Raw genomic sequence first — 57,671 nt, 5'->3', positions numbered from 1 at the left:
AGATGTGACTATCGATGAGGTGCAGAATAATTATAAAATCGGTTATTTTGGCGCCCTCTTCATGCGCATCAACATGAAGAAACATTTCATCCAGCCGGAAGTATCCTATAATGTGACCAAATGTGAGATCAGCTTCGATAAGCTGGGTTCACAACACCCTGCTATCGAACCGGATTATGCATCCGTACAATCTGTATTGCACAGTATCGACTTCCCTATTCTATACGGTTATAATGTTGTGAAAAAAGGACCTTACGGGATGTCTATTTTCGCAGGACCCAAACTCCGTTATTTATGGGGGAAACATAATGAAATCACTTTCCGCAACTTCGACCAGAAAGGGATTCACGAAGAACTTTATCCGTTCAATGTCAGCGTGGTGATCGGTGTAGGGGTCAATATTTCGCGCATCTTCTTTGATTTCCGCTATGAGCAAGGAGTGGGAAACATATCCAAGTCGATTGTTTATGACAATATCAATTCCGACGGCAGCACGGGCGTGAGCAACATTACTTTCCGTCGCCGCGACAGTGCGCTGAGCTTTTCGCTCGGATTCATCCTCTAAACAATGGAGAATTGACAAAAGAATCAAGACTTTTGATTGACGAATGCCAACGTAAGTCCGCCTAATGTTTAAAAATTGTCAATTGTTAATTATCAATTGTCAATTATCCTTTGTTTTCATTAACTTTGCGTGCTTAAAAATAGGTATCTCGAATTAAAAATTTAATCTTACTTTATAAAAGAATGAAAAGAGACGACTTAATTTTCGATATTATCGAAAAAGAGCATCAACGTCAGCTAAAAGGTATTGAGCTGATTGCATCAGAAAATTTCGTGAGCGACCAGGTAATGCAGGCAATGGGTTCTTGCCTGACCAACAAGTACGCAGAAGGTTATCCGGGCAAACGCTATTACGGAGGCTGTGAAGTAGTAGACCAGAGCGAGCAAATCGCTATCGACCGCTTGAAAGAGATTTTCGGTGCTGAATGGGCAAACGTACAGCCGCACTCCGGAGCACAGGCCAATGCAGCAGTTTTCCTGGCTGTACTGAATCCGGGCGACAAATTCATGGGACTGAACTTAGCTCACGGCGGACATCTCTCTCATGGTTCATTGGTGAATACTTCCGGTATCATCTATACTCCTTGCGAATACAATCTGAATAAAGAAACAGGACGGGTGGACTACGACCAGATGGAAGAAGTCGCTTTACGTGAGAAACCGAAAATGATTATCGGTGGCGGTTCCGCTTACTCTCGCGAATGGGACTACAAGCGTATGCGCGAAATCGCTGACAAAGTAGGCGCTATCCTGATGATCGATATGGCACACCCTGCCGGTCTGATTGCTGCCGGAATACTTGAAAATCCGGTTAAATATGCACACATTGTCACTTCGACTACACATAAGACACTTCGCGGACCTCGCGGCGGTGTTATCATGATGGGTAAAGATTTCCCTAACCCATGGGGTAAGAAAACTCCGAAGGGAGAAATCAAGATGATGTCTCAATTGCTGGATTCTGCCGTTTTCCCGGGCATTCAGGGCGGACCATTGGAACACGTCATTGCTGCCAAAGCAGTAGCTTTCGGTGAAATCCTGCAACCTGAGTTCAAGGAATATGCAAAACAGGTACAGAAGAACGCTGCCGTACTTGCACAGGCTTTGATCGATCGTGGCTTTACAATTGTTTCCGGCGGTACGGACAATCACTCCATGCTGGTAGACCTGCGTAGTAAATATCCTGATTTGACAGGTAAAGTAGCGGAAAAGGCATTGGTTTCTGCCGACATTACCGTTAACAAGAATATGGTTCCGTTCGACAGCCGTTCCGCATTCCAGACTTCCGGTATCCGTTTGGGTACTCCTGCTATCACGACTCGTGGTGCTAAAGAAGACTTAATGCTTGAAATTGCTGAAATGATCGAGACTGTCTTGTCTAACGTAGAAAATGAAGAGGTGATCGCACAAGTCCGTGCACGTGTGAACGAAACGATGAAGAAATATCCTCTTTTCGCATACTAAATCAGAACTTTTCATATTATAATATTCAGAGTTTGTCCTTTATGAAAGGGCAAACTCTTTTTTTATTTATTAACGTTCTTCTCCGAACCATCCACACCCGAATTCGTTTTTCTTTTCTCCCCCCTCTATATACAATCATCCCCGTCTTTCCCGATAATAACTCGAGTGCGGAAAGACGGGGATTTACTTTAATGTCAATAATTACTCAGCCCGTTAATCACTAACTAAGTCCTTCTATTTCTCCATCGACAATATCAATATGCAATGCCTGCGGTTCTTTGGGCAGTCCCGGCATACGAAGGATTTCTCCGGCAATGGCTACAATCATTTCCGCTCCGTTATTGATAACTATATCTTTGATGTGGAACTCGAAGTTATTCACCGCACCGTATATTTTCGGATCGGCGGAGAACGAATACTGAGTCTTTGCAATACAAACCGGATAATGAGTGATTCCCATCTTCTCGATCAGTTTGATACGGTTGCGTGCGATACTGCTGTACGTGATCACACTGGCCCCATAAATATGGGTAGCCACTTTTTCGATCTTCTGCTGTATGCTATCTTCCTCCTTATACGTAAAAGTCAATGGTTCGGAAGGATTGTTTTCAATCATATCCACCACCAGACGCGCCATATCCACTGCTCCCTCTCCTCCTTCACTGAACGCATTATTGATGGCAAAGCCCACTCCTAACTGTTCACAGTGCTCACGCAGCAGTTCCATCTCTTCTTCCGTGTCGGATGCGAACTTATTGAAAGCTACGACAACCGTCTGACCGAACGAGCGAAGATTGCGTACATGTTTATCCAGATTGCGCAAGCCTTCTTTCAGTCCATCCATATTCGGTTCCTTGATACGGTCGAGACTGACACCTCCGTGCATCTTCAATCCCTGCGCCGTAGCGACAATAACAGTGAGACGCGGCTGGAGTCCGCTCTTGCGACACTTGATATTGTAGAACTTCTCCGCACCAAGATCGGCACCGAACCCTGCTTCCGTAATCACATAGTCACCGAAAGTCATCGCTAATTTGGTGGCCAGAATGGAGTTGCAACCATGAGCGATATTCGCAAACGGACCGCCATGCACGAAAGCGGCAGTTCCTTCGGTTGTCTGCACCAGGTTAGGATGGATGGCATCTTTCAGTAATACGGTAATAGCACCCGCCACTCCCAAGTCTTTGACTGTAAAAGGCTGGTCATCGTAAGTGAATCCGAGCAGGATATTTTCGATACGGCGACGCAAATCATTCACATCTTGAGCAAGACACAGAATAGCCATAATCTCCGAAGCCGGTGTAATATCAAACCCGGACTCTTGGGTGATACCGTTTGACTTCGGACCGAGCCCCACGACAATGCTGCGCAACGAACGGTCGTTCACATCCAACACCCGCCGCCATAGTATTTCTTTGAGCCCGAAACCTTTTGCCTGATTCTGATAGAGGTAGTTATCCAACAAAGCAGAAATCATGTTATGAGCCGAAGTGATGGCATGAAAGTCTCCGGTAAAATGAAGATTGATCTTATCCATCGGGAGCACTTGGGCATATCCTCCTCCGGCAGCTCCCCCTTTCATTCCGAAGCACGGACCGAGAGACGGCTCACGCAGGGCGACAATCGCCTTCTTCCCTATTTTATTAAGTCCCAATGCAAGACCGATAGACACGGTAGTTTTGCCGATACCCGCTTTTGTAGCTGTAATGGCAGTCACCAGTATAAGATTGCTTTTCTTTACCTTCTCTTCATCAATCAACTGTTCGGGTATCTTTGCAATGTAGCGACCGTAATTTTCCACTTCATCACGAGGGATTCCGATACTTTCGGCAACCTGCTTCACTTTCTTCAGCTCAATGCTGCGAGCTATTTCTATGTCTGATTTCATACAGAATATGATTAGTTTTAGTTGAAAATGCAAAAGTAACAAATCTATGTAAAGCTACAAAACTCTTTCCGCATAATAACTGTTGTATGTAGCATAACCTAAACAACAACTTAATTATGGAATGGATTATTAATCAACTAAGGGTACACCCTGAGCTTGCTATCTTTCTCACGCTTTTTGCGGGATTCTGGTTGGGCAGGCTCAAAATAGGGAAGTTCTCTCTAGGTACAGTGACCAGTGTCCTGCTAGTCGGAGTATTGGTAGGACAACTGAACATCACCGTAGACGGTCCGATGAAGGCCGTATTTTTTCTGTTATTTTTATTCGCCGTCGGTTATAAGGTAGGGCCGCAGTTCTTTCGGGGATTGAAAAAAGACGGTTTGCCACAGGTAGGATTCGCCGTATTGATGTGTATCGTCAGCCTGGTAGCCCCGTGGATACTTGCCAAAATCATGGGATATCACGTAGGAGAAGCCGCCGGATTACTGGCAGGATCACAAACAATCTCAGCCGTTATCGGTGTGGCGAGTGATACCATTAATCAGTTGGGTATCAGCGAAGCACAGAAAGCTACGTATATCAATGCTATTCCGGTAGCATACGCCGTGACTTATATCTTCGGTACGGCGGGATCGGCCTGGCTTCTGGCTTCTCTCGGTCCGAAAATATTAGGAGGGCTGGATAAGGTGAAAGCAGACTGCAAAGCATTGGAAGTGCAAATGGGAACATCGGAAGTAGACGAACCGGGATTCTCCCCCGCACTCCGCCCGGTTGTATTCCGCGCTTATAAAATTACCAACGAATGGTTCGGAAAAGGGAAAAAGGTAAGCGAGCTGGAAACGTATCTGGCGGAAAAAGATAAACGGCTGTTTGTAGAGCGGGTCCGCCAACGGGGGATTGTAAAAGAGGTCAGTCCGGATCTGATGCTCCGACCGGAGGATGAAGTCGTTCTAAGCGGGCGACGTGAATTTGTGATTGGTGAAGAAGATTGGATCGGTCCGGAAGTGATTGACGCCCAATTGCTCGATTTCCCGGCGGAGACTCTCCCGGTAATGGTTACTCACCGCACTTTCGCAGGAGAGAAAGTCGCTACGATCAGATCACAGAAGTTCATGCACGGTGTCAGCATCCGTAGTATCAAGCGTGCAGGTATCAACGTGCCGGTGCTCGCTCAGACCGTAGTCGATTCGGGAGATATCCTCGAACTTACGGGCATGAAGCACGAAGTGGAAGCCGCCGCCAAACAAATGGGATATGTAGACCGGCCGACCAATCAGACCGACATGATTTTCGTAGGACTGGGAATCTTGGTCGGTGGCCTTATCGGAGCTCTTTCCATTCATCTGGGAGGTATCCCCATCAGTCTATCCACCAGTGGAGGCGCATTAATCGCAGGGCTTGTATTCGGCTGGCTGCGCAGTAAACACCCTACTTTCGGCGGTATCCCCGAACCTTCGTTATGGGTATTGAATAACGTAGGACTGAATATGTTTATCGCAGTGGTGGGCATTGCTGCCGGTCCCAGCTTTGTAGCCGGATTCAAGGATGTAGGTTTCAGCCTGTTTATTATCGGTGCACTGGCTACGGCTATTCCATTGATCAGCGGATTACTGATGGCAAAATATCTGTTCAAGTTCCACCCTGCCCTATCTTTGGGTTGCACGGCGGGAGCACGAACGACAACCGCTGCACTGGGAGCCATTCAGGATGCAGTGGAAAGCGACACTCCGGCTTTGGGATATACCGTGACATATGCCGTAGGCAATACGCTGCTGATTATCTGGGGAGTGGTCATCGTACTGCTGATGTAAACCGGCAGTACTTACTGTTTCAGACAAATTATTTACTAGTCTAACAAATATAAATTTCATTATGGAGAAAAAAAACAATAGCCCGGCTATCACTAAAAGCTATGCTAAAAAGATGGAAACCATCAGCCCTTTCGAACTTAAAAACAAGCTTATCGAAATGGCGGATGAAAGTATCAAGAAAATGGCGCACACCATGCTAAATGCCGGTAGAGGAAATCCGAACTGGATTGCTACCGAACCCCGTGAGGCGTTTTTCCTGTTAGGACAATTCGGTCTTTGCGAATGCCGCCGTGTATTCTCGTCGGAAGAAGGGATAGCGGGTATCCCGCAGAAAACAGGAATAGCCGCACGTTTCGAAGCTTTCTTGAAAGATAACGAAAAGACACCGGGAGCCGACCTGCTGAAAAAGGGATATAACTATATGTTGATGGAGCACGCAGCCGACCCGGACACGCTCGTTCATGAATGGGCGGAAGCTGTAATCGGTGACCAATATCCCGTGCCCGACCGTATTCTACATTTTACGGAACTAATCGTACAGGATTATCTGGCGCAGGAGATGTGCGACCGCCGCCCGCCGAAAGGAACTTTCGACCTGTTCGCCACTGAAGGGGGAACGGCAGCCATGTGTTATCTGTTCGATTCGCTGCAAGAGAATTTCCTATTGAACCAAGGGGACGCCATTGCATTGATGATTCCGGTGTTTACTCCTTATATTGAGATTCCGCAATTACGACGTTACCAATTTGAGGTCACTGAAATTTCCGCCGACCAGATGACGGCTGACGGACTGCACACCTGGCAATACAAGGATGAGGATATCGACAAGTTAAGGAACCCGAAAATCAAGGCTTTATTCATCACCAATCCGAGTAACCCGCCCAGCTACGCACTGAGCGCTGAGACTGCGGCACGCATTGTCAACATTGTAAAGAATGACAATCCGAATCTGATGATTATTACGGATGACGTGTACGGGACATTTATCCCTCACTTCCGTTCATTGATGGCTGAATTGCCACATAATACGCTTTGCGTCTATTCTTTCTCCAAATATTTCGGAGCTACGGGATGGAGAAATGCAGTGATCGCCTTACACGAAGACAATATCTACGACAAAATGATTGCCCGCCTGTCGGAGGAGCAGAAAGAAATATTGAACAAACGTTATTCGAGCCTTGACCTACATCCGGAGAAGATGAAGTTTATCGACCGTATGGTAGCTGACAGCCGCCAGATCGCTTTGAATCATACGGCAGGTCTCTCTCTCCCTCAGCAAATGCAGATGAGCTTGTTCTCTCTTTTCGCTCTTCTGGATAAAGAGGACCGCTACAAGATCAAGATGCAGGATATCATCCATCGCCGTTTGCACGCATTATGGGACAATACCGGATTTACACTGGTGGAGGATCCGCTACGCGCCGGTTATTATTCGGAAATCGATATGCTGGTGTGGGCGAAGAAATTTTATGGGGATGATTTCGTCGCTTATCTGCAAAAGACATATAATCCGCTGGATGTGGTGTTCCGTCTCGCCAATGAGACTTCACTCGTACTGCTGAATGGCGGTGGATTTGCCGGCCCCAAATGGAGTGTCCGTGTATCGCTTGCCAATCTGAATGAGGCCGATTATGTGAAAATCGGGAAAAGTATCAAACGGGTGCTGGACGAGTATGCCAAAGTATGGCAGTCGTAAATAGATAACTCCTAGAGCGCAGATGAACACAGATGAACGCAAATTATCGCAGATAATATTTAATCTTTGCGTAAATCTGCGTTAATCTGCGCTTGTTTCATAGATAGTCAGACTGAAATTTTCTATCTTTGTGATGAATTAACCTGTACAAAGATGAAAAAACTGATTCTATTTCTTTCGCTGATATTATCTGTCGGGGTCGCATCCGCACAATCGGAAATACCTTCCGACAGTATCCGCCGTGCCCCGTCAGCTAATATAAAAGAGTTCGGCGGTTTCTTGCTGGATATGGGGATAATGAATATCACTGCTCCCCAACTTCCCAAAATAGATCTGAGTATACCGAATGTAACCAAGGACTATAATCAGCTATTCCGCATGAATACGGATGCTATCTATTCTCAAGGATTCACAGACACCTTCTCTCCGTCATATTCCGGCTTCGGATACGGATACAATTGGGGATTTTCCTCTTCACCGCAGTTTATGCAGATGGGATCTTTCAAACTGAAAAACGGAATGCAAATCAATACATACGGAGATTATGATAAAGACGGATGGAGGGTTCCCAATCGAAGCGCTATGCCTTGGGAAAAGAATAATTTTCGGGGAGCATTCGAACTAAAATCAGCCAATGGTAATTTCGGAATACGAATTGAAGTGCAACAGGGGCGCAATGTCCCCTACTAATTACCGGATATTCGCCCGATGATATTAGAATCTCCAACTAAAAAAGTGTTTAATAAAAGGGGTATTGGAGTATCAAAATCTTAATCTATGTTATTAAACATACTTTTTTTCTTGGATTATTTGCAGATATCACAAAAGTCCGTACCTTTGCAATGTGTTTTTCATAGTATTAGATTTAAGGTTAACAAAGGTTGGAGCAAGGCGTTGCTCCTTTTTTTATGTCTGTACGTTTCATATAATACTTACCATTATTTATATTTTCTCGGAGTAACCCCATTACAGCGTTTAAATACACGATTAAAATAAGGCACATCATTAAATCCTACAGCATAGCAGATTTCAGAAACAGACATTTTTTTCTGTCTTAGAAGCTGGCATGCCAGTCTTATCCGATGTTCATTCAGATATGTGACAAAGGTCTGCCCTGTTGTTCTCTTGAAGAAAATACAAAAGGATGTCCGATTCATTCCTATATGCCGCGCCACATCATCAAGGGTTATATTCCGTTTTGCATTACATACAACATATGTTTGAATCTGTTGCATCCGTTCTTTCTCCTTATCTGTTTTTTGTGATTTACCGACAACCTTCATTCCCCCGCTTTCCCCAATCAAAATAATAAGTTTTATAATGGATGCGATACGCTCTGCAGCATTTTCTCCACACATCTTCTTCAATATGCCAATAATCGCACCGGATTTCTCTTTCGTAAACTTGACTGCGCTCGTATTTTTCTTAAAACGATCCGCATATTCACTCAATTCACTCCCCAAAGCAGCACAATTATTCAGAAACGTGTTATCTAAGAGTAAAGTAATATTTTCTATTTTACCTTCGGTATCCGTAACTTTGTTATCAAAATACCAGCAATGTGATATTCCCGGTGGTACAAGTACGACTTCCCCACTGCTAAAAGGTTCTGTCATATCTCCTATTGTCCGCATTCCGGCGCCGGTTATCACATAAGATAATTCCCAAGTAGAATGTTGATGTGAACCTATCTGTTCGTCGGGCGCAAGATGGACACAATCAAAAGTGTATGAATGGTTTTCAGTCTGTGACATTTGAACTATATTAAAAAAAACAAGACGTTATTATTCTTTTTATATCTAAAATGCAAATATAAGACAATTCTAATAAACAATAAGGCAAATGTTATATCATATTACAGCGTAATTTTGCCCCGTCTTTAATATAAAATATGTAATACCACCACAAGAAAAACTTTTTATTCTTTATGCAACACAATGATTATCTGGCCTCCAAACCGCGATATGAAATTTTAGACGGATTGCGGGGTGTAGCTTCAATGATGGTAGTGGCTTATCATCTTTTCGAGACTTACTCTCACGACCCTTTACATCAGATATTGAATCACGGTTATCTGGCTGTCGATTTCTTTTTTGTTCTCTCCGGGTTTGTTATCGGTTATGCTTATGATGACCGATGGACCAGAATGACGTTAAAAGACTTCTTCAAACGCCGGCTCGTACGCCTTCATCCAATGGTAATAATGGGTACATTAATCGGAGCTTTATTATTCTATTTCGGTGATTGTTCCGCATTCCCGTTTATAAGTGAAACACCTTGGTGGAAATTGCTCCTGCTATTTCTTTTGAGTTGCACCATGATTCCGGCAGTTACATCATGGGATATACGGGGATGGGAAGAAACAAACCCATTGAATGGCCCTACGTGGTCGTTAACATTGGAATATATCGCAAATATTCTCTATGCACTGTTCATCCGGCATTTTTCCAAAACACTCCTGGCTATCTTTGTGATAGCAACCGGATTCTTGACAATCGACCTGACAATGAACTTGGATGTATTCAATATATTCTCTGCCAACAGAAATGCAGCCTACACAGTCATAGGAGGATGGAGTATTACTCCCGCCCAAATATATATAGGTATCAGTCGGTTACTTTACCCATTCTTCATGGGACTATTATTGTCCCGAATCAACAAACTTATCAAAATTAAAAGAGGATTCTGGTGGTGTTCGATACTTATTATTGTAATGTTGGCTATGCCCCGTCTTGGCGGCCAAGAAAATATGTGGATGAATGGAGCTTACGAGGCATTCTGCATTCTTGCCATTTGTCCATTGATTGTAGCCATAGGAGCAGGAAGTGATATAAAAGGGAAAAGATCTGTAGCTATCTGTACTTTTCTCGGAGAAATTTCATATCCGCTCTATATTACGCACTTTCCACTGGTCTATATGCAGATAGCTTGGGCAAACAGCCATCCGGACGCTCCTCTAGGCACAGTTATTTGCCTTAGTGTTTCAACCTTCATCCTCTCCATAGGTTTAGCGTACGCTAGTCTTAAACTTTATGATATACCTGTTCGCGAGTGGCTAAAGAAACATTGGTTAATGAAATAATTAAAATCACCCTCTCAAATATAAACTGTCTATTGTCATCCGATGCAAATCAACAATAGGCAGTTTATTTTTTATTCATACAGGATTTTTATACTTGAGTTATCGGCGCTCTACCTTGTTTTCTTTCACAAACTTGCGAATAATCCCCAAGATTTCAAGCCCGTATTTCTGTACTCCCTTCGCACCGAAATAGGGTATGGCCTCCAAAGCTTCCGGAGTATCGGGCAACAAGTTTACAATCCCCATCAGGGCTTTCTGCTGCATTATGATATAAGCCGGGAGACTTACTTCGCGTGCTTTTGCCGCTCTCCATTCGGACAAGGTACGGTAAAGCTCCGGGTACAGAATATCTGTAGGAACCTCAACCTTTGCTTTCGAAGAACTACGTGTACGTTCTTTACGTCCTTTCCGTTCTCTCTTCTCTTTCGGAGCTTTGGGTGAAGAACCGGAAGAAGAATCGTCTTCAAGGCTTAACGTCACTTTAGCTTTTAACTTCAAATATCCCGTAACAGTAAAGGGTTGCCCCATCATCCCTTCCAATAAAGATTCCTTAATCCACAACGCATCGTCCAACGCTTGCAGGCGTTCATTCAACTGCTTCCTAAGTTCTTTATTATCGAGGGGCATATTCGTCTTTTCAAACAACGCGCGTACAGGTTCAAGTTCCTTACGAAAGTATCCTGCACCGGAACGAACCCGCTCCTGCAATCCCTGGTCCGCCGCATAATCATCGCTCCCATTTATCAATCGGGTATATTGATTACGGAAACGTTGAGACACTTCCACTATCTTTTCTTTGATGTGAGGAGCCAATTCTTTATACTCGGCAAGTTGTTTCGGATAAAGTTTATAGAGGTCTTCATCTATCAGGCGAAGCAGTCGCTTATAAGCTTGGTCGAGCGAATAGAAGTTGAATAAATCGCTCAGTAAATCAAAGAAATAGGCCTTCTGCATATCGTGTAACTGCCGGTTGCCCGGTTTGTTTCTTTCTACTTCTTTGGTGAAGTTATCTACTGTACTATCACTGATGATAGCTTCTCTACACAGAGGGGATTCCAGCACCATGCCTTCCAAAGTTTTGCAACGGCTTAAGGCTACGTAGGTCTGCCCATGCGCAAAGGAATTGCGCGCATCAATAATGGCACGCTCAAACGTCAGTCCCTGACTCTTATGTATCGTAATAGCCCAAGCTAACCGGATAGGATACTGACGGAAGGTTCCTTCTATCTCTTCGGTGATTTCTTTCGTTTCTTCATTCAGCACATATTTATAATTGCCCCACTCTTCCGGCAATAACTGAAATTCATTTCCATTATCTTTTCCCCGCACAATCATCCCCGCATCATTAACGGCTGCCACTTCTCCAATCATGCCATTGTAATAACGCTTTTCCGACGAGGGATCATTTTTAAGGAACATAATCTGTGCTCCCGCTTTTATGGTGAGAACTTCGTCTGCCGGATATAAATATTCCGGAAAAGTTCCGTCTATCTCTGCACGAAAACTATAAGTCTGCCCGGACAGAGAGGCCAATTCATTATCGTTCACCTTCTGTGCCTGATAATTATGCGTTGTCAGACGGATGTAGCCTTCTTCCTTGCGAGGACGAAAGCCCGGCTGATACCGACGGTTCAACTCATTCAATACTTCATCGTCTGCCTGATTCTCACGTATCTTATTCAACAAGGAAAGAAAAAAGGTATCACTCTGACGATAGACTGTTTTCAGTTCAATTGTCATATATACCGTCTCACGCAAAGCACGACTGGCAAAGAAGTAAGGGGTTTCATAATAGTTCTTCAACATTTCCCATTCATTCTCTTTCACCACAGGGGCTAACTGCTGCAAATCTCCAATCATCAGCAATTGGACTCCACCGAAAGGCTTTTCCCTATCCCGGTATCTCCGCAGAGCCGAATCTATCGCATCCAACAAATCGGCACGTACCATACTGATCTCATCTATGACCAGCAAGTCCACGCTACGAATGATATTCCGCTTTTCTTTACTGAAACGATAGTGTGTCTGGGAAGAGTTGAACGTGGTCTCCGGAACAAAAGGTGCAAAAGATAACTGGAAAAAAGAATGAATGGTAACTCCTCCAGCATTGATAGCGGCAATACCTGTCGGCGCCAAGATAACCATACGTTTAGGACTCTGTTCCTTCAATCTTCTCAGAAATGTAGTTTTTCCGGTTCCGGCCTTTCCGGTAAGAAATAAATGTGTGCCTGTATTTTCAATGAACTGCCACGCTAGTTGCAGTTCGGGATTATTTTCCATGGGATTCAAATTTTCAACAAAGGTAACTATTATTCTTTTTCTTTCGTCTTGATACGAAAGAAAAAGAACCAAAAAGAAAGAATCAAGGCTGCGCTTTTCTGGCTACTCCGGTGTTCTCTCCGGCTAAAGGGCAGAAACTCGCTTCGCTCAAACAGTCTGCCCTTCTTAACGCCGAAGAAAACACCTGCGCTTAACGCCAGAAAAACGAGGCCGGAGAAACCATTCGGTATGTAGTCCATTCGGCATAGGGTCCTTTCGGCGTGTAGTCCTTTCGGTATATGGTTCATTCGGTATGTAGCTCTTTCGGCGTGCGGTCCATCCGCTGTACTGACCACAAGACAGAAACACGCTATAAAGATTCACAGAACGAATGGAATATGCGAAATGGGTTATATGTTGAGTGGTGTACACACTGAATGGGCTGTTATTAAATGAATTATATGCTGAACTGTAATACTGAATGGATTACACTCTGAATGAATTACATACTGAAAGGATTACATGCCGAAAGGACTACACGCCGAAAGGACTACACGCCGAATGGACCCTATACCGAATGGACTATACGCCGAATGGACTATATGCCGAATGGACTATATGCCGAATGGTTTCTCCGGCCTACTTTTTTCTCCGTTAAGCGAGTGCCCGTAACGAAGCGTTAAGAAGGGCAGACTGTTTGAGCGAAGCGAGTTTCTGCCCTTTAGCGGAGTGAAGGAAGCGAGTAGGAGAAAAAAGTAAGCCTTGAATTTTTCTTTGGTTCTTTCTTTTGCTTCAAGGCAAAAGAAAGAATAAGAGTATTATTTCATAGAGCCCCCCACAATATCCAACAGCTCATTTGTAATAGCCTGCTGGCGACTCTTGTTATATTGCTTCGTCAAATCCTGAATCAGCTCATTCGCATTATCCGTAGCTACCTGCATAGCTAACGTACGGGCAGCGTGTTCCGATGTGTTCGAGTCAACGGCTGCTGTAAATAGTTTCTGGCTTAATACAGTGGGGATTAGATTGGCAATCAGTTCTTCGGCGTTGGGTTCGATGATGTAGTCGTTGGCGACTTCACGTCTTTCCGCCTCCCCTTTGTCCTTTTGCTCCTCATTCATCTGCTCCTTGTTTTGTTCTTCTTCATCTATGATATGTGTCAGATCGATGGGAAGATACGTTTCACGAAGGAGGATTTGCGTACCCATAGACTTAAAATGATGATAGATAATTTCCACACGGTCTATTTCGCCGGATACAAACATCCCCATCAGACGATGAGCCAAGTCGGCGGCTTCCTGATAAGTCGGTTTGTCAGATAAGGTGGGCGAAGTTTCCTGCGGTTGGAATCCCATGCGTTTTACAGCTTCATCTACTTTCTTGCCTATTGGAAATATCAAGATATTGTCTTGCCCGAGAGTGCGATATTCACCTACCGTTTGCAATAACATTTTTATCACATTGGCATTGAAAGCACCACAAAGAGACGTATTCGAAGAGAAGGCGACAATTGCCACACGCTTCACTTCGCGCTCCTTCACGTAGGGAGATTCGATAGGAAGGTCCGCACTCAGAAAGTTAGTCAGAATCTTGTTCAACTTCTTCTGATAAGGCAACATATTCTCAATGGCTCCTTGTGCCTTATGTAATTTGGCAGAAGCCACCATCTTCATTGCTGAAGTGATCTTTCGGGTACTCTTTACCGAATTTATTCTGGTTTTTACTTCTTTCAGTGAAGCCATAACTTTTTAAATTAAGAATGAAAAATTAAGAATGAAGAATTTACTATGCAGTATAGTCAAATAGTTAATAATAAGAATTCTTCATTCTTTATTCCTATAAGTATTGTTTGGCAACCATAGCGGCGGTTTCCTCGATGGCATTGGTTACACTATCATCGATAACGCCTGTCTTTAAGACATCCAACACATCCTGCTGGTGATTCAGTTGCAGAGATTCGATGAAACTACGTTCAAAGTCCTGTACCTTATCCAATGGGACATCGTGAAGAAGTCCGTGCGTACCGCAATAGAGAATAGCAATCTGCTGTTCTACGGGCATTGGGCTGTATTGAGGTTGAATCAAAAGTTGGGCGTTCTTACGTCCCTTATCGATCGTCAAGGCGGTAATCGGATCCATATCACTGCTGAACTTAGAGAAAGCTTCCAGCTCACGATATTGGGCTTGGTCAATCTTCAATGTTCCGGCTACCTTCTTCATGGCCTTAATCTGTGCGTTACCACCTACACGGGATACGGAGATACCCACATTGATAGCCGGACGGACACCCTGATTAAAGAGATCGGTTTCGAGGAAGATCTGTCCGTCAGTGATGGAAATCACATTCGTCGGGATATAGGCCGAAACGTCTCCTGCCTGGGTCTCGATGATAGGCAATGCGGTAAGGGAACCTCCTCCTTTGACTATATCCTTCAAGCTGTCCGGCAGGTCATTCATTTCGCGCGCCACTTCTTCCTGACTGATAATCTTCGCCGCACGTTCCAACAAACGGGAATGCAGATAGAAGATGTCACCCGGATACGCTTCACGTCCCGACGGACGGCGGAGAATCAGAGATACCTCACGATAAGCTACCGCCTGCTTGGAAAGGTCATCATACACAACCAGCGCATGACGACCGGTATCACGGAAATACTCACCGATGGCTGCACCCGCAAATGGCGCATAGTATTGTAGCGCGGCCGGGTCGCCGGCTGTAGCGGCTACTACAATCGTATAGTCCAACGCTCCATTCTCACGAAGTGTATTTACGATAGAAGCGACTGTAGAACCTTTCTGCCCGATTGCCACATAGATGCAGTATACAGGGTCGCCTGCCAGAAAATTGCTACGCTGATTGATGATCGCATCAATCGCAATAGCCGTCTTTCCCGTCTGACGGTCACCGATAATCAACTCACGTTGACCACGCCCGATAGGAATCATGGCATCAACTGCCTTCAATCCGGTCTGTAATGGCTGATTGACAGGCTGACGGTAAATTACTCCCGGAGCTTTCCGTTCCAACGGCATATCATAAAGTTCACCGCCAACCAGCCCTTTGCCGTCGAGCGGTTCACCCAATGGGTCGATGACACGTCCCAACATCCCCTCGCCTACACGAATGGAGGCGATGCGTTTCGTACGTTTCACAATAAACCCTTCTTTGATTCTGTCCGTCGGACCCAGTAGTACAGCACCCACGTTGTCCTCTTCGAGGTTCATCACGATTGCTTTGATACCATTGTCGAACTCCAGCAATTCATTCGCTTCGGCGTTCCGCAGTCCATAGATACGGACCACACCGTCGCTCACCTGAAGCACCGTACCGATTTCGTCAAGCTGCACATTGGCATTAATCCCTTCGAGCTGCTTGCGCAATATATCGGATACTTCGCTTACTCTTATATTTTCAGACATTATACAATTCTCCTATTCTTATCAATAAATTGTTGTTTCACTCGCTTTAACTGCGTAGCAACGCTCGCATCCAAACGGTAATCGTTGATATCGAAAATAAATCCACCCTCAATGGACGGGTCTACTACCGTTTCCAACTCCATCTGCGCATGCAGGATATGCGCTGCCGCAGAACGAATCCGATCCGATGTCGCTTTATCAACGTCAACAGCCGTAATCAGTTTACCGACTCCGATATGTTTCAACTTCCGGTACAGGTCCAGGTACATCAGGCTGATAAATTGCAGATAACCTTCACGCCTGTTTTTTAATACCAAAGTGATAAAACGGATAAACTCTCTGGTTGATGTACCTTCACCATCGGCAGCCGTACAAACCAACGCTAATTTCTCCTTAATCGCAATGACCGGATTATCAAGTGCCTCACGCAGTCCGGGTTGTGCACAAAAGCTGTGGGACAGAGTGAGGAATTCCTGATATACCCTGTCTTCCACTCCTTTTTCCTGCGCGTATTCGATCATCGCTTTTGCATAACGCATTGAGAGTATTCCGACTTCCATTTTCCTTAGTTCTTATTCGGGGTTAATACTTCATCCAGCATACGGTCGATCATCCCCATCTGTGCTTCCTTATCTGCAAGATTCTTGCGGAGCACCTTCTCGGCAATGTCCACCGAAAGGACAGCCACCTGACGACGGATGTCGCGGATAGCCTCGTCTTTCTCTATCTGGATTTGTTGCTTCACCGCATCAAGTTCTTTTTGTGCGGCTATCTCGGCTTGCTTACGGGCCTCGTGAACAATTTTGTCACGTTCTTCCATTGCTTCCCTCAAGATGCGTCCTTGTTCCTTGTTGGCAGCAGCCACCAACGCGTCGCCCTCTTCTTTCAGTCTAGACAACTGTGCATTGGCTTCCCTCGCCACCTCCAAAGACTGGTCGATATAGGTTTTACGGCCTTCCACCATTTTTATAATGACGGGGAAGCCGTATTTCGCCAATATCACGAACACAATCCCGAATGAGAGGAACATCCAGAACAACAGGCCACTATCAGGTAATAGTAATGACATAGGCTTAGAGGAAGAATACCAATAGACAAACAACTACCGCCAACAGTGCCACACCTTCAATCAAAGCAGCGGCGATAATCATATTCATACGAATGTCACCTGAGGCTTCCGGCTGGCGTGCGATAGCTTCCATTGCCGAACCACCAATTTTACCAATACCCAAACCAGCTCCGATTACTGCAAGACCTGCACCGATAGCTGCACCTAATTTACTTACTCCTACTGCTGCTGCAGTGGCTTGTAACAATACTGATAGTAACATAATTTTCAGTTTTAAAATGGTTTATATTTTCTCTCGTTTAATTATTTATTTCTCTTCCGCTTTTACTTTGGCTCCTTCCTGCGCCAACCCGATAAACACAGCCGACAACATGGTGAATACGTATGCCTGAATGAAAGCGACCAACAATTCAAGCGCATTCATAAAGATATTGAACAATACGGAGGCTACTGTCAGCGTGCCGTTCAAGGCAGGTCCCATACTTGCCGAGATAAATATCAAGCAAGTAAGCACCAACATTGCCATGTGTCCCGCCAGCATATTGGCAAAAAGACGGATCATCAAAGCAAACGGTTTTGTAAAGATCCCGAAGAACTCGATAAACGGCATCATCGGCACAGGCACTTTCAGCCACCAAGGAACATCAGGCCAGAAAATATCTTTCCAGTAATGCTTCGTTCCGAAAATGTTGACCGCCAGAAACGTGCATACGGCAAGTACCATTGTGATAGCAATATTTCCCGTCACATTCGCACCTCCGGGAAAGAACGGAATCAGTCCCATCATATTATTGATAAAGATGAAAAAGAATGCCGTCAGCAGATAGGGGGCAAATTTCCGGTAATTAGGACCGACACAGCTTTTAATAATGTCGTCATTCACCATCATAATGAACATTTCCATGAATCCGACAAATCCACCCGGAGCTTTGGCTCCCTGCGGACGTTTTCTGTACCAGTGCGCCACACTCAAGACGATTACCAGCAACAATACGCTATTGAACAGTAAGGCGAACGTAACTTTCGTAATGGATATATCCCAAGGACGGACTTGTTCGCCCGCCGCATTGTATTCCACCAGTTTGCCCTCGTACTTACTTCCTTCCGGAGCTATCGAAAGCCCCTCATACGTGCCTCCGTTCTCTTCGAGACGAGAAGAAAGGAACATATGCCAGCCTGTACTATTACTATAAACAATAATAGGTAATGGTATAGTAATGTGCGTTTTACCCCACGTGGTAATATGCCATTCGTAAGAGTCTCCGATATGTCCGAATACGATTTCCTTCACGTCCACCGTATTCTCCTGTTCCTCTTTCGGAGTAATCACATCCTGCACCTGTGAAGTCGCTTCTCCCTGCTCTTGTGCAAAGCCGGGCAGACCGGACACCACCATCAGGCAGAATAATATCAACGGAGCCATTATGTTATGCAACTGTTTCATTTTTCTTCTTATTTTGCTTTTTCCGTTTCTGATTCACCTCAAAAGAGAAAAAGAACCAGGTTTCGAATATCAGATATATCAAATAGAATGAGATAAACGTCAGCAAAAAAGCCTTAGCCTCTTCGCGCACGGCTATACAATAAATCAGGACTAGAATGATAGAAAGAATCATCTTTACCATCTTTATTGCCAGATACAACAGTAACATTTTTTGGGGAGCGTGCAGCCGGCACGCATCGAACATATAGATACTAAACAAACCGAATAGATAAAAATAGACCGGAATAAACGGGTATCCTCCGAAGTAGTGTCCCGGCAGAGCTATATGCAAAATAACCGCTCCCAATCCTGCACTTATGATTGCAAACAGCGTATGCAACCCGATAAAATTTCGTTTCGTTTTCGTAATGTTCACCATGTCACTGTGTTTTTCTTAATATATTGTCTTCTGTCAGCCGACTGTCACCCGTCTGTCAGGAGATGCAAGCGGAAACCGTACCGTCACTCAGTTCGACAAAACCACCCTGAATATCTATCGTACGCTCCTCGCCTTCCATCATCGTGTAACTCAACGTACCCGCTTGCAATGACGAGACGATAGGCGCATGTCCGGGAAGAATAGAAAACGAACCAACCGTACCCGGCAATGTGACAATCTTCACATCTCCGTCGAATATACTCTTTTCGGGCGATACTATACTCAAATGCAGTTCTTTCATCCTTCTTATGTTTTTATTTCTTTGCCTGTTCCAGCAGTTTCTTACCTTTCTCTATCGCTTCCTCGATTGTTCCGACATTCAAGAATGCCTGTTCGGGGAGATAATCAACCTCGCCATCCAAAATCATCTTAAAGCCTTTAATCGTATCTTCGATCGTCACCATTACGCCCGGTACACCCGTAAACTGCTCGGCTACGGCAAACGGCTGCGACAGGAAGCGCTGCACACGGCGGGCACGGTTCACGACCGTCTTGTCCTCTTCCGACAGTTCTTCCATACCAAGTATGGAGATAATATCCTGTAGTTCCTTATTACGCTGGAGAATCTGCTTTACCCGTTGCGCTACATCGTAATGTTCCTGACCGACAATATGCGGATCGAGGATACGGGATGTAGAAGCCAATGGGTCTACAGCCGGATAAATACCAAGCTCTGTAATCTTACGGTCGAGCACGGTCGTCGCGTCCAAATGGCTGAAAGTAGTTGCAGGAGCCGGGTCTGTCAAGTCATCGGCAGGCACATATACAGCCTGTACAGAAGTAATAGAACCTTTACGGGTAGAAGTGATACGTTCTTGCATGGCACCCATTTCAGTAGCCAATGTCGGTTGGTAACCAACGGCGGAAGGCATACGTCCCAAAAGAGCGGATACTTCCGAACCGGCCTGCGTAAAACGGAAAATATTATCTATAAAGAACAAGATATCACGCTTCTCGCCTTCTTTTCCGGCATCACGGAATGATTCCGCTACCGTCAGTCCGGACAATGCAACGGAAGCACGTGCGCCCGGCGGTTCATTCATCTGACCGAATACCAAAGATACCTGCGATTTCTCCAACTCGTTATAATCGACTTTTGAAAGATCCCAGTGACCTTTCTCCATACCTTCCTTGAACGCTTCACCATAGCGGATAACGCCCGATTCGATCATCTCGCGCAGCAAGTCATTACCTTCACGGGTACGTTCACCTACTCCGGCAAATACAGAAAAGCCGTTGTGCTTTTTGGCTATGTTATTGATAAGTTCCTGAATCAATACAGTTTTTCCTACACCAGCACCGCCAAACAAACCGATCTTACCACCTTTGGCATACGGTTCGAGCAGGTCGATTACCTTGATACCTGTGAAGAGTACTTCCTGCACAGTTGTCAAATCTTCAAACTTAGGGGGGTCGCGGTGAATGGAATATGCACCTTTGCGGTCGAGTCCTTTCATACCATCAATAGAATCACCGACTACATTCATCAATCGTCCTTTAATCTGTTCGCCAATCGGCATTGTGATAGGACCTCCGGTGGGATATACCTTTAAGCCGCGTTGAAGCCCATCGGTACTGTCCATTGCTACGGTACGTACCGTATTTTCACCGATATGCTGCTGAACCTCTACAATCAGTATTTTGCCGTTTGGCCTCTTTATCTCCAATGCATCATGAATGCTTGGTAACACCATTTCTGCATCCGTACCTTCAAAGTACACATCGACCACAGGGCCGATCACCTGCGAGATATGTCCGATAATCTGTGACATAAGCAATCTTTTATTTATATTATTCTTCTCTATTCCTATTGAAAAAATAGTATGACAAGGAACGTTTCGCGTTTTACCTGTTTCACTATTATAATAACAGCTAAGTTCAGCTTTTGTTCAACTATTTTCTATATCTGATAAACTTCTGCCCTTAGAAATAGTTAAATAAACAACTGCGCAAATGTAGAAACAATTTTGTGTCATTGTTCTTCCTTTTTCATTATTTGTTGTTCGATAACACTTATTAGGCCTACAATGACTACAAATTGACCAATTTAGACAAAATTCAGCTACAAATCAATACCAAAACAAGCTTGAAGATAATAATTCATCAATAAACTAAAAACACTCATTCAGTTTCCTATCTCTTTGTTAAAAATCAACGGATTAGCAATTTTACAAAATAGTGGCAAAAACAACTAGTTTTGTGCTCGAACACAATAAATTCCATTTTCTGGATATTCCTTAATAAAGTTTAAAGGTGGGGCTCTATTTTTCAACTATCCATTTCTCCATATTCCGCATTTCCGCACTAAAGTTCACATCATATTTATAAAACAAAAATTTAAATACGCCGATAATATGTATATTATCCATTTTTTACTGTAATTTTGCACTACTAATATAAAACACTCAAAATGATGAAGAAAATACTGTTACTCGGTTCCGGCGAACTAGGAAAAGAATTTGTAATTTCAGCTCAACGTAAAGGCCAGCACATCATTGCTTGCGACTCCTATGCAGGAGCACCGGCTATGCAAGTGGCCGATGAATTTGAAATATTCGATATGTTGAACGGTGAAGAATTGGAACGCGTGGTGAAGAAGCACCGTCCGGACATTATCGTTCCGGAGATTGAAGCAATTCGCACAGAACGTTTATACGACTTCGAAAAAGAAGGCATTCAGGTAGTTCCCAGTGCTCGTGCCGTGAACTTCACCATGAACCGTAAAGCCATTCGCGACCTTGCCGCCCAAGAACTCGGACTGAAAACAGCCAAATACTTCTATGCCAAAACCTTGGAAGAACTGAAAGAAGCTGCCGATAAAATCGGCTTCCCTTGTGTCGTTAAACCGTTGATGTCTTCTTCCGGCAAGGGACAATCGCTTGTGAAGAGTGCCGACGAACTTGAACACGCCTGGGAATACGGATGCAGTGGCAGCCGTGGCGATATCCGTGAGCTTATCATTGAAGAATTTATCAAGTTCGACAGCGAAATCACCCTGCTCACCGTTACCCAAAAGAATGGTCCTACCCTCTTCTGCCCTCCCATCGGACACGTGCAGAAAGGTGGCGACTATCGTGAAAGTTTCCAGCCTGCACATATTGATCCCGCCCATTTGAAAGAAGCGGAAGAGATGGCCGAAAAAGTAACCCGTGCATTGACAGGCGCAGGACTTTGGGGCGTTGAATTCTTCCTAAGCCACGAGAACGGAGTTTATTTCTCCGAACTTTCTCCTCGTCCGCATGACACTGGTATGGTGACATTGGCGGGTACACAAAACCTGAATGAGTTCGAGCTACATTTACGTGCCGTACTCGGTCTGCCCATTCCCGGCATCAAACAAGAACGGATAGGCGCAAGCGCTGTGATCCTTTCCCCGATTGCCAGCCAGGAACGCCCGCAATATCGTGGCATGGAAGAAGTGACGAAAGAAGAAGATACCTACCTCCGCATATTCGGCAAACCGTTTACCCGTGTCAACCGCCGCATGGGAGTAGTGCTTTGCTATGCTCCGCTGAATGCCGATTTGGATGCCCTGCGTGATAAGGCCAAGAGAATTGCCGAGAAAGTAGAGGTTTATTAAAACCGGAAGGAAGATAAGGAATCATGGAGAATTAGAAGAATAATAGAGAAAACAAAAAGAGGGTGTCCACGGATACCCTCTTTATTTTCTCTATAAAAAACTACCGTCTATCATTTCTTGCTCAAAAAACGCTTTGCCAAATACTTGCGTAAAGGTTCGTCATAGAATTTCAAGCTTAGATAAGCCAGTACAATGCACAATGCATAAACACATAAAGCTACCTGCCAAGTCTCACCCAGCGTATAGAGTTGATTCTTAATCAGCCATGCATAGAACAGATACATCAACGGATAGTGTATCACGTAGATCGGATAAGATATATCTCCCAAGAACTTACATATCTGCGTTGACTGCTTATCCGTCGTACTTCCCGACGCACCCAGCCACACAAGGATAGGGAAAGCAACGACAATACAAAACGCTTCATACACACCGTTCGTACAAACCGGCTCTGCACCCTCCAAATAAGGAACGAAAAACAGGGCAATCAATATAAGGGTACATATCCAGAAAGCACCTTTCACTTTCACAGGTTTGAAATTGCGGGATAAAAGCATACCCAAAGAGAAAGGGAAAAGCATTCTCAATAATCCGCCCAGAAAGTTTACGCCATCCAGCGTCCACCCTACCCCAATGTTTCCATAAGTGGAGACATCGAAGATGGCGAACAACGTCAACGCCACTCCCAGCAATACCACCATCACAGCCAACGCTTTATTAGACAGATGGCGAATGAATAAGGCATAAAGGATATTGCCTATATACTCGAAAAACAACGACCAGCACGGACCATTCAACGGAAACATCTCGCCATTGCCACGAACCTCATAGCCCGCACCCGGCATGGCAGGAATGAAAAATATCGTGCAAAGAAGAGACAGCATCACCATGGATATGGCAACGTGCGTTCCATCCCATTGCACAGAACCCTGAATGCAGAACGTGATAGCTCCTAGAACAGCCCCCAGAACAACCATAGGATGAAGACGTATCAACCGGCGTTTAAAGAAATTTTTCATGGTGAGACTCTTACCCCAACGGTCGTCGTAAGCGTAACCGATCACAAAACCCGAAAGGATAAAAAAGAAATCCACGGCTAAATATCCGTGATTCAGAGTTTCAATAGCACTATTACCGGCAAAAGCGAAGCCCTCGAATACGTGATACCATATCACCATAAGGGCTGCCACACCGCGAAGTCCGTCAAGAAGTTCATAATGAGCCTTGGTATCTGAAAAGGCTGAAGCAGAAATGTTCGACATTTGTTTTTCTATTAGTAAGTTAGTATTTTCAGAGGGCAAAGATACGGTTTGCGCTACGAAGTTTCTTTGCTCTAAAGCAAAAAAGCCCGGCTAATTGCTATTTTTTAGCACGTACCCGGCTAAGGGTATAGATGGAAATACCCAGAAAGGCAGCCACATATTTCAACTTTACCCGGTTTATCATTCCGGGATAGCGGCGGTTGAACTGTTCGTAGCGTTCTTTGGGCGAAAGTTGAAGGCGCTCCACAAACATGTGGCTAAGCTCCTTATTCACATTCTGATGCAGGATTCTTCCCCAGTTGGCTATGTCGATATATGTTTCGTAAAGGACATTCAGCTTGTCGATGTGGATGACGTAGATTTTGCAATCGGAAAGCGTTTCAACGCTTTCTACCGATGGTTGCTGATAGTAGAGCGAATCCATGCCGAACGTAACGTCGCCCTCCTGACTGAACCACGTAGTGGTGTCCTCTCCGTTGTGGTGGAATACGGAACGGGTGATACCCTCTTCAATAAAATAAACCAGACGGTCTGTGACGCCTGACTGAACGATACGGGTATCTTTGGGATAATACCTTAATTCCATATTCGCCTGAAGCGCTTGAAGTGCTTCGTCGGAAACCGGATAGATTTGCTTGATTTTACGAATGATATTTTCCATTTGGGGGAATGGTGTATTGGGAGTTAATGACGTACTTTAGGATATTTATTATTAAAACGGAAACCAAGACCGAGCATCAGATAATTAGGGGTCTGGAAATTCTGGAGATTGTAACCAATGTGAAGGAATGAACTCCGGGTGACATTGATCTTCAACGCAAAGACCTGATACAGTCCGCGTAAATCACCACGCCCCAGCACATTCGTTCCCAAGCCGACGCCGATGGTAAAAAACGGCATCACGTATTCGGCCCGTCCGGAAAGTCCCAGCGCAAGCTGATGCTGAATGCCCGGCACGAGAAATTTACGACGGGAGGAACCGCTGCCTGCATCGTACTCCACCAGCGCATCTTCGGTGTATACATTGGCACTACCGTCATAGACACCATCCAGCGAAATCCCGAAACGAAACTTATAGTTGAGGTTATACATCGGAGCAAAGTTGAATCCCGCTACGGGATAGCTGCCCGGTGATGCAATCTGTTTCTCGCCTACATAGACACCTTTGCGGCGCCACGAGCCGAACAACACAAGGTCATAACTGATGTGTCGCGGAAAACGGGGAACGTAGGGATGAACCAATGACTTAGTGAGGTCGGCTTCTTCCCGGTTGAAGTTGTACACCAATCCGATTTTCGCTCCGGTGGTGTTGATACCTGCATTGGGAAACTTGGTGTTGCCGTTGGAGAAATGCGTGAAGTCTCCGCCGATGATAAAGTCGAAATAACGGGAAAGCGACCAGTTAAGGTAGATACCTGCGTTGAGGTAGGCATTCACCCGTGAACCTACGGCTCCGTTGTAGGAGTTGTAATCGTTGTCATAAGGCTGCCATCCGGCAGAGATACCGAAGTTCCATTCGTAATTGAGCGAAAGGCGGGGATGGAAACGGGCAATGCGTGCACCTTGAAAGACGTAGAACGTCATCGGATCACCCAACTGCTTTTTATCGCCAAAGGTGGTGAAGGCCAAGCCGAAACCTTGATAAGCTCCGCCATAGATACGGTCGGCACAGGTGTTGGGACGATACTTGAAAGAATATTTCAGATGAGCGGCAAATGAACTCCGGATGGGTTTCCACCGTTCGTTCTCACCTTGCAGGAAAGGATTGGTGGGGAATACGTATTGTGGCCGCGCCTCTATCCCAAACCGGTGAATGAAAGGTTGGTCTGCCTCCTGCGCACAAAGCGAAGTGAAGGGGAAAAGCAAGGCGGAACAGATTACAACGATTTCCCATCCGGGTATCTTTACTCTCATATAATAGTCTGGTTTGTCTTTTCAGAACGGAAGTTACAAATGGAGCTTCTCAATGAACTGTGCCACATGATAGCCGTCCATCAATCCATGATGGCAGGTTACGGAAACGGGCATCATCAGTCTTTCTCCGTCGCGGAAGTACTTTCCAGTGGAGATTTTGGGAACACTGTCGCCCGAACGCATATTGGTGGGGTGCTTCATGTCGGTGAATGAGAGCCACGGCACTGCCGAATAATGTATGGCATTGGGATGGAAAGTGCCTCCTTTGTTGAGTCCCGTAGTGGCTTGCAAACGTTCCATCTCTGCTTTTGCACGACGGATAAAGACGAGTTCGTCCGGATCGTATTCAAAGGCGGCAAAAGAAAAAGTATGGTCGGCACGACCTACAGTGGCTTCGGGCAGAAGGCTGTCATAGCACACCACCTTATCGCCTTCGATGCGGTAACGGAATTCTTCTACCGCAGCAGCGGCAGTCGTTATCCGGTGGAGGACTAACAGGGAAAAAGATATACCTTTGGCTTTGGCTTCCTGATACGTGCGCGTACAGTCTACCTGAACGGTCACTCCGAAAAACGGATCGTCAAAAGCACTGAAATGTTCGTAATGTTCTCTTCTGTTCCAAGTAGCAATATCGATGATCTTCTCTATCTGATTCATTCTAAACACTCTTTTTTAAGTTTCACCACAGATTACACAGATAATCACAGATTGATTCCGGATTAAAACCCCGATTGAGAAATTTAAAAAGCCCAGCAAACACTGAAATTCTCTATATTGATAATCTGTGCTAATCCGTGTAATCTGTGGTGAATATATTCAATTACTGATGTTGCTCACGCAGCAGGTCGTTCACTGTTTTTACCGGGTTGAAAGTGGAAAGCGGCACTTCTACAAAAACAGTGTTCCAATCACTCATCGCACCATTCCACAAACCGGGAAGTTCGAGGGCTTTCAGTTCCTTGCCGTTTTTCGACTTGTAAGAGATAAAGCCGGTCGCCTTGTCTACGTATTTCACCAAGTCGAACTTATGACCTTTATAATCACGCACGGCACATACCAAGTCCACCGGATTGAAGTGCGTACCCTTCTCGAACATTTCCTTTTTCTGCGGATCGTTCATGTCGATCTGCGAGCTCTCAAGAATTTGAAGAGAGATCGTTCCGTCACTGTTGTATGCCAGGAACGGACCGCCACCCGGTTCACCCACATTCTTCACCATTCCGCAAACGCGCATTGGACGGTTCAATTTGTTCTTCAGGTAAATAGCAAGCACAGAATCTTCGAGGTCTTTCGTTTCCGGATTCTTGCAGAAAAGTTTCTTTTGCAGGAATTGCAGCATTTCCATCATCTGTTCGTGCGTATATTTTCCGCTGTCGAGCAGTTCGAGGTATTCAAATGCCTGTTTCTGTAAGGTAACGAGTACACCGGCAATCAGTTTTTTATAAGTAACGGTGTCCGCTTTCAGTTTATCGGGAACTACATTGTCGATGTTCTTGATGAAGATAACATCCGCATCGAGATCGTTCAGATTCTCGATCAATGCTCCATGGCCACCCGGACGGAACAAGAGTTTGCCGTTATCACGGAACGGCTGGTTGTCCATATCAGCGGCAATCGTATCGGTACTCGGCTTCTGCTCGGAGAAGGTGATATAATAATCCACTCCATAACGTTTGGCAAACTCACCGGCTTTCTCTTCCACCAGTTTCTTGAAAAGTTCGCGGTGTTCGGTAGACACGGTGAAATGTACGTTCACTTTGTCACTCTTTCCGGCTGCATACATGGCGCCTTCAGCCAAATGTTCCTCTAATGGAGTGCGTGCGCCTTCGGGATATTTATGGAATTTGAGCAGACCTTTCGGAAGTGCACCATAATTCAAGCCGGCAGTTTCGAGCAATGCGGATACCACAGCTTTATAATTGCCTTCTTCCATCAACCCGGCGATATTCTTCCCGGTAATGCGTCGGCAAGCTGCATCGAGATCGTCATAAAAAGCAAAATCCTTGATACCGGCAAAGAATGCTTGTTCAAACTTGGTTGTCGGTTTGTCATAATCCGCAGAAAGGAACTCGAATAGGTTCTTGAACATACGACTTGCAGCACCCGAAGCCGGTACGAACTTTACAATCGTCTTATCCGTATTTGTATATGCGTCCCACGCTGCCAGATAAGCTTTCTGTTCTTCTGCATTGGGAGCCAATATACCTCTTTCAATGGAAGCAGCCGCATCCAGTTTCAGATAAGGGAAACCTGTCTGGAAGCAAGCCAGTTGCTCTGCTATTTGCGCTTCCGTAATGCCTTTCTTGGCAAGCAACTCTTTGTCCTGTGTCGTTATCATAATATCTAATTTTATTAATTGATGCCCAAAAATACAAAATGTTATTTACTTCTTGCCGAATAACCAATAAAAAAAGTAATTTTACATCGAATTAACAAGATTGAATATGGACGACTTTTTTACATCAGAGGAAAAAAAGGAGCTTTTTTCACTCTATCGGCACTTGATGCAATCTGCCGGAGACAGTATTTCCTGGAAGGATTGCCAAAAATTAAAGAATCATCTTATCAAAGCTGCCCAATGTAACGGGCTGCAACGCAATAACTTCGGGATGAATCCCGTTATCAAAGATCTGCAAACGGCAGTCATCGTAGCCGAAGAAATCGGAATGAAAGGTTCGTGCCTTATCGGTATCATGCTGCACGAGATTGTAAAAACGCATATTCTGTCTATCGACGAGGTAAGCGTGGAATACGGAGAGGATGTGGCGAGTATCATCAAGGGGTTGGTGAAAACGAATGAGTTGTATGCGAAGAGCCCGGCAATAGAGTCGGAGAATTTCCGTAACCTCCTGCTCTCCTTTGCCGAAGATATGCGTGTGATCCTGATTATGATAGCCGACCGTGTGAATGTAATGCGCCAAATCAAGGATACGGGAAACGAGGAAGACCGGATAAAGGTGGCCAACGAGGCTGCTTATCTGTATGCTCCGTTGGCACATAAGCTGGGGCTCTATAAGCTGAAATCGGAATTGGAAGACTTGTCGCTGAAATACACACAACGGGATACTTATTATTTTATAAAGGATAAGTTGAACGAGACGAAGGCGTCACGCGACAAGTATATCGCAGCCTTTATCGAACCGATCAAGAAGAAAGTGACGGAAGCGGGCTTGAAGTTCGACATCAAGGGACGTACCAAATCCATTCATTCGATATGGAACAAGATACAGAAGCAGAAAACCCCGTTTGAGGGTATTTATGATCTGTTCGCTATCCGCATTATCCTGGATTCGGAACCTGACCCGGCAAAAGAAAAGCAGGAATGCTGGCAGGTATATTCTATCGTGACGGATATGTATCAGCCTAACCCGAAGCGTCTGCGTGACTGGCTGTCGATTCCGAAAAGCAACGGTTACGAGTCATTGCATATCACCGTAATGGGACCGGAAGGGAAATGGGTGGAAGTGCAGATACGTACCCGCCGCATGGATGAGATTGCCGAACGGGGACTGGCCGCGCACTGGAGATATAAAGGTATCAAAGGAGAAACGGGCCTGGACGAATGGCTGACTTCGGTACGAGAGGCGTTGGAGAATGCAGACAACGACTCAATGAAGATGATGGATCAGTTCAAGATGGATCTTTACGAGGACGAGGTTTTCGTGTTCACTCCTAAAGGGGATTTGTTCAAGTTGGCAAAAGGGGCTACGGTACTCGACTTTGCCTTTCATATCCATAGCAAACTGGGATGCAAATGTATCGGCGCTAAAGTAAACGGCAAGAATGTCCAACTGAAGCAGAAGTTGAACAGTGGCGACCAGGTGGAAATCATGACTTCAAATACCCAGACTCCGAAGCAGGATTGGCTGAACATCGTAACTACCTCCAAAGCCCGCACGAAGATACGGCAGGCGCTCAAAGAAATGGTGGCACGCCAACATGACTTTGCAAAGGAAACACTTGAACGAAAATTCAAAAACCGCAAACTGGAATATGATGAAGCGACCATGATGCGCCTCATCAAGCGTCTGGGCTTTAAAAACGTGACGGAGTTCTATCAGAAGATCGCTGATGGTGTGCTGGATGTAAACGAGATTCTGGACAAATATGTGGAGCAGCAGAAACGGGACAACGACACGCGCGACGAAATAGTCTACCGCAGTGCTGAAGGGTACAACCTGCAAGCGGCACAGGAAGAGACTACCTCCAAAGAGGATGTGCTCGTAATCGACCAGAATCTAAAAGGATTAGAATTCAAGTTGGCAAAATGTTGTAACCCTATCTATGGCGACGATGTATTCGGTTTCGTAACGGTAAGTGGCGGGATAAAGATTCACCGGGCAGACTGTCCGAACGCCAATCAGATGCGTGAACGTTTTGGTTATCGGATTGTGAAAGCCCGTTGGGCAGGCAAGTCGGAAGGGACACAGTATCCCATTACGCTGCGCGTCGTAGGGCACGATGATATCGGCATTGTGACGAATATTACTTCTATCATATCTAAGGAAAATGGAATCACACTACGCTCCATAGGAATCGATTCAAACGACGGGCTGTTCTCCGGTACACTAACGGTCATGGTTGGAGATACAGGTCGCCTGGAAGCGCTGATCAAAAAGCTAAGAACAGTGAAAGGAGTGAAACAAGTGAGCCGGAACTAGTTTTTTTTCACCACAGATTAACACAGATTCTCACAGATTAAAAAGACAAGTACAGTATAGCCACTCCGAAAGGACTGAGTTCAAAATAAATTGCATTAATTTGCACAATCCTGCATTTTGCCTTTTCTTTCTTTAATCTGTGAAAATCTGTGTTAATCTGTGGTGAAGAATTCTATCGCACTTTCTTCCTTTTATAATAAGGATAAGTCACCAAAACAAAGAATATCAAAGCTATCGAAGCTACTATCTGACCGATATGAAGCATTCTGTCTATATCCAACTCCATACAGCAGGCAGTTGCGATACCTAAAGAAATACCCATTTCACTAGCCAATAAATGAGTGGTATTTGCAGTTCCCCGTTGACAATGATGGGATAGCTTCACGAACATAATCAGGAACTCCGGCATGATAAAGCCTAATCCAAGTCCCAGGAGTATGGAAGAAACGCCTATCGGAGTACTATTCAACAATGATATGGCAAGAATCTCTAGTCCAAGCCCCATAATTACCAGTCTCAATGTTTTTTCTTTCAGGAAAAAGAGACGAGCAAACAAGAGAGATACCAAGTAACCGCCCCCCACTCCTACAAAGAAAGGCACTGAAACACCTGTATTTCCCAAAATGGAATCATTCAGGAAAGGATGTACAAGAGGCATCAGCAATCCCGGAACAAACGTAATCAGAATCATATTGATAGCCGGAATCCAACTACGTAACAGTAGAAAACGGTCAAAAGAATAGAGTCTGGTGACAATCGGTGCACGGAAAGGTACATATATTCCCGATACGACAAGAATCCCTAACACTCCGGCAATAACGGATACGTACAGCAAATTCCGGATTGGATAACTCTGATAAAGCCAGACTCCGAGAACGATACCTAGAATCATTCCCAAACGGGCTACCCACGAAAAACTGACATTCCCTGCGCTACGGAGCGTAGAGTTGGTGATGTCGATAGCCAACGTGATACCCGCAGTAGTGGCTACACCGAACGCCAATCCTTGTACAGTGCTTAACAGGATAAGTTCCGTAAGGTTCGTCACAAACGCATAGCCTACCGTCGCTGCCACCATAAGAGCGAAAGCATATATACATACGTGCTTCCGTTTGTAAGCGTCCACCAAATAGGCATGGAAAGGACCGATCAGGAACATTCCCAATGTAAAAAAAAGAAAGATTACTCCTGTCTGTGCCACCGGCACTCCGAGACGGTCTGCCATCTCAACGGAGAGTACCGGAAATAACACATACAAGGACACAAACAACAGCAAATTAGCTATACATATCCGTATAAAATGTGCTGTCCACAATGTAACTGCCATATATTGCTTTAATATTGTTCCTTCTCGTTGGGGAAGTAGCAGTTCTTTACGTCGGACACATAACGACTGATAGCATCGGTCATCACTGTGTACAAATCGGCATAACGACGCAAGAAACGGGGACGGAAACCATTATTCATGCCCAACATATCCTGAATCACCAACACCTGGCCATCTACATGTCCACCGGCACCGATACCAATAATAGGTATAGTCAACTCACCGGCTACACGTTCTGCAAGGGTTGCGGGAATCTTTTCAAGAACAATAGCGAAACAACCTGCTTCTTCCAGCAAATGGGCGTCACGAATCAATTTTTCCGCTTCGGCGTCATCTTTGGCGCGCACGGTATAGGTTCCGTATTTGTTGATAGACTGCGGCATTAATCCCAAATGTCCCATCACCGGAATACCTGCACCGACAATGCGTCTCACCGTATCGATGATTTCTTCTCCGCCTTCCATCTTCAAAGCGTCAGCATGACTTTCTTTCATGATGCGGATAGCGGAAGCAAGACCTTCCATCTCGTTGCCTTGATAGGAACCGAAAGGCATATCCACCACCACCATAGCACGTTTTACACCACGCACCACAGATTTTGCATGGTAGATCATCTGGTCAAGCGTGATAGGCAATGTAGTCACGTTACCTGCCATTACATTGGAAGCGGAATCGCCTACAAGGATTACGTCTATCCCCGCACCGTCCACAATCTGCGCCATCGTGTAATCGTAGGAAGTAAGCATTGAAATCTTTTCGCCTCTCTGTTTCATTTCAACCAAGCGATGTGTCGTCACCTTTCTTGTGTCATCTGATATATAACCAGCCATTTCTTTCTAATTAAAAATTATAAATTAAAATCGGGGCAGCATTGGCGCTACCCGAAAATCGGGGGCAAAGTTATAACATTTAATTCATAACAGAGAAGGAAATGCAAAAAATCCTCTCAATCCCTTGTCAGAGACAGCAATTTCTCATAACTCATTCCGGTAAAGTCATCCATTATATAATGTGCTTTTCCGGTAATGGCTTCGCGGGAATTGGTTGTAGCAAGACCGATCACGGTTGCACCGGAAGTCATTCCCGCCTGCAGACCATGAAAAGAATCTTCAAAGACGTATGTGTTTTCTGGAGTAGCTCCAAATACTTCCATCCCTAGAAGGAAACAATCGGGAGCAGGTTTGGAACGGGCAAACATCTCTCCGGTAAGAATACGGTCTACCATTGCCGGAAACTCGGGATGAGCATTGTAGACGTTCTGCATCTTCTCTTCATTAGAGCTGGTTACTACGGCTATCTTCACATCATGACGACGGAGTTCGGCGATAAAAGCTTCCACTCCGGGAATATATTCATAGGACATCTGTTTCTCAAAAACATTGAGGTCTGCTGTGATTTTCTGCCGGGCTTCCGGAAGAGCTGAAAAGTATTTCTCGTAGATTTGCGTCAGCGTCTGCCCTTTGATACGACGTCCGAAATCTTCCTCATTCAGATATTTACGTCCCCGCTCGTCCCAAAAGACGGTGTACTGTGTTTCCGTATCCATAATAACACCGTCAAAGTCGAACAGCGCTGCAATTGTTTTCGTTGTATTCATATGAAACTTTCTTTTTACCTAAAACGTTAAACCTTGTGTATCTATGCCTGCAAAGTTCCGAATAATCATCGAATCAGACAAATAATTTGTACCTTTGCAATGCTAAAAAAAACGTAACGGACGTTTTTATCCAACAAATCGACTTTTATTTATCCAACGAATCGACCAACGTATGAGCAAGAACGACCCACATATCTTAGGAAAGGAAAGTATCGGCAAGTTACTGCTACAATATTCCATTCCTGCCATTATCGGAATGACGATTACTTCTATCTACAACATTATTGACAGTATCTTCATCGGACATGGTGTGGGGGCAATGGCCATTGCAGGACTGGCTATCAGTTTCCCTCTGATGAATCTCGTAGTCGCTTTCTGTACATTGGTATCGGCAGGCGGATCAACCCTTGCCTCTATTCGATTGGGACAAAAGGATCTGAAAGGTGCTACGGAAATCCTGTCACACACGCTTATGCTTTGTATCACCAATTCTGTCTTCTTCGGAATATTGTCCTTTATCTTTCTCGATGATATCCTGCTGTTTTTCGGTGCCAGTCACGACACACTTCCATACGCACGCAGTTTCATGCAGGTAATCTTGTTGGGAACTCCTATTACTTATACAATGATAGGATTGAACAATGTGATGCGCGCTACCGGGTATCCGAAGAAAGCAATGCTTACATCGATGGTGACGGTAGTTGCCAATATCATCCTCGCTCCTATCTTTATCTTCCACTTTGAATGGGGAATGCGGGGAGCTGCTACGGCAACGGTTATTTCACAGCTCATCGGCATGGTATGGGTGGTAAGTCACTTCATGCAGAAAGAGAGTACAGTGCACTTCGAAGGAACAATCTGGAAGATGAAAGGGAGAATCGTAGAGAGCATTTTCGCTATCGGCATGTCACCTTTCCTAATGAATGTTTGCGCTTGCATTATTGTCATTATTATCAATAATAGTCTACAGGAACACGGAGGAGATATGGCTATCGGCGCGTATGGTATCATCAACCGGCTGCTGACTCTTTACGTAATGATTGTATTAGGATTGACGATGGGAATGCAGCCGATTGTCGGCTATAACTTCGGAGCACAGAAACTTAATCGCGTCAAACAGACTTTACGACTGGGAATTCTTTCAGGGGTGGTTATCACTAGTAGCGGATTTCTGATTTGCGAACTATTCCCTCATGCCGTATCAGCCCTCTTCACAGACAGTGACGAATTGATTAATCTGGCAGTAGAAGGGCTTCGCTTGGCAGTACTTATGTTCCCATTCGTAGGAGCACAGATTGTTATCGGTAACTTCTTCCAAAGTATCGGAAAAGCGAAAATAAGCATTTTCTTATCCCTGACGCGACAGTTGCTTTATCTTCTGCCCTGCCTGTTGCTTTTCCCGAATTGGTGGGGATTGAAAGGTATTTGGATCAGTATGCCGGTGTCGGATGCTTTAGCCTTTATCACAGCAGTAATCAGCTTGATGATATATATTAAAAAGGTATCGAAACAACAGCCGATAGCTGAATAAAGGATAGTTACTGTTCATTTTCTCATTTTTATTGTTCAATCAGTCCTAATTAGGGATTTATCAATTGCCCATCCGATTGAAAACTCTATATTTGCATAAAGTTTTCAAAACTACAAACGATTAAACTATGTTGAGAAAGAATTTATATGGGCTTTTATCGTGCCTGTTTCTCGCAGGATGCGGTATGATAGATTACCATCCGTACGATGTCCGCATCAGTGGTGAGACAAATGTCAATGCACATAATATGGAAAAGATAGAAGCAAATTGCAAAGGCAAAACTACAATCCGTTTTGCTGCAATGGGAGATTCACAACGTTGGTATGACGCAACGGAGGACTTCGTAAAAGAGATCAATAAACGGGATGATATTGACTTTGTAATCCATGGAGGAGATATGAGTGATTTTGGAGTGACCAAAGAGTTTCTCTGGCAACGGGATATCATGAACGGGTTAAAAGTACCTTATGTAGCCCTTATCGGAAATCATGATTGTCTGGGAACAGGAGAAGAAACTTATAAAGCAGTATTCGGCCCTACCAACTTTTCTTTTATAGCAGGCAACGTGAAGTTCGTCTGTCTCAATACGAACGCTTTAGAATATGACTACTCCGAGCCCATTCCAAACTTCACCTTTATGGAAGAAGAGATAACAAACAGAAGTGATGAATTTGAAAAGAGTGTGGTATGTATGCACGCACGCCCAGATACAGACGTGTTCAATAACAATGTAGTAAAAGTTTTCCAACACTATGTCACTCAGTATAAGGGCCTACAGTTTTGCACGGCTGCACATACCCATCATTTTCGGGATGACATACTCTTTGATGATGGAATACATTATATAACCAGTGATTGTATGGATTACCGTACTTATCTGGTATTCACTATAACTCCGGAAAGCACCTCTGAAAATCCTGATTATGAATTGGTTGAATACTAAATATATTTTATGGACGGGAGTATTATCAATACTTCTCTCTATCTCCGGTCCGGTCTCGGCTACTTACAAAACAGATACAATTATCAACACGTATAAAGCCGATTCATTGCGCTTCATCATCAAGGCTGACTCAATTATCGCCTTCCAAGCCGGAGATTCTTTATTTACGATTATCAAAGCAGACTCCGTATTGCCCGCTGCATCGAAAAAAGTTAAACATACCCGTTACGATAAACGGGTTCACCGTTTCCGCAGAAATTGGGAACGAATCATTCCTACCCACTCTAAGATACAGTTTGCCGGCAACATGGGATTACTTTCTTTTGGTACGGGATGGGATTACGGAAAACATAATCAATGGGAGACTGATTTATTGCTTGGATTTATCCCGAAGTATTCTTCAAAAAAGGCTAAAATAACCATGACTCTTAAACAAAACTACATGCCGTGGAGTATTAATATAGGAAAAGGATTCTCTACAGAACCCTTTACTTGTGGCCTATACATGAATACCGTATTTGGGGATCAGTTTTGGGTAAATGAACCGGAACGCTATCCAAAAGGTTATTATGGTTTTTCAAGCAAAGTACGTTTTCACATTTTCATGGGACAACGCCTGACTTACGATATTGACCCGCAACGTAGGTTTCTAGCCAAGTCCGTAACATTTTTCTATGAAATCAGTACTTGTGATCTTTATGTGATCAGTGCTGCTACTAACAGCTATCTGCGTCCTCGTGATTATCTCAGCTTGTCTTTCGGACTAAAATTCCAATGGTTATAAACAAAATTACAATGACTTATAATGATGATACATACCCTCACCAACAATCCGCTATTTCGGGGAATTACTCCGGAAAAACTCTCTGCCAACCTGGAAGAAGTTAGTTTTCACGCCCGTTCATATAAGAAAGGGGAAATCCTGGCACGGCAAGGAGACGTATGCAATCGTCTTATAATCTTGATAAAAGGAAGTGTGCGCGGAGAAATGATCGATTACTCGGGACGGCTTATCAAAGTAGAGGATATAGCTGCGCCAAGAGCACTCGCTCCTTTATTTCTGTTCGGTGAGGACAACCGTTATCCGGTAGAAGTAACAGCCAACGAGTTGACCGAGGTTATCGAACTTCCCAAACCAAGCGTTTTGAATCTCTTTCGCAAGAACGAACAATTTTTGGAGAACTATATGAATCTTTCCGCCAACTATGCCCGTACTTTGTCGGATAAACTTTTCTTTATGTCATTCAAAACGATTCGACAGAAACTGGCTTCTTACCTGCTTCGGCTCTACAAACAGCAACAACAATCATACATTATCCTCGACCGTTCACAACAGGAATTGAGTGATTACTTCGGAGTATCCCGCCCTTCCCTCGCCCGTGAACTGGCACATATGCAGGAAGACGGATTATTGATAGCCGACCGTAAACATATCACTATTTTACAGAAAGAAGAACTAGTCCGGCTTATCCAATAATGAGTATTCAGACAAAAAAATATTCATTGTTGTAACATTAGTTACAGAATCACGTAAAACCTTTGCCCTACTTTTGCGTTCAATAAACTGAAAGACTAATTAAAACGTAAAAGTTATGAGTATGTTTTGTTATCAATGTCAAGAGACAGCAATGGGTACAGGTTGTACCTTGAAAGGAGTATGTGGTAAAACATCCGAAGTGGCTAACCTGCAAGACTTACTACTTTTTGTAGTACGGGGAATCGCTGTATACAACGAACATCTGCGCAAAGAAGGACATCCTTCGGAAAAAGCAGACCAATTTATCTACGATGCACTGTTCATCACCATCACTAACGCCAACTTTGACAAAGAGGCCATCACCCGGAAAATCAAAGAAGGACTGAAACTGAAAAAAGAGCTCGGTAGCAAAGTAACTATAAAAAATGCTCCTGATGAATGTCTTTGGGAAGGCAGTGAGAAGGAATTTGAGGAGAAATCCAAAACCGTAGGTGTACTCCGCACTCCTGACGAAGATATTCGCTCATTAAAGGAATTGGTACATTATGGACTAAAAGGTATGGCTGCATACGTGGAACATGCACATAATCTCGGTTATCAATCTCCGGAAATCTTCGCTTTTATGCAATATGCATTAGCCGAATTAACCCGCAACGACATCACAGTAGAAGAATTAGTTCAATTGACTTTGGAAACAGGTAAACATGGAATATCCGCTATGGCACAACTGGATAAAGCCAATACTAGCAGTTACGGTAACCCCGAAATCACAGAAGTAAACATCGGTGTACATAACAATCCGGGAATTCTCATTAGTGGACACGATCTGAAAGATATCGAAGAATTGTTGAAACAGACCGAAGGTACCGGAGTAGATGTATACACCCACAGTGAAATGCTCCCCGCACACTACTACCCTCAACTGAAGAAATATAAACATCTGGTCGGAAATTACGGAAACGCCTGGTGGAAACAGAAAGAAGAATTTGAGAGCTTCAATGGTCCTATCTTATTCACAAGCAACTGTATCGTTCCTCCACGTGCGAACGCTACCTACAAAGACCGTATCTACATTACAGGTGCATGTGGTCTGGAAGGAGCACACTATATTCCTGAACGTAAAGACGGAAAGCCCAAAGATTTCTCCGCACTGATCGCCCATGCCAAACAGTGCCAGCCACCGGTAGCCATCGAAAGCGGAACGCTTATCGGAGGCTTCGCCCATGCACAAGTGACAGCTTTGGCAGATAAAGTAGTGAATGCTGTAAAAAGCGGAGCTATCCGCAAATTCTTTGTAATGGCAGGCTGCGACGGGCGCATGAAAAGCCGCGAATATTATACGGAATTTGCCCGAAAACTGCCGAACGACACGGTTATATTGACCGCCGGCTGTGCAAAATACCGATACAATAAATTGGCTTTGGGAGACATTAACGGTATTCCCCGCGTATTGGATGCTGGACAATGTAATGACAGTTACTCATTGGCAGTCATTGCCCTGAAATTAAAGGAAATATTCGGATTGGATGATGTCAATAAACTCCCTATCGTCTACAATATTGCCTGGTATGAACAGAAAGCAGTAATTGTATTATTAGCTTTATTGGCATTGGGAGTGAAGAATATCCATTTAGGACCGACTCTTCCCGCCTTCCTTTCACCAAACATAAAGAATGTACTGATAGAACAATTCGGTATCGGCGGAATCAGCACCGTAGACGAAGATATCATGAAGTTCTTGTCATAAGTATTTTATCCTAAATATTCATCAATCAGGCTCGAATGATGCGATCTGCATGATTCGAGCCTGTTTTCATATTCTCACAATTAGCTATTTCCGAGTATCAGATTGACCTTTTTAGACAATTTAACTACCATTTTTGACAAAAATACATCAAAACAGGTATTTCATTTGTTGCTAAATATATGTAACTTCGCACAGTGAAAAATAATGCGACATTCTTATAACTTTATAATATATAGCATATGATATTTACAGCAGAAAACACCTTACTTATCGGTTCTATCTTACTTTTCGTCAGCATTGTTGTTGGAAAAACCGGATACCGTTTCGGCGTACCTACTTTGTTACTGTTCCTCGTTGTAGGAATGGCATTCGGAAGTGACGGACTCGGTCTCCAATTCCATAATGCCAAAGAAGCCCAATTTATCGGTATGGTTGCCTTGAGTATCATCCTTTTCTCAGGAGGTATGGACACGAAATTCAAAGAAATCAAACCTATTTTAGGACCGGGTATCGTCTTATCCACTGTCGGAGTATTGCTCACAGCTCTTTTTACGGGGCTCTTCATTTGGTGGCTATCCGGTATGAGTTGGACGAACATTTATTTGCCTATCACCACTTCCCTGCTGTTAGCCTCTACCATGTCTTCCACAGATTCGGCTTCGGTCTTCGCTATTCTCCGTTCGCAAAAGATGAATCTGAAGCACAACTTACGTCCCATGCTGGAGTTGGAAAGTGGAAGTAATGACCCGATGGCTTATATGCTTACCATTGTTCTGATACAGTTTATCCAATCAGCGGGTATGGGAGTCGGCGCTATTGCCGCTTCTTTTATCATTCAGTTTATCGTAGGTGCTGCTGCAGGATATATACTCGGGAAACTGGCTATCCGAATGCTAAACAAGCTTAATATCGATAACCAGGCATTATATCCTATCCTGCTATTGGCATTCGTTTTCTTCACTTTCTCCATCACCGATTTAATGAAAGGTAATGGATATCTGGCTGTATACATCGCCGGTATGATGGTGGGTAATAATAAAATTATGCACCGTAAGGAGATTTATACATTCATGGACGGACTTACCTGGCTGTTCCAGATCATTATGTTCCTCTGTCTGGGATTGCTAGTCAATCCTCACGAAATGCTAGAAGTAACCGCTGTCGCTCTGCTGATCGGTGTATTCATGATTCTTATCGGTCGCCCGTTAAGCGTATTCCTCTGCCTACTCCCATTCCGGAAAATCACAATGAAGTCACGCGTTTTTGTATCTTGGGTAGGATTACGCGGCGCAGTTCCTATCATCTTTGCTACTTATCCGGTAGTGGCAGGAGTAGAGGGTTCGAATATTATATTCAATATCGTATTCTTCATTACCATCGTTTCATTGGTCGTACAAGGAACCACAATTTCTTTTGTAGCCCGCATATTACACCTCTCCGAACCTTTGGCAAAGACAGGAAACGATTTCGGGGTGGAACTGCCTGAGGAGATTGATTCTGATCTCAGTGATATGACTGTCACCCGCGAAATGCTGGAAGAGGCAGATACATTGAAAGATATGAACCTGCCAAAAGGTACACTAGTCATGATTGTGAAGCGCAAAGATGAATTCCTGATCCCTAACGGAACATTGAAATTGCACGAAGGAGATAAGTTGCTGCTTATTTCCGAGAAATCCAAAGAAGAGTCTGATTCTGAATAACATTTGAAAAGAAATGTAAAATTATGTCAGAATTCCTTCGTTAATTAACCGTAAAACTTGATTTTAAAATTCGGTTTACGTTAATGATATATTAATTTTGCGCAGTTTTAAACTAAATGTGCAAAAACAAAATGGAACAAGAACATCAGTTCATTGATTATATTGAGCAAAGTATCATCAAAAACTGGGACAGAGATGCCCTGACCGACTATAAAGGAATTACCCTCCAATATAAGGATGTAGCACGTAAAATTGCTAAATTTCACATTGTTTTGGAAAGTGCCGGAATCCAGCCGGGAGATAAAATAGCGGTTTGCGGACGTAACAGTGCCCATTGGGCAGTTACTTTCTTGGCCACCATCACTTATGGAGCTGTGATTGTTCCTATTTTGCATGAATTCAAAGCAGACAATATTCATAATATCGTCAACCATTCTGAAGCCAAACTACTTTTTGTAGGCGATCAAGCTTGGGAAAACCTGAATGAGGATGCAATGCCTTTATTAGAAGGTATTGCATCATTGGCAGATTTCTCCTCTTTAGTGTCGCGCAACGAAAAGCTCACATACGCTTTCGAACACCGGAATGCCATTTACGGACAACGTTATCCAAAGAACTTCCGTCCTGAACATATCTGTTACCGAAAAGACAGACCGGAAGAACTGGCAATCATCAATTATACATCCGGCACTACAGGATATTCTAAAGGAGTAATGCTCCCCTATCGCAGTATCTGGTCAAATGTTGCCTACTGTTTTGAAATGCTTCCCGTCAAACCGGGAGATCATATCGTTTCCATGCTTCCTATGGGACATGTATTTGGAATGGTATACGACTTCCTATACGGATTCTCGGCAGGCGCACACATCTATTTCCTGACACGTATGCCGTCTCCTAAGATTATTTCCCAATCGTTTTCGGAGATAAAGCCCAGAGTCATCTCCTGCGTACCATTGATTGTAGAAAAAATTATAAAAAAGGATATTCTTCCCAAAGTAGACAGCAAAATCGGTAAACTACTGCTTAAAGTACCCATTGTAAACGATAAGATCAAATCGTTGGCACGACAAGCTGCTATGGAGATATTCGGCGGTAATTTTGATGAAATCATTATCGGCGGCGCTCCTTTCAATGCTGAAGTAGAAGCCTTCCTCAAAAAAATAGGTTTCCCCTACACCATCGCTTACGGTATGACAGAATGTGGTCCGATCATTTGCTCCAGCCGCTGGGAAAACCTGAAACTTGCTTCATGCGGGAAAGCGACGACGCGAATGGAAGTAAAAATCGATTCCCCGGACCCTAAGACTCATGCAGGAGAAATCATCTGTAAAGGAGCCAACCTTATGTTGGGCTATTATAAAAATCAAGAAGCTACTGCACAAATCATTGACGTAAATGGCTGGCTGCATACAGGTGATCTAGGCACTATAGACGAGGAAGGAAATGTAACCGTCCGCGGACGTAGTAAGAACCTGCTTCTCACCTCTAGCGGACAGAATATCTATCCCGAAGAAATTGAAAGCAAGCTGAACAACATGCCGTATGTTTCGGAGTCACTGATCGTCTTACAGCACGAAAAACTGGTAGCCCTGATCTACCCGGATTTCGACGATGCTTTCGCTCATGGATTGCAGCAGACGGATATTCAGAAAGTAATGGAGCAAAACCGTATCGAATTGAATCAACAGCTTCCTAACTATTCTCAAATAAGCAAGATTAAAATCCATTTTGAAGAATTTGAAAAGACTGCGAAAAAGTCAATCAAGCGCTTTATGTATCAGGAAGCAAAGGGATAATATCCCCCATAATAAGAAAAGTATTCTCGCAAATAAAAACAAAAACGGTGGATAGCCTCAACACTGTCCACCGTTTTTTCTAACCTCTAACTAACTTTATTTATACTACCTGTTTTTCTATCTTTCTACCTAAAAACGAATCCTATTTCCATTATTAACAGTCTAACTTTATAATCAATCGATCTTTTTAAAGTGCCATAAATGAAATAGCCTGTCCGCCTCCGGCAGCCATTCGTATATTCAACGTATTTTCAGAAGTAACCGTTTGTTCCGTTATCCGGTAATCCGTAGGATTTGATTTCCAATCCGCATTCTCTCCATCCGCATAGATGACAGCTTTATACTGTTTGCCCGGTTCCAGGAAATCCAGTTTTATTTCCAGTGTACGGGGTTTCTCGTTCGTTGCCGCTCCCAAGAAATAGTTGCCTTTTGCTTTACGCACGATGGCTACAAATTCCCCCGGTTCTCCTGCCAATGCTTTCGATTCGTCACAATCCGGATCGAAATCTCGGAAGAACTGGAAAGCCGGATGGCCTTCATAATTTTCAATCATATCAGATGCCATCTGCAAGGGAGAATACAAAATCACCCAGTTAGCAAGCTGTTTCGCCAATGTTGTATTCACACGGCTGTTTCCTTTATCCTGATCGTTCCATTTCTGGCGACAGGGAGAATCTTTGGTGTTCAGAAACAAAATATCAAACGTACCCGGTGTATAATCCAACGGACCGGACAGCATACGGGTGAACGGCAACATGACATGATGAGACGGAGGATTTCCTTCGCTCCATGCATTCCATTCCATCCCTCTCACTCCTTCACGTGTCATCATATTAGGCCATGTACGACGGATACCGGTATCTTTAATAGGTTCGTGCGCATCCAGCGTCATTTTATGACGGGCAGCTGTTTCCACCACTTTCTGATAGTGGTTGACCCCATATTGGCTGTGATGAAGATAACCATTCGGGAAAGCTCCCGCATATCCTGTCTTCAGGACATGGATACCATGGTCTGTGTACCATTGCATAGCATGATCCATCTGGCGCTCATAGTTGGGAATATTCCCTCCGGTCTCGTGATGGCCGATAACTTCAACTCCTTTTTCCTTTGCATAACGAACCACTTCATCAATGTCAAAGTCAGCATACGGTTTCGTAAAGTCAAAGTTTTGCATACCACCCCAGCTTTCCCAGCCTTCATTCCAACCTTCAAACAAAACGCCTTCAATCTGATTGGCAGCGGCAAAATCAATGTATTTCTTGGCATTGACAGTAGTGGCTCCATGACGTTCATCCATCTTCCAGGTTTCTACGCCGAGATGCATTCCCCACCATACACCTACATATTTCATCGGACGAATCCAATCGGTCGTTTCTATTTTACTTGGTTCATTCAGATTTAAAATCATAGCCGAATTAATCAGACTAACGGCATCCGGAACAATCTGAATAGTACGCCAGGAAGTAGTGAAATGATTACCTTTACGCACTTTCACACCATCAGGCCATGGAGCAAGTTCAGCTTTCAACGTATAGTTTCCTGCCTGCTTCAAAGTCATTTCCGAGAAATCGTACAATGCCGCTTCATGAATACTTCCGTAGACACCATCGGCAGTTTTAAAGGTGAAAGGAGTGTTGGCTGTCTCCACCTCGGAAATGGGACGTTGCGCATAAAGCAATTCATAAGTTTCGGCGCTGGCAGGAATAGACCATGATGTACCGTCCTGACGAAAACGGAAAGTTGTCAATTCATCCGTAATCAATAGGGAATCCGCTGCGGGCACATTATATTCATAACGGAACCCTACCCCATCATCAAACACACGGAAACGAAGCGTTAACTCCACCTGATCTTTATTGACCAGATTTACTGCCATCTCATTATAATGATTCCTATTGGTTTTATTTTCACCCCATGGTTGAGTCCATGTTTCATCTTTACTGTCGAAAGTCGTGTTTTTTATCTGAAATCCTCCGCCCAGGTCGATACCGTTTTTCTCCGTAAATCCCAAAGTCGAATTTTCAATCAACAATGAGTCACCTACTAAAACGTTATACAACGGTTTGCCGTTGTCGTCTACTGTTAAAGCCATTTTGATATGACCGTCCGGCGATTTCACTTCTGTTTTCGGACTGCTACACCCGTAACATCCCAGCACACACAGAAAAGCTCCAATGACACAATTTATTTTCATAGCATATCTATTGTTTGTATATAGTACAACTCAAAAAGAAGAAACACTTAAATGTAGCGCAGATTTCTTTCTCCGGATGCCAGGAAAAAAGTATCTTTGCACATAAACAATCTGAATTATGGCAAAGATACTATTGGTTGAAGATGAAATTAATATCGCCTCTTTCATCGAACGGGGACTCAAAGAATTCGGGCATTCGGTAAGCGTCTGCCATGACGGGAACGCCGGTTGGAAAATCCTTCAGGACGAGCCTTTCGACCTTTTGATACTGGACATTATCATGCCTAAAATAAACGGTCTGGAACTTTGCCACCTTTACCGCCAGATGTTCGGGTATCAGACTCCGGTTATTATGCTGACGGCCTTGGGTACAACGGAAGACATTGTTAAAGGACTGGATGCGGGAGCAGACGATTATCTCGTCAAACCTTTTAGTTTTCAGGAGCTGGAAGCGCGCATCAAAGCCCTATTGAGACGCAACAAGGAAGCAGCTTCCAATCTATTGACTTGCGACGATCTGGTGCTGGACTGCAATACCCGGAAAGCCAGAAGAGGTGAGACAGACATCGACCTCACCGTTAAAGAATACCGCCTGCTCGAATATTTCATGACCCATCAAGGGGTTGCCCTCTCACGTATCACCTTGCTCAAAGATGTATGGGACAAGAACTTTGACACCAATACCAATATCGTAGATGTTTATGTGAACTATCTCCGGGTAAAGATTGATCGTGACTTTGATAAAAAGCTGATCCATACAGTCGTAGGACTAGGATATATCATGAATACTTAAACTCCCAAGCACCCCGGCTATGAAAATAGGTTCTAAAATAGCTCTTTTTTATACATTAATCAGTGTACTGACCACTGTCATTATCATTGCCGTATTTTATATTTTCAGTACACAGTACATCAATAAACTTTATGCTTCTTACCTGCGTGAAAAAGCCTACCTGACCGCACAGAAGCATTGGGAAAAAGATGAAGTAGACGAACAGAGCTACCAGATTATCCAACGCAAATATGACGAACTCCTGCCCGAAGCCCATGAGATTCTTTTAAATATGGACAGTCTCTCCGAAGTGCGTGATACACTGAATAAATACCTCACGCAACATCAGCAGACTCTTCTGCTGGCAGGACAGGACAGCATCCCTTTCTCTTTCAAATATAAGGATCAACTGGGAGCCGCCCTTTATTATCCGGATAATGAAGGAAACTTTATCGTACTCGTCATGTCCCAGAATGCCTACGGAACAGAAATCAAGGAACACCTATTATTGCTTTCCATATTTCTCATCTTAGCCAGTTCCGTCCTGATCTTTTTCATCGGAAAAATATACTCCGGCCGCATTCTGGTTCCCCTGCAACACATACTAAAGGAGCTGAAAAGAATACGTGCCAACAGTCTGAACCGCCGATTAAAGACCACCGGCAATAATGACGAGCTGGAGGACATGATAAAGACATTAAATAGTATGCTCGACCGTCTGGACAGTGCATTCAAAGCAGAGAAGTCCTTTGTCAGTCATGCTTCACATGAGTTGAACAATCCGATTACCGCCATTCAGGGAGAATGCGAAATCAGTCTGCTGAAAGAGAGAAGTACGGGAGAATACATTGAATCCCTTCAACGAATCTCTTCGGAAAGCAAACGATTGTCCAGCCTCATCCGGCACCTTCTTTTTCTTTCACGACAAGAAGAAGAACTCCTGAAAAACAATATTGAAGAGATTATTCTGGCCGATCTATTAAAAGAGTTGACGGCTTCCGATGAAAGGATCCATCTTCATTTGGAAGAGACAGACCGGCAGATGACCGTAAAAGCCAATCCATATCTATTGAAGATAGCATTAAAGAATATAATAGATAACGCCTGCAAATACTCTGATAGAGAAGTCAATGTGACTCTCTACCGGGAGCAACAACAAATCATTCTTGATATAGAAGACCGGGGAATCGGTATTCCACAAGAAGAAATAGAACACATATTCCAGTCCTTCTATCGGGGCAGTAATACCCGGGACTATGCCGGACAAGGCATCGGACTTAGCCTGACCCTGAAAATCATCTCTGCTTATCACGCAAAGTTGGATATATTTTCAGAAATAGAAAAAGGAACAAAAGTACGGGTGATTTTTTAATTCACCCTTCTTTCATTCCTTTCTCCCTCTACCTACTGAAAACCTACAAATTTAATCTATGAGAGTTTTTTTCACAGGATAGAAATGAACTAAATACGTCTTTGCAATAACTTTCCGTTTTTATCATATAACATTCGTTCATATACCACTTCCACAATAAGAGGAAAGACAAACAGAGCAAAGAAAGTCGCTCCTATCAATCCACCGATAATGACAATCGCCAACGGACGCTGTGATTCCGAACCAATTCCATGACTCATGGCAGCGGGCATCAAACCGATAGCTGCCATTGCCGCTGTCATAATCACAGGGCGGATACGCGAGCGCACTCCTTCCTTAGTGGCTTTCTCCAAAGGCGAGCCGAGTTTTAGATTCGCCTTTATATCGGAAATCATAATCACCCCGTTCTGAATACAAATACCAAACAAGGCAATAAAACCGATACCGGCAGAAATGGAGAAGTTGAACTGCGTTATCAGAAGAGCCACAATACCACCCACGGCAGCGAACGGTACATTCAGCAATACCAGTCCCGCATCCCGCGCATTAGAGAATAGAATAAACAGGATGATAAAAATGATAGCAATACTGATAGGGACAACCTGTGCCAGACGTTTCGTGGCACGTTGCTGGTTCTCAAAATCGCCCGTCCATTTCAGCGAATAGCCTGCCGGCAGATGTACGGAAGCATTCACCTTTTTCTGCGCCTCGGCAACTGCCGTACCCATATCACGACCTCTCACCGAGAATTTCACCGCACAGAAACGAGCGTGATTATCACGGAATATCAATAACGGTCCCGTAATCGTCGTTATATCTGCCAATTCTTTGATAGGTACCATCGTTCCATCCATCGCCGGAACCAATATCTTACCTATCTCCTCTTCATTCTGGCGGAATTGTTCACTATATCTTACCATGATGTTGAACTTCCGCTCATCCTCATACAACAGTGAAGCCGATTTTCCGCCAATAGCCATTTCTATAATCGATTGCACATCCTCCTTGGCAACCCCATAACGCGCCAACTGACGTTCATTCAACTCTATACGAAGCTCCGGCTGACCGATGTTCCGAATCACACCCAAGTCTTCAATTCCCTGAACCGCACTAAGGATCTTATCTATCTGAACCGCATATTTCTCCGACTCATACAAGTCTTTACCAAACACTTTCACCGCAATAGATCCTTTCACACCGGAAGCAGCTTCCTCCACATTATCGGTAATCGGTTGTGAGAAATTGAAGTCAATGCCGGGATAAATGGATAAATCCTCCTGCATCTTATCAATCAGTTCCAATTTTGTCAGCTTGCTCTCCCATTCCTTTTCGGGATAGATATCAACGTGGAACTCGATATTATAGAATCCGGTAGCATCTGTACCGTCATTCGGTCGTCCGGTTTGCGACAGCACTTGCCGCACTTCCGGAAACGTCAAAAGTTTCCTTCTCATTTTATTGGCGAGAACCACCGATTCATCCAACGAAATACTTTGTGGCAAGGTGGCACGAATATAGATAGATCCCTCATTCAACTGCGGAAGAAACTCCGTACCCAGGAAAGAGAAAAGCCATAATCCGACACCAGCTATGACCGTTGCCAACCCGATAGTCAGCTTCCTGTGCGCATAGAATAAATCAAAAAGAGCCGAACACTTCGTATTGATAAAATGGACAAAACGGTTATTCTTCTCACGGACATTCTTCTTCAATAACATGGAAGACATCACGGGAACCAATGTCAATGTAAAGATCAGCGCTCCCAACAGTGCAAAGCCCAGTGTGTAGGCTAAAGGAGAGAACATTTTTCCTTCCACCTTCTGGAAAGAGAAAATAGGGATCAATGCGGTGATGATAATCAATTTGGAGAAGAAAACCGCTTTCGCCTTGTCTTTTGCCGTGTTGCGGATCAAGCCCATTTTAGACATCACATTAAAAGCCGGCATCCCCACTTCCCTCGCTTTCTTGTCCAAAGCCACAAACACTCCTTCCACCATCACCACAGCCCCATCAATAATAATACCGAAGTCTATGGCTCCCATAGAAAGCAGATTGGCGGACATTCCCATCACCCGTAAACAGATAAAAGCGAACAAAAGGGCTAATGGGATAACGACAGCAACAATCACGGTAGTCCGCCAATCTGCCATAAAGATCAATACAATAAACGTAACCAATAATATTCCTTCAATCAGATTATGCGTCACAGTCTTTACCGCCAGATTCACCAAGTCCTCCCGGTCATAGAATGCCACTATCTTCACATCTTTCGGGAGTACATTCTGATTCAAGTCCTCTATTTTATCTTTCAGGTTGGCAATCACCTCACCCGGATTCTCTCCTTTCCGCATGACTACAATCCCCTGTACAACATCATTTTCATCCATTCGGCCCACTTGTCCCAAACGAGGCAAACAGGATTCGTGTACATCGGCAAGATTCTTCACCAGAATCGGAGTGCCATTGATGTTTTTTACTACGATATTTCTCAATTCATCCAGATCGTTAATCAAACCGATTCCACGAACCACATAAGCTTGCGAACTTTTAGTGATAACATCTCCTCCTACGTTAATATTACTTTTGGCAATCGCATCATAAAGTTCCAAAGAGGTAATGCCATAATTAATCAACTGGTGAGGATTCACACTTACCTCAAACGTCTTCACCTCCCCGCCAAAGCTCACAATATCCGCCACACCGGACACCGAACGAAGATTACGTTCAATCACCCAATCCTGAATCGTTTTCAGTTCCCGCACACTGCGCTTGTCACTACGAAGCGTATAACGGAATATTTCTCCCGTCGGTCCGTACAGAGGTTGCACTTCCGAAGTTACCCCGTCCGGAAGGTCGGCATCATTCAATAAATTATATACCTGTTGACGTGCGGTGAAATCATCGACACGATCTTCAAACATTACATTGATGACAGAAAGCCCGAAAAGAGTGGTGGAACGAATATCCGTTTTCTTCTGAACGGGATTCATCGCAATCTCAACAGGAATGGTGATAAACTTCTCTACCTCTTCGGCACTACGCCCCGGCCATTGCGTGATAATCGTCACTTTCGTATTCGTCACATCCGGGAAAGCATCTATCGGAGTATGTTTAAAGGAAACAGCTCCGGCTATAACGGCAATCGCTGTACAGAAGAAAATAAAGAATTTATTTTTCAGCGAGAAAGCCACTATATTATCTATGAATTTGTGCATACTATTTTCTGTTTTTAATCTGCATTCAACGCATTATATACCAACAATACATTATTATTCAGCACTCTGTCTCCCTCTGAAAGTCCCGAACGGATATAGCACTCCTTGCTCAACTGCTTGTACACATCCACCTCTTTCACCTGCAAACGTTGATCCGGCTCCACCATGACCACATAATTCTTTCCTCCTTCAAATACCAGTGCATGAGCATCGATACGAGGCATGGAAGTTCCATCCGCTTTACATTTCACACTTACATTCGTAAACATCCCCGGTTTCAATAAATATTCTTCATTCTTCAATTTGATACGGACATTCATCGTTTTACTTTCACTATTCAACAAATGATACACCTTATCAATCGTACCGGCAAACATCTTATCCGGATAAGCCAACGTAGAAATGCGTACGGAGGCACCTTCGGAAACCTTACTGATATCGCTTTCATACACATCCGCCATCACCCATACGTCTGACAACCCCGAAATCGTGAACAGCTCTTCACTCTGATCCGGACGCAACTGCATATCCCTGCTGATTTGTTTCTCCACAATAAACCCCGAAACGGGAGATTTCAGCTGATAATAAGCATTTCCGGAGAAATTATAAATAGAGAAAACATCCTTTATTCTTCTTTCTTCGGCTTCGGCACTTATTAACTCCTGCTTCGCCTGAAGTACATCTTTATCCGAAGCCATCCCGGAAGCATACATATCCTGCGTAGCATCCATATTTCTGCGTGCCAGTAATAATTGTTGTTCCGCCTCCTTCAATTGCTTTTCATAATCTGCCACTTCTCCACTGCGGATGACTGCCAACACATCTCCCTTACGAACAAAGTCTCCTATTTCAGCCTTCAGTTCCGTTACCGTACCTCCAAACATCGGATATACATGTGCCACCTGATTCTCATCAAAAGTGACCCGCCCGTTTAATGTCAGTTCGTCAATCACCTCTTGAACGTGAACCGTATCGACAGATACAATCCTCAATAAGCTATCTGTCAGGCATAAGGCAGCCGGTTCAACATTCGTTTGTTCTCCTTTACCGGAGCATGCTCCCAATACGGTAGTAAACAATATGCAAGGAAGGAATTTATTCCAGTTCATAGTCTTTGATAATTTATGAATATTAGTAGTTCAATATAGTTTGTCCGATAGTTGTATTCAGGTTTTCCATCGCCAGGAAAACGTCTTTCTTTATTTCATGTAGCTGAATACAAGTTTCTTTATAGCTGTCATAGTAATCGATAAACTCCAACAAGCTGATATTTCGTTTCTTAAAGTTCTCATTCACTCCTGCTATCAGTTTTTCGAAGTTACGTTCCAGTTCCATATTGGTAGATTGATAAAGCTGAACAGCTTTATCCAACGAAGCATAAGCGGTATAAAGCTCCATATCCGCACGGTTAGCCGCATTTTCCTGTTCCGCTCCTGCCTGCTGGATACTAAAACGGGCAGCTCTCACATTTCCCTGGTTGCGGTTGAAAATAGGTACTGACAAGCTCACTCCTATTGCAAAATAGTTATTGATAAAGTTTCCGGCACGGTCATAACTACCATTCACCGAAAATTCCGGAAATGCCATTGATTTCTGCAATTTCAGATTTGCACGGGAAGCACTGACCGTACTCCGGGCAATTTTGAGATCCGGCCGTTCATTCACCATCGCTTTCAAGTCGGCGAACGATAGTTGAGACAAATCCAATTGCTTCAACACCTCTTCATCCAGTGATAACTCAACCATCGTGTCTCCCGGAAGATTTAACAAGACATTAAGTTCCCCTCTAAGGGTTAACAACTCGTTTTCCCGTTCATTCTTCTCTTTCTTCAAAGAGAACAGCATAGATTCCAGACGGGACATTTCCATCAATGAAATATTTCCTTTCTCCTGTTGCAGTTTCATTCCGGCAAGTAACTCTTGCAGAGAATTCACTTCCTTCTCATAAATGGATATGGATTTCGAGAGAAAATAGACTTGTACAAACTTCTCATTCAGCTCCTGACGAAGTGTTCTCATCACCTCTTCAAACTGATATTCTGCTATTTCTTTATTGATTTTCTCCAGTTTCACCTGCTTATTCCGTTGTCCGGCAAGACGAATTACCTGTTCAATCCCCACAACCATTTCGCCCTCCTTACCAAAATCAAAATACTTTCCGTTCAGGCGGTTATAAACATTCTGTTCTAACGAGATTACCGGATTCTCAAATAATTTGGCTTGCAGCACTTGTGCCTGTGCCATATCAATGTTGTACCGTTCGGCTATCAGCGATAAGTTACGTTCCAGAAAACGTTGTTCCGCCTCTTTCAGCGTTAATGTTCCTGTGGTAGCCTGTTGCGCGCATATTCCTCCTGTCAGCAGAAGAAAAAAAGAAATTAGAAATACTCTGTTCATTACTATATTTATCTTTATTACCTTATTGTAGTTGTCGCGGCAAAATTACAATTCTATAGCCGGAGAGACGGGAAAAAGCCATTATAAGCCTCTCATATCAGATTAGAATTTGATTAGAAAATAGCCATAAAGGAAGAATTGTAAACACAACAGGAAAAATGGCTATCCTTCTTTTATCCCAACTCCCCTATCTTTGCAGTAGAGAAAATGAAATGAACCATTAAAAATAGAATATATGAAAATAATAGATTTAACCAAAGATAGTTTTGTAGAGAAGGTAGCTGATTATCAATCTTATCCTGATAACTGGAACTTCAAAGGGAATAAACCTTGCCTGGTCGATTTTCATGCCCCGTGGTGCGTCTATTGCAAAACGTTATCGCCTATATTAGACCAACTGGCTAAAGAATACGAAGGGAAATTAGATATTTATAAAGTAGACGTCGATCAGGAACCGGAATTGGAAAGTGCATTTAAAATCCGCACCATTCCCAACCTGTTACTTTGCCCGCTGAACGGCAAACCGACAATGAAGTTAGGTACAATGAATAAAAACCAATTGAAACAACTGATAGAAAGCAGTTTGCTTTCAGAATAGAAATACATTAAAAGTCCGGAAAGCTTCTGATGATGATAAACCACCGGGCTCTTAATATCATACTGAACATTTGCTTTTACAATAAGTCCGGATTCGGAAGTAGTATATACTACATTCCGGATCCGGACTCTCTTTGGGGATTATTTCAACTATTCTTTATGCAACAGAATATCAGTTCCCGGAACAATCTTTCCCATCGACCATACACATCGTACATTCAGTTCCTTATCAAGAATCACAATATCAGCATCCTTTCCCTTTGCCAACGCCCCTTTCCGGTCACTCACTCCTATTAAACGGGCAGGAGTTTCAGAAGCCATACGCACGGCATCTTCCAAAGGTATGTTCGCTTTCTTCACCATAGTACGCACCAAGATATCCATCGTAGCCAAGCTACCGGCCAGTGCTGAATGGTCTGCCATCTTACACACTCCATCCTCTATTATGTAGCGTGGATCAATAGGTACAGTACCGTCACAAGCAGCATAAGCCAGGGCATCCGTGACAAGGCAAGTATTTTCTACCCCTTTCAATTTATAAACTAATTTCAAGATAGTAGCCGGCAAGTGTATACCGTCCGCAATGACTTCCACCGTCATTCCTTCTGTCAGATATACACTTTCTACCGTACCTTCGTACTTATATTCACGACGTTTATGAAAACCCGGCATAGCGTTATAGAAATGAGCGGCATGAGAGAATCCCACTGCATATGCAGCCTTTATCTCATCATATTCAGCTTCGGTATGAGTCACCGCCGTCATAATCCCCTTTGAACGGGTGTATCTGGCAAAATCATGCGCACCGGGCAACTCCGGGCTGATATCCCAACGTCTGATGCAAGACGTATGTTCCAGCAAAGGAATATATTCATTTTCATCCGGTGTTTTCAGAAATCCGTCATATTGCGTTCCCGCCATCTTCGGATTCAGATAAGGTCCCTCGATATGCAGACCGAGAATCGGAGAGTCTTTCTCCTTCATCAGATTCTCGCATACATCGACCGCCTGATAAAGCCTTTCGAAGGAAGTAGACGACAAAGTAGGAAACATACCGGTAGCTCCATGTTTCAAGTGTGCCATAGTAGCAGTACGGAAAGCCTCCTCCGTCGTTTCCGTAAAATCATGACCACCACCTCCGTGCGCATGCATACTCACGAATCCCGGTACGATTGTCATCCCACGAGCATCAATCACCGTTGCACCGATAACCGCCAAATCACTGTTGGTCACCTCTAATATTTTTCCATCACAAATCAATACGGAACCGTCTTTCAACCATCCCTGCGGAGTCAATATCCGTCCGTTAATTATCTGAGTCAACATAGTCTTCTTATTTATAGGATTTAAAACAGTTTATTGGTTCCCTCTACCAATTGCCCCATTGCCCACACGGCTCTTACATTCAAGTCCTTATCCAAAGCAATGATGTCGGCATCCTTACTACGTTCGAGCGTGCCCTTACGATCCAGCACTCCCATGATACGGGCAGGTGTTTCAGAAATCATTCTAATCACATCCGCCAATGGGATTTCCGCTTTCTGCACCATCGTACGTATCAGACGATCCATTGTCGCCACACTTCCCGCCAAAGCGGAACGGTCGGCTAGTTTACAAACCCCGTCCTCGATAATGACACGCGGGTCAAAAGCCGTCTGGCTATCGCTCGCCGCACAAGCTAACGCATCCGTTATCAGACAAGTACGCTCCACTCCTTTGATCTTGTAAACAAGGCGCAGAATCGTCGGCGGCACGTGGATACCATCGGCCACTACTTCCACTGTCATATCGTCAATCAGATAAATACTTTCCACCGTACCTTCATATTTGTACTCTTTCCGTTTATGGAATCCCGGCATGGCATTATAGAAATGAGTAGCATGGGTATATCCGGCTTCGTATGCCGTCTGTATATCTTCAAACTCAGCCTGCGTATGCCCTACTGAAGCCAGCACCCCTTTCGCCGTGATATATTTGCCGAACTGCATGGCTCCGGGAAGTTCCGGCGCAGCGTCCCAACGCTTGATGCAGTGCGTTTCCTCCAACAAGGGAATATATTCTTCCGGGTCCGGATCTTTGATATTCTCCGGAATCTGTCCGCCTGCCATTGCCATATTGAAATAATGGCCTTCGAGATGAAGTCCGAGTACAGGACTATCCGGTTCCGCCATCATTTTCTCAGTGGTCTCCGCGGCAGCACGGATCATCGGAATAGTAGAAGAAGAAAGAGTCGGAAAAATACTAGTAGTACCATGCTGCATATGGGCTTTGATTGCCGTACGGAAAGCGTCTTCCGTACCTTCCATAAAGTCTCTTCCACCGCCACCGTGAACGTGGATTTCCACGCCGCCCGGAACGATATACATTCCTTTGGCGTCAATCAGTTTGGCTCCGATAATGGCAAGGTCACAATTGGTTACTTCCAGAATTTTATTGTCGCGAATAAGAACTGACCCATCCTTTAGCCAGCCTTGTGGTGTCAGGATGCGTGCATTAATGATTTGTGTTAACATATCATTTTTATTAAATTAATTATAGGTCTACATAAACCGATGACTCTCTTTCGGGGGGAAGTACATCGATTTTTCACTTGCAAAATTACGCTTTTCTATCCAAATTATTGATAAAATCGTCCGCTAAACGTCCAATAAGGTACAAAAAAAGAGGTTACCAGTCTTATTGACCGACAACCTCTATAATTTATCTGGAGCGGAAAACGAGACTCGAACTCGCGACCCTAACCTTGGCAAGGTTATGCTCTACCAACTGAGCTATTTCCGCAAACTAAATTTCGTCATTCAGAAATCTGAAAGATTGGTGCCCAGAACAGGACTCGAACCTGCATGCCTCGCGACACACGCACCTGAAACGTGCGCGTCTACCAATTCCGCCACCTGGGCAAAACTTAGTTCCATCATTTCAAAGAAACAAGAGCGGAAAACGAGACTCGAACTCGCGACCCTAACCTTGGCAAGGTTATGCTCTACCAACTGAGCTATTTCCGCATTTCACTTTAACGAACCGTGAAGAGAAGGAGACTCGAACTCCCACGACATAACTGTCACTACCCCCTCAAAGTAGCGCGTCTACCAATTCCGCCACCTCTCCATAATTTTAAAGTTTAACCTTTGTGCCCAGAACAGGACTCGAACCTGCATGCCTCTCGACACACGCACCTGAAACGTGCGCGTCTACCAATTCCGCCACCTGGGCAAAGATTATTGTTCCAGCATTTCAAAGAAACATGAGCGGAAAACGAGACTCGAACTCGCGACCCTAACCTTGGCAAGGTTATGCTCTACCAACTGAGCTATTTCCGCATTTTTTCGTTTGCGGTTGCAAAGGTAGGCATTTTCCGTAAACCTGCAAACATTCTGCACACTTTTTTCAAAGAAATCTGCTCACCTTGCACCCGATGCAAAATAATCAATTTGATTATCAACTCATTCGGTCACGATAATCTTCATAAGAAAATTGCTTGTATATTTCCGCCTTCCCCTCTTTTGTCCAAATGGCAATGGCGGGATGATGAATTCCGTTAAACATATTCGTTTTCACCATCGTATAGTGAATCATATCCTCAAACACGATACGCTCTCCGATTTGCAACTCGTGATCGAAACTCCACAGTCCCATATAGTCACCACTCAAACAGGAATTTCCTCCAAGACGATAGATGTATTTTCCCTCATTTCCCATCTCTGCACCGCGCACGGCAGGCTGATATGGCATTTCCAGACAGTCCGGCATATGGCAGGTGAAACTGACGTTCAGAATAGCCGTCTTGATTCCACGACTTTCCACAATATCCACCACTTCGGAAGTCAGCACTCCCGTCTGCCAAGTAAAAGCCGATCCGGGCTCCAGGATTATCTGCAAGTGTGGATAACGCGTTCTCAATTCCTTCAACAGTTTTATCAAATGCTCAGTGTCATAATCTTTGCGTGTCATCAGATGTCCGCCGCCCAGATTCAACCATTTAATCTGCGGAAACCAACGGGAAAACTTGCTTTCCAGATGTTCCAATGTACGTTCCAGCTCATACGAGGAGGACTCGCAATGACAATGGCAATGAAAACCTTCAATTCCCTGCGGCAATGTTTCCGGCAGCAGGTCTGCCGTTATTCCAAAACGGGTACCGGGCGCACATGGATTATAAAGCTCCGTCTCTACCTCCGAATATTCAGGATTTACACGAATACCACATGAGATACCGCTTCCTTCGGCAACCGTCATCGAATAGAAACGCTCGAATTGGGCCATCGAATTGAATGTGATATGACTACTACAACGCATGATTTCAGGAAAATCCCGCTCCGTATAGGCAGGAGAATACGTATGTGCCTTGCTCCCGAACTCTTCCAGCGCCAAACGGGCTTCATACACCGAACTGGCTGTCGAATGACGT

Annotated in this window: 47 protein-coding genes and 6 tRNA genes (2 of these 53 cut by a window edge); 19 read left to right on the top strand and 34 right to left on the bottom strand. The window is 44.2% G+C overall.

Annotation, left to right across the window (positions count from 1 at the left end; genetic code table 11):
* Together ACNOGP_RS14175 and glyA are read left to right on the top strand one after the other, a co-directional pair.
* Nucleotides 1–565: the 3' portion of a porin family protein gene (locus tag ACNOGP_RS14175; protein ID WP_143865850.1), read on the top strand. 173 nt of this gene lie to the left of the window's left edge; 565 of the gene's 738 nt are visible here — the last part of the coding sequence; the start codon falls outside the window, past its left edge; it ends in the stop codon at nucleotides 563–565.
* A gap of 182 nt (nucleotides 566–747) precedes the next feature.
* Entirely contained in the window at nucleotides 748–2,028 is a 1,281-nt protein-coding gene (glyA, locus tag ACNOGP_RS14170) for a serine hydroxymethyltransferase (RefSeq protein WP_007755307.1), read from the top strand.
* A 220-nt stretch (nucleotides 2,029–2,248) separates the two neighbouring features.
* Here the strand turns inward: glyA and ACNOGP_RS14165 are convergent, their stop codons facing one another.
* On the bottom strand, nucleotides 2,249–3,916 hold the full coding sequence (locus ACNOGP_RS14165) for a formate--tetrahydrofolate ligase (RefSeq protein ID WP_007755304.1): 1,668 nt from the start codon (nucleotides 3,914–3,916) through the stop codon (nucleotides 2,249–2,251).
* Between the two features lie 116 nt (nucleotides 3,917–4,032).
* Here ACNOGP_RS14165 and aspT point away from each other — a divergent pair, with 116 nt between their 5' ends.
* The 3 genes from aspT to ACNOGP_RS14150 all read left to right on the top strand — a co-directional run bounded on the left by aspT (nucleotide 4,033) and on the right by ACNOGP_RS14150 (nucleotide 8,113).
* Nucleotides 4,033–5,727, top strand: coding sequence for an aspartate-alanine antiporter (aspT, locus tag ACNOGP_RS14160; protein WP_418213090.1), 1,695 nt, complete (start codon nucleotides 4,033–4,035; stop codon nucleotides 5,725–5,727).
* Nucleotides 5,728–5,788: 61 nt separating this feature from the next.
* Nucleotides 5,789–7,423: an aspartate 4-decarboxylase gene (aspD, locus tag ACNOGP_RS14155; protein WP_195533929.1), complete on the top strand. Its 1,635-nt coding sequence runs from the start codon at nucleotides 5,789–5,791 to the stop codon at nucleotides 7,421–7,423.
* 153 nt (nucleotides 7,424–7,576) lie between these two features.
* On the top strand, nucleotides 7,577–8,113 hold the full coding sequence (locus tag ACNOGP_RS14150) for an occludin (protein ID WP_186968237.1): 537 nt from the start codon (nucleotides 7,577–7,579) through the stop codon (nucleotides 8,111–8,113).
* Nucleotides 8,114–8,361: 248 nt separating this feature from the next.
* On the opposite strand, the gene ACNOGP_RS14145 is transcribed toward ACNOGP_RS14150, so the two are convergent.
* Nucleotides 8,362–9,177: an AraC family transcriptional regulator gene (locus ACNOGP_RS14145; RefSeq protein ID WP_186968238.1), complete on the bottom strand. Its 816-nt coding sequence runs from the start codon at nucleotides 9,175–9,177 to the stop codon at nucleotides 8,362–8,364.
* A 173-nt stretch (nucleotides 9,178–9,350) separates the two neighbouring features.
* Between ACNOGP_RS14145 and ACNOGP_RS14140 the strand changes: the two genes are divergently transcribed.
* The gene (locus ACNOGP_RS14140; protein ID WP_195476868.1) at nucleotides 9,351–10,505 is read left to right on the top strand and encodes an acyltransferase family protein; all 1,155 of its coding nucleotides are present in this window, start codon (nucleotides 9,351–9,353) and stop codon (nucleotides 10,503–10,505) included.
* Nucleotides 10,506–10,604: 99 nt separating this feature from the next.
* Here the strand turns inward: ACNOGP_RS14140 and ACNOGP_RS14135 are convergent, their stop codons facing one another.
* Entirely contained in the window at nucleotides 10,605–12,785 is a 2,181-nt protein-coding gene (locus ACNOGP_RS14135; protein WP_418213089.1) for an HRDC domain-containing protein, read from the bottom strand.
* A gap of 29 nt (nucleotides 12,786–12,814) precedes the next feature.
* Nucleotides 12,815–13,024, bottom strand: coding sequence for a hypothetical protein (locus tag ACNOGP_RS14130; RefSeq protein ID WP_143865835.1), 210 nt, complete (start codon nucleotides 13,022–13,024; stop codon nucleotides 12,815–12,817).
* 237 nt (nucleotides 13,025–13,261) lie between these two features.
* Between ACNOGP_RS14130 and ACNOGP_RS14125 the strand changes: the two genes are divergently transcribed.
* Nucleotides 13,262–13,447 carry a hypothetical protein gene (locus ACNOGP_RS14125; RefSeq protein WP_418213088.1) on the top strand — a complete coding sequence of 62 codons (186 nt, stop codon included), beginning with the start codon at nucleotides 13,262–13,264 and terminating at the stop codon, nucleotides 13,445–13,447.
* A gap of 135 nt (nucleotides 13,448–13,582) precedes the next feature.
* On the opposite strand, the gene ACNOGP_RS14120 is transcribed toward ACNOGP_RS14125, so the two are convergent.
* The 9 genes from ACNOGP_RS14120 to atpD all read right to left on the bottom strand — a co-directional run bounded on the left by ACNOGP_RS14120 (nucleotide 13,583) and on the right by atpD (nucleotide 20,947).
* Nucleotides 13,583–14,506 (bottom strand): F0F1 ATP synthase subunit gamma, encoded by a 924-nt coding sequence (locus ACNOGP_RS14120; protein WP_149923721.1) that lies wholly within the window; start codon nucleotides 14,504–14,506, stop codon nucleotides 13,583–13,585.
* A 94-nt stretch (nucleotides 14,507–14,600) separates the two neighbouring features.
* Nucleotides 14,601–16,184 carry a F0F1 ATP synthase subunit alpha gene (gene atpA / locus ACNOGP_RS14115; protein ID WP_007755263.1) on the bottom strand — a complete coding sequence of 528 codons (1,584 nt, stop codon included), beginning with the start codon at nucleotides 16,182–16,184 and terminating at the stop codon, nucleotides 14,601–14,603.
* Entirely contained in the window at nucleotides 16,184–16,744 is a 561-nt protein-coding gene (locus ACNOGP_RS14110; RefSeq protein ID WP_270541118.1) for a F0F1 ATP synthase subunit delta, read from the bottom strand. The genes atpA and ACNOGP_RS14110 overlap by 1 nt, the downstream gene beginning before the upstream one ends.
* 5 nt (nucleotides 16,745–16,749) lie before the next feature.
* Entirely contained in the window at nucleotides 16,750–17,253 is a 504-nt protein-coding gene (gene atpF / locus ACNOGP_RS14105) for a F0F1 ATP synthase subunit B (protein ID WP_007755259.1), read from the bottom strand.
* Between the two features lie 4 nt (nucleotides 17,254–17,257).
* Nucleotides 17,258–17,515 (bottom strand): ATP synthase F0 subunit C, encoded by a 258-nt coding sequence (atpE, locus tag ACNOGP_RS14100; protein WP_004295758.1) that lies wholly within the window; start codon nucleotides 17,513–17,515, stop codon nucleotides 17,258–17,260.
* Between the two features lie 45 nt (nucleotides 17,516–17,560).
* Nucleotides 17,561–18,697 carry a F0F1 ATP synthase subunit A gene (gene atpB / locus ACNOGP_RS14095; RefSeq protein WP_195476861.1) on the bottom strand — a complete coding sequence of 379 codons (1,137 nt, stop codon included), beginning with the start codon at nucleotides 18,695–18,697 and terminating at the stop codon, nucleotides 17,561–17,563.
* On the bottom strand, nucleotides 18,681–19,115 hold the full coding sequence (locus ACNOGP_RS14090) for a hypothetical protein (RefSeq protein WP_143865828.1): 435 nt from the start codon (nucleotides 19,113–19,115) through the stop codon (nucleotides 18,681–18,683). Before ACNOGP_RS14090 ends, atpB begins: the two co-directional genes overlap by 17 nt.
* A gap of 55 nt (nucleotides 19,116–19,170) precedes the next feature.
* Nucleotides 19,171–19,416 carry an ATP synthase F1 subunit epsilon gene (atpC, locus tag ACNOGP_RS14085; RefSeq protein ID WP_418213087.1) on the bottom strand — a complete coding sequence of 82 codons (246 nt, stop codon included), beginning with the start codon at nucleotides 19,414–19,416 and terminating at the stop codon, nucleotides 19,171–19,173.
* A 13-nt stretch (nucleotides 19,417–19,429) separates the two neighbouring features.
* Complete coding sequence (atpD, locus tag ACNOGP_RS14080; protein WP_007760825.1) at nucleotides 19,430–20,947, bottom strand: F0F1 ATP synthase subunit beta; 1,518 nt, start codon at nucleotides 20,945–20,947, stop codon at nucleotides 19,430–19,432.
* A 641-nt stretch (nucleotides 20,948–21,588) separates the two neighbouring features.
* Here atpD and purT point away from each other — a divergent pair.
* Nucleotides 21,589–22,755 (top strand): formate-dependent phosphoribosylglycinamide formyltransferase, encoded by a 1,167-nt coding sequence (gene purT / locus ACNOGP_RS14075; RefSeq protein ID WP_007760834.1) that lies wholly within the window; start codon nucleotides 21,589–21,591, stop codon nucleotides 22,753–22,755.
* 110 nt (nucleotides 22,756–22,865) lie between these two features.
* Here the strand turns inward: purT and ACNOGP_RS14070 are convergent, their stop codons facing one another.
* The 5 genes from ACNOGP_RS14070 to ACNOGP_RS14050 form a co-directional block, all read right to left on the bottom strand.
* Nucleotides 22,866–24,017: an acyltransferase family protein gene (locus ACNOGP_RS14070; protein WP_418213086.1), complete on the bottom strand. Its 1,152-nt coding sequence runs from the start codon at nucleotides 24,015–24,017 to the stop codon at nucleotides 22,866–22,868.
* A 97-nt stretch (nucleotides 24,018–24,114) separates the two neighbouring features.
* Nucleotides 24,115–24,678, bottom strand: coding sequence for a Crp/Fnr family transcriptional regulator (locus tag ACNOGP_RS14065; protein WP_195533926.1), 564 nt, complete (start codon nucleotides 24,676–24,678; stop codon nucleotides 24,115–24,117).
* Nucleotides 24,679–24,701: 23 nt separating this feature from the next.
* Complete coding sequence (locus tag ACNOGP_RS14060; RefSeq protein ID WP_418213085.1) at nucleotides 24,702–25,931, bottom strand: acyloxyacyl hydrolase; 1,230 nt, start codon at nucleotides 25,929–25,931, stop codon at nucleotides 24,702–24,704.
* A gap of 33 nt (nucleotides 25,932–25,964) precedes the next feature.
* Nucleotides 25,965–26,588: a chloramphenicol acetyltransferase gene (locus ACNOGP_RS14055; protein WP_143865818.1), complete on the bottom strand. Its 624-nt coding sequence runs from the start codon at nucleotides 26,586–26,588 to the stop codon at nucleotides 25,965–25,967.
* 163 nt (nucleotides 26,589–26,751) lie between these two features.
* Nucleotides 26,752–28,269, bottom strand: a complete 1,518-nt coding sequence (locus ACNOGP_RS14050) for a DUF4301 family protein (RefSeq protein ID WP_418213084.1) — start codon at nucleotides 28,267–28,269, stop codon at nucleotides 26,752–26,754.
* A 106-nt stretch (nucleotides 28,270–28,375) separates the two neighbouring features.
* Here ACNOGP_RS14050 and ACNOGP_RS14045 point away from each other — a divergent pair, with 106 nt between their 5' ends.
* Nucleotides 28,376–30,592 (top strand): RelA/SpoT family protein, encoded by a 2,217-nt coding sequence (locus tag ACNOGP_RS14045; RefSeq protein WP_418213083.1) that lies wholly within the window; start codon nucleotides 28,376–28,378, stop codon nucleotides 30,590–30,592.
* Between the two features lie 172 nt (nucleotides 30,593–30,764).
* Here the strand turns inward: ACNOGP_RS14045 and ACNOGP_RS14040 are convergent, their stop codons facing one another.
* From ACNOGP_RS14040 to ACNOGP_RS14030, 3 genes are all read right to left on the bottom strand, one after another.
* Nucleotides 30,765–31,919, bottom strand: coding sequence for an MFS transporter (locus tag ACNOGP_RS14040; RefSeq protein ID WP_418213082.1), 1,155 nt, complete (start codon nucleotides 31,917–31,919; stop codon nucleotides 30,765–30,767).
* A gap of 8 nt (nucleotides 31,920–31,927) precedes the next feature.
* The gene (panB, locus tag ACNOGP_RS14035; RefSeq protein WP_007755208.1) at nucleotides 31,928–32,749 is read right to left on the bottom strand and encodes a 3-methyl-2-oxobutanoate hydroxymethyltransferase; all 822 of its coding nucleotides are present in this window, start codon (nucleotides 32,747–32,749) and stop codon (nucleotides 31,928–31,930) included.
* Between the two features lie 116 nt (nucleotides 32,750–32,865).
* Nucleotides 32,866–33,516 (bottom strand): HAD family hydrolase, encoded by a 651-nt coding sequence (locus ACNOGP_RS14030; RefSeq protein ID WP_418213081.1) that lies wholly within the window; start codon nucleotides 33,514–33,516, stop codon nucleotides 32,866–32,868.
* Nucleotides 33,517–33,688: 172 nt separating this feature from the next.
* Here ACNOGP_RS14030 and ACNOGP_RS14025 point away from each other — a divergent pair, with 172 nt between their 5' ends.
* The 7 genes from ACNOGP_RS14025 (at nucleotide 33,689) to ACNOGP_RS13995 (ending at nucleotide 42,713) form a co-directional block, all read left to right on the top strand.
* Nucleotides 33,689–35,047, top strand: a complete 1,359-nt coding sequence (locus tag ACNOGP_RS14025) for an MATE family efflux transporter (RefSeq protein WP_418213080.1) — start codon at nucleotides 33,689–33,691, stop codon at nucleotides 35,045–35,047.
* Between the two features lie 127 nt (nucleotides 35,048–35,174).
* Nucleotides 35,175–35,990 (top strand): metallophosphoesterase family protein, encoded by an 816-nt coding sequence (locus ACNOGP_RS14020; protein WP_143865807.1) that lies wholly within the window; start codon nucleotides 35,175–35,177, stop codon nucleotides 35,988–35,990.
* On the top strand, nucleotides 35,971–36,774 hold the full coding sequence (locus ACNOGP_RS14015) for a hypothetical protein (RefSeq protein ID WP_418213079.1): 804 nt from the start codon (nucleotides 35,971–35,973) through the stop codon (nucleotides 36,772–36,774). Before ACNOGP_RS14020 ends, ACNOGP_RS14015 begins: the two co-directional genes overlap by 20 nt.
* A 24-nt stretch (nucleotides 36,775–36,798) precedes the next feature.
* Nucleotides 36,799–37,467, top strand: a complete 669-nt coding sequence (locus ACNOGP_RS14010; RefSeq protein ID WP_143865912.1) for a Crp/Fnr family transcriptional regulator — start codon at nucleotides 36,799–36,801, stop codon at nucleotides 37,465–37,467.
* Nucleotides 37,468–37,582: 115 nt separating this feature from the next.
* Entirely contained in the window at nucleotides 37,583–39,214 is a 1,632-nt protein-coding gene (hcp, locus tag ACNOGP_RS14005; protein WP_182505727.1) for a hydroxylamine reductase, read from the top strand.
* 239 nt (nucleotides 39,215–39,453) lie between these two features.
* Nucleotides 39,454–40,917, top strand: coding sequence for a potassium/proton antiporter (locus ACNOGP_RS14000; RefSeq protein WP_418213078.1), 1,464 nt, complete (start codon nucleotides 39,454–39,456; stop codon nucleotides 40,915–40,917).
* A 131-nt stretch (nucleotides 40,918–41,048) separates the two neighbouring features.
* A complete protein-coding gene (locus tag ACNOGP_RS13995; protein ID WP_195533918.1) occupies nucleotides 41,049–42,713 on the top strand; it encodes a long-chain fatty acid--CoA ligase in 1,665 nt (554 codons plus the stop codon).
* Between the two features lie 187 nt (nucleotides 42,714–42,900).
* Here the strand turns inward: ACNOGP_RS13995 and ACNOGP_RS13990 are convergent, their stop codons facing one another.
* Nucleotides 42,901–44,910 carry a glycoside hydrolase family 97 protein gene (locus ACNOGP_RS13990; RefSeq protein ID WP_418213077.1) on the bottom strand — a complete coding sequence of 670 codons (2,010 nt, stop codon included), beginning with the start codon at nucleotides 44,908–44,910 and terminating at the stop codon, nucleotides 42,901–42,903.
* A gap of 118 nt (nucleotides 44,911–45,028) precedes the next feature.
* On the opposite strand from ACNOGP_RS13990, the gene ACNOGP_RS13985 reads away from it, so the two are divergent.
* On the top strand, nucleotides 45,029–45,703 hold the full coding sequence (locus tag ACNOGP_RS13985; protein ID WP_074557019.1) for a response regulator transcription factor: 675 nt from the start codon (nucleotides 45,029–45,031) through the stop codon (nucleotides 45,701–45,703).
* A gap of 19 nt (nucleotides 45,704–45,722) precedes the next feature.
* Nucleotides 45,723–47,054, top strand: a complete 1,332-nt coding sequence (locus tag ACNOGP_RS13980) for an ATP-binding protein (RefSeq protein WP_418213076.1) — start codon at nucleotides 45,723–45,725, stop codon at nucleotides 47,052–47,054.
* An 89-nt stretch (nucleotides 47,055–47,143) separates the two neighbouring features.
* Here the strand turns inward: ACNOGP_RS13980 and ACNOGP_RS13975 are convergent, their stop codons facing one another.
* The 3 genes from ACNOGP_RS13975 to ACNOGP_RS13965 are packed head-to-tail and all read right to left on the bottom strand — an operon-like array spanning nucleotide 47,144 to nucleotide 52,666.
* Nucleotides 47,144–50,269 carry an efflux RND transporter permease subunit gene (locus ACNOGP_RS13975; RefSeq protein WP_418213075.1) on the bottom strand — a complete coding sequence of 1,042 codons (3,126 nt, stop codon included), beginning with the start codon at nucleotides 50,267–50,269 and terminating at the stop codon, nucleotides 47,144–47,146.
* A 14-nt stretch (nucleotides 50,270–50,283) separates the two neighbouring features.
* On the bottom strand, nucleotides 50,284–51,378 hold the full coding sequence (locus ACNOGP_RS13970; protein ID WP_099145910.1) for an efflux RND transporter periplasmic adaptor subunit: 1,095 nt from the start codon (nucleotides 51,376–51,378) through the stop codon (nucleotides 50,284–50,286).
* 22 nt (nucleotides 51,379–51,400) lie between these two features.
* The gene (locus tag ACNOGP_RS13965) at nucleotides 51,401–52,666 is read right to left on the bottom strand and encodes a TolC family protein (protein WP_418213074.1); all 1,266 of its coding nucleotides are present in this window, start codon (nucleotides 52,664–52,666) and stop codon (nucleotides 51,401–51,403) included.
* 235 nt (nucleotides 52,667–52,901) lie between these two features.
* On the opposite strand from ACNOGP_RS13965, the gene ACNOGP_RS13960 reads away from it, so the two are divergent.
* Nucleotides 52,902–53,264: a thioredoxin family protein gene (locus tag ACNOGP_RS13960; RefSeq protein ID WP_418213073.1), complete on the top strand. Its 363-nt coding sequence runs from the start codon at nucleotides 52,902–52,904 to the stop codon at nucleotides 53,262–53,264.
* Between the two features lie 149 nt (nucleotides 53,265–53,413).
* On the opposite strand, the gene nagA (ACNOGP_RS13955) is transcribed toward ACNOGP_RS13960, so the two are convergent.
* From nagA (ACNOGP_RS13955) to nspC, 9 genes are all read right to left on the bottom strand, one after another.
* A complete protein-coding gene (gene nagA / locus ACNOGP_RS13955) occupies nucleotides 53,414–54,589 on the bottom strand; it encodes an N-acetylglucosamine-6-phosphate deacetylase (protein ID WP_195533911.1) in 1,176 nt (391 codons plus the stop codon).
* A gap of 20 nt (nucleotides 54,590–54,609) precedes the next feature.
* A complete protein-coding gene (gene nagA, locus ACNOGP_RS13950; protein WP_418213072.1) occupies nucleotides 54,610–55,776 on the bottom strand; it encodes an N-acetylglucosamine-6-phosphate deacetylase in 1,167 nt (388 codons plus the stop codon).
* Between the two features lie 192 nt (nucleotides 55,777–55,968).
* Nucleotides 55,969–56,044: transfer RNA gene (locus tag ACNOGP_RS13945), tRNA-Gly, on the bottom strand.
* 34 nt (nucleotides 56,045–56,078) lie between these two features.
* Nucleotides 56,079–56,163 (bottom strand) — tRNA-Leu (locus tag ACNOGP_RS13940).
* 32 nt (nucleotides 56,164–56,195) lie between these two features.
* Nucleotides 56,196–56,268: transfer RNA gene (locus ACNOGP_RS13935), tRNA-Gly, on the bottom strand.
* Nucleotides 56,269–56,287: 19 nt separating this feature from the next.
* A tRNA-Leu gene (locus ACNOGP_RS13930) sits at nucleotides 56,288–56,371 on the bottom strand.
* A gap of 23 nt (nucleotides 56,372–56,394) precedes the next feature.
* Nucleotides 56,395–56,476, bottom strand: a tRNA-Leu gene (locus tag ACNOGP_RS13925).
* Nucleotides 56,477–56,510: 34 nt separating this feature from the next.
* A tRNA-Gly gene (locus ACNOGP_RS13920) sits at nucleotides 56,511–56,583 on the bottom strand.
* Between the two features lie 118 nt (nucleotides 56,584–56,701).
* A protein-coding gene (gene nspC / locus ACNOGP_RS13915) for a carboxynorspermidine decarboxylase (RefSeq protein WP_418214765.1) crosses the window boundary here: on the bottom strand, nucleotides 56,702–57,671 show its 3' portion. 170 nt of this gene lie beyond the right edge of the window; only the last 970 of its 1,140 coding nucleotides appear in the window; its start codon lies beyond the right edge, outside the window; it ends in the stop codon at nucleotides 56,702–56,704.

Origin of the sequence: Bacteroides difficilis (assembly GCF_048319815.1) — a bacterium.
Classification (GTDB): Bacteria; Bacteroidota; Bacteroidia; order Bacteroidales; family Bacteroidaceae; genus Bacteroides; species Bacteroides zhangwenhongii.
This window is presented reverse-complemented; position numbering and strand designations above follow the sequence as displayed.

What these genes read in the sequence shown, in the direction of transcription:
- ACNOGP_RS13975 (WP_418213075.1), bottom strand. Translation starts at nt 50,269, where the DNA reads ATGCACAAATTCATAGATAATATAGTGGCTTTCTCGCTGAAAAATAAA.
- ACNOGP_RS14020 (WP_143865807.1), top strand. Translation starts at nt 35,175, where the DNA reads ATGTTGAGAAAGAATTTATATGGGCTTTTATCGTGCCTGTTTCTCGCA.
- ACNOGP_RS13995 (WP_195533918.1), top strand. Translation starts at nt 41,049, where the DNA reads ATGGAACAAGAACATCAGTTCATTGATTATATTGAGCAAAGTATCATC.
- ACNOGP_RS14015 (WP_418213079.1), top strand. Translation starts at nt 35,971, where the DNA reads ATGAATTGGTTGAATACTAAATATATTTTATGGACGGGAGTATTATCA.
- ACNOGP_RS13980 (WP_418213076.1), top strand. Translation starts at nt 45,723, where the DNA reads ATGAAAATAGGTTCTAAAATAGCTCTTTTTTATACATTAATCAGTGTA.
- ACNOGP_RS14110 (WP_270541118.1), bottom strand. Translation starts at nt 16,744, where the DNA reads ATGGAAGTCGGAATACTCTCAATGCGTTATGCAAAAGCGATGATCGAA.
- panB (WP_007755208.1), bottom strand. Translation starts at nt 32,749, where the DNA reads ATGGCTGGTTATATATCAGATGACACAAGAAAGGTGACGACACATCGC.
- ACNOGP_RS14145 (WP_186968238.1), bottom strand. Translation starts at nt 9,177, where the DNA reads ATGTCACAGACTGAAAACCATTCATACACTTTTGATTGTGTCCATCTT.
- atpF (WP_007755259.1), bottom strand. Translation starts at nt 17,253, where the DNA reads ATGTCATTACTATTACCTGATAGTGGCCTGTTGTTCTGGATGTTCCTC.
- atpD (WP_007760825.1), bottom strand. Translation starts at nt 20,947, where the DNA reads ATGTCACAGATTATCGGACATATCTCGCAGGTGATCGGCCCTGTGGTC.
- ACNOGP_RS14065 (WP_195533926.1), bottom strand. Translation starts at nt 24,678, where the DNA reads ATGGAAAATATCATTCGTAAAATCAAGCAAATCTATCCGGTTTCCGAC.
- ACNOGP_RS14045 (WP_418213083.1), top strand. Translation starts at nt 28,376, where the DNA reads ATGGACGACTTTTTTACATCAGAGGAAAAAAAGGAGCTTTTTTCACTC.
- ACNOGP_RS13990 (WP_418213077.1), bottom strand. Translation starts at nt 44,910, where the DNA reads ATGAAAATAAATTGTGTCATTGGAGCTTTTCTGTGTGTGCTGGGATGT.
- ACNOGP_RS14165 (WP_007755304.1), bottom strand. Translation starts at nt 3,916, where the DNA reads ATGAAATCAGACATAGAAATAGCTCGCAGCATTGAGCTGAAGAAAGTG.
- hcp (WP_182505727.1), top strand. Translation starts at nt 37,583, where the DNA reads ATGAGTATGTTTTGTTATCAATGTCAAGAGACAGCAATGGGTACAGGT.
- ACNOGP_RS14125 (WP_418213088.1), top strand. Translation starts at nt 13,262, where the DNA reads ATGAATTACATACTGAAAGGATTACATGCCGAAAGGACTACACGCCGA.
- ACNOGP_RS14050 (WP_418213084.1), bottom strand. Translation starts at nt 28,269, where the DNA reads ATGATAACGACACAGGACAAAGAGTTGCTTGCCAAGAAAGGCATTACG.
- ACNOGP_RS14025 (WP_418213080.1), top strand. Translation starts at nt 33,689, where the DNA reads ATGAGCAAGAACGACCCACATATCTTAGGAAAGGAAAGTATCGGCAAG.
- ACNOGP_RS14000 (WP_418213078.1), top strand. Translation starts at nt 39,454, where the DNA reads ATGATATTTACAGCAGAAAACACCTTACTTATCGGTTCTATCTTACTT.
- ACNOGP_RS14070 (WP_418213086.1), bottom strand. Translation starts at nt 24,017, where the DNA reads ATGTCGAACATTTCTGCTTCAGCCTTTTCAGATACCAAGGCTCATTAT.
- atpE (WP_004295758.1), bottom strand. Translation starts at nt 17,515, where the DNA reads ATGTTACTATCAGTATTGTTACAAGCCACTGCAGCAGCAGTAGGAGTA.
- ACNOGP_RS14090 (WP_143865828.1), bottom strand. Translation starts at nt 19,115, where the DNA reads ATGGTGAACATTACGAAAACGAAACGAAATTTTATCGGGTTGCATACG.
- ACNOGP_RS13965 (WP_418213074.1), bottom strand. Translation starts at nt 52,666, where the DNA reads ATGAACAGAGTATTTCTAATTTCTTTTTTTCTTCTGCTGACAGGAGGA.
- ACNOGP_RS14055 (WP_143865818.1), bottom strand. Translation starts at nt 26,588, where the DNA reads ATGAATCAGATAGAGAAGATCATCGATATTGCTACTTGGAACAGAAGA.
- ACNOGP_RS14030 (WP_418213081.1), bottom strand. Translation starts at nt 33,516, where the DNA reads ATGAATACAACGAAAACAATTGCAGCGCTGTTCGACTTTGACGGTGTT.
- aspT (WP_418213090.1), top strand. Translation starts at nt 4,033, where the DNA reads ATGGAATGGATTATTAATCAACTAAGGGTACACCCTGAGCTTGCTATC.
- nagA (WP_418213072.1), bottom strand. Translation starts at nt 55,776, where the DNA reads ATGTTAACACAAATCATTAATGCACGCATCCTGACACCACAAGGCTGG.
- ACNOGP_RS14150 (WP_186968237.1), top strand. Translation starts at nt 7,577, where the DNA reads ATGAAAAAACTGATTCTATTTCTTTCGCTGATATTATCTGTCGGGGTC.
- nagA (WP_195533911.1), bottom strand. Translation starts at nt 54,589, where the DNA reads ATGTTGACTCAGATAATTAACGGACGGATATTGACTCCGCAGGGATGG.
- glyA (WP_007755307.1), top strand. Translation starts at nt 748, where the DNA reads ATGAAAAGAGACGACTTAATTTTCGATATTATCGAAAAAGAGCATCAA.
- ACNOGP_RS14140 (WP_195476868.1), top strand. Translation starts at nt 9,351, where the DNA reads ATGCAACACAATGATTATCTGGCCTCCAAACCGCGATATGAAATTTTA.
- atpA (WP_007755263.1), bottom strand. Translation starts at nt 16,184, where the DNA reads ATGTCTGAAAATATAAGAGTAAGCGAAGTATCCGATATATTGCGCAAG.
- purT (WP_007760834.1), top strand. Translation starts at nt 21,589, where the DNA reads ATGAAGAAAATACTGTTACTCGGTTCCGGCGAACTAGGAAAAGAATTT.
- ACNOGP_RS14130 (WP_143865835.1), bottom strand. Translation starts at nt 13,024, where the DNA reads ATGGACTACATACCGAATGGTTTCTCCGGCCTCGTTTTTCTGGCGTTA.
- ACNOGP_RS13985 (WP_074557019.1), top strand. Translation starts at nt 45,029, where the DNA reads ATGGCAAAGATACTATTGGTTGAAGATGAAATTAATATCGCCTCTTTC.
- ACNOGP_RS14120 (WP_149923721.1), bottom strand. Translation starts at nt 14,506, where the DNA reads ATGGCTTCACTGAAAGAAGTAAAAACCAGAATAAATTCGGTAAAGAGT.
- ACNOGP_RS13970 (WP_099145910.1), bottom strand. Translation starts at nt 51,378, where the DNA reads ATGAACTGGAATAAATTCCTTCCTTGCATATTGTTTACTACCGTATTG.
- ACNOGP_RS14060 (WP_418213085.1), bottom strand. Translation starts at nt 25,931, where the DNA reads ATGAGAGTAAAGATACCCGGATGGGAAATCGTTGTAATCTGTTCCGCC.
- ACNOGP_RS14010 (WP_143865912.1), top strand. Translation starts at nt 36,799, where the DNA reads ATGATACATACCCTCACCAACAATCCGCTATTTCGGGGAATTACTCCG.
- ACNOGP_RS13960 (WP_418213073.1), top strand. Translation starts at nt 52,902, where the DNA reads ATGAAAATAATAGATTTAACCAAAGATAGTTTTGTAGAGAAGGTAGCT.
- ACNOGP_RS14040 (WP_418213082.1), bottom strand. Translation starts at nt 31,919, where the DNA reads ATGGCAGTTACATTGTGGACAGCACATTTTATACGGATATGTATAGCT.
- aspD (WP_195533929.1), top strand. Translation starts at nt 5,789, where the DNA reads ATGGAGAAAAAAAACAATAGCCCGGCTATCACTAAAAGCTATGCTAAA.
- atpB (WP_195476861.1), bottom strand. Translation starts at nt 18,697, where the DNA reads ATGAAACAGTTGCATAACATAATGGCTCCGTTGATATTATTCTGCCTG.
- ACNOGP_RS14135 (WP_418213089.1), bottom strand. Translation starts at nt 12,785, where the DNA reads ATGGAAAATAATCCCGAACTGCAACTAGCGTGGCAGTTCATTGAAAAT.
- atpC (WP_418213087.1), bottom strand. Translation starts at nt 19,416, where the DNA reads ATGAAAGAACTGCATTTGAGTATAGTATCGCCCGAAAAGAGTATATTC.